This window comes from Ewingella allii, assembly GCF_044430645.1.
Taxonomy (GTDB): Bacteria; Pseudomonadota; Gammaproteobacteria; order Enterobacterales; family Enterobacteriaceae; genus Ewingella; species Ewingella allii.
Genome location: NZ_JAWUDN010000007.1, coordinates 171017 through 227146, shown reverse-complemented (window position 1 = coordinate 227146; position 56130 = coordinate 171017). Strand labels below are relative to the sequence as shown.

Below are 56130 nucleotides of genomic sequence, written 5' to 3'. Positions count from 1 at the left end.
CAAAACCCTCAAGACAGAGTCTGATATAGAGTCCCGTTTCGTTAACGGCTGCGTCCCCTTCTACCGGAACGGAAAGCATCTCAGTGCCACGCGTAAAACGCAGTTCATTGGTCCGTCTTCCCGAACCGGAAAAGTAATGGATTGCCCTATGCTGCGACAACGCTTCAGGCGTCTCAGGGATACCGTACTCCCTGAGATAGTCCGGCGAGGCACAGGTCACCCAGCGAAACCGGCCAAGGGGACGGGCAACCAGCGTGGAGTCGGTTAATTCCCCGGTTCTGATGACGCAATCCACACCTTCCTGAACAAGATCAACCTGCCGGTCGCTGACGCCAATCATCAGATAAATATCCGGATAGAGCCGGTAAAAATCTTTCAGATTCGGCATGACGATAAAATGGGCGATCCCACCGGGCATATCTATCCGCAGTCGCCCCTGGGGCCGTCTGACGGAATCGATCAGGCTGGATTCCGTGTGTTCAATCAGTGAAAGGATTTCCCGGCACTGCGCAAGATACTGCAGGCCTTCAGGAGTGAGTCTGACCCGCCTCGTCGTCCGGTTAAGCAGACGCACCTGCAGGTATTTCTCCAGATTTTTAATCGTGCTGGTGACGGTGGAAGCTGGCAGTGACAGTGTCTCTGCCGCACGCACAAAGCTTCCGGCTTCAGCAACCCTAATAAAAACCTGCATAGCCTGAATCCGATCCATCGTCCTGCTCCGGGGTAAAAGTGAGTCTGATTATTCGCGAATTATGAATTATGAAAACGCTTTAAGCATCTTTTTCTGGCTAATGACGTGGCGTATCGTTTCCCCATTAATCAGGAAAGAGGCAGGTTTAATGACCGACTACATCCGAAATATTGTTAACAATCAGAATGTCACTTCACAGGCTACGTTGATTCGTGGCGCGACGATACTGAGCATGGACGAGAGCGTCGGTAACATTGAGCGCGGTGATATTCTCATCAACGGCTCAACGATTACCGCCGTCGGCCAGAACCTTGATGTGCCGGGTGCGCATGTCATTGATGCCACCAACATGATCGCCATGCCGGGAATGGTCGATTCTCATCGTCACGCATGGGAAGGACAGCTGCGCCGAATTAACCCAAACGCCACCTGCCTGGACGACTACAGCAACGCCACGCACTTCTCCTTCGCTAAATATTACCGTCCTGCCGATATCTATGTCGGCAACCTGCTGACGGCGCTGGGCGCTATTGACGCGGGTATCACCATGATGATCGATAACTCGCACAACAGCCGAACCGCAGCGCATTCCGATGCCGCCGTGGAGGCCCTGCTTGATACCGGCATTCGTGCCATTCATGCTTCCGGCGCACCGGTAGCTGGCGAATGGGATAAAGCCCACTGGCCGGGAAACTGGCAGCGTCTGCAGGATAAGTATTTCACCGACAACCCTGAAAGCCTGGTCTCTCTCGCCGTCATGGCCCAGCTGGAGCCGGAGTTGTGGGCCGAGGCCCGCAGGCTGGGACTGTCGATTGTCACTGAGTTCTTTGGCGCTGAGATGGGGTCTGAACTTGAGTCGCTGCATCAGCAAGGGCTGCTGGGTCCGGACAATATTTTCAATCACTGCACGGCGCTGCCCGACCGGGGATGGAAAATTCTACGGGAGGCCGGTGTCCGGGTGAATGTCTGCCCGCGCTCAGATTCGCACTATGGCATCGAAAGCGGGATGTTCGCCATTGAGGCCGCGCAGCGTCATGGCATCAACCCTGGCCTGAGCGTAGACAATGAAACGTCGTACAGCACCGATATGTTTATGGAGATGCGCGTCGCCTTTTACCTGCAGCGCGTGATGGGCATGCATCAGCAGCAGTGCTGCGATTCTGAACATGCGCTGAAAACGCTTCCGGCGGCGCAACTCCTTAAAGCCGCGACTCTTGATGGCGCTGCCTGTGCAGGGCTGCAGGACAAAGTGGGCAGCCTGACGCCAGGCAAACAAGCCGACCTGGTGCTGATTAGCGTCAGTGATCTCAATCTTTACCCGTCCGGCAATGCCTTTGGCACGGTGGTTCATGCCGCCGAGCGCAGCAACATCGACACCGTCATGATCGGCGGACGCATCGTTAAACAGAACGGTAAGGTGCTGGGCGTAGACAGCGCGCGACTACGTGCGGCGATTGATGAGTCGCGTGAGCACCTTTTTGCAGCCTCTGGCTACCAGCCTGACATTTTTGCTGACACCTTCCTGCCGCTGGTGCAGGCCGACTGACCAGGGTGAAAAGCATGGGCATGATCTATTACGTAATCGCTTTTGCCGCAGGTCTGGGGATCACCCTGCAGACGACCCTGAACAGCCAGCTGGCAAAGGGACTGGGCGGCGACCCGGTCACTGCGGCGCTGTTTTCATTTACGGCGGGCGCGTTCAGTCTGGGGATTTACGCGCTGCTGCGGGGTGGGTTGATGACATCGCTAGCGGCGATCCCGTCGCAACCCCTCTGGAGTCTGGCGGGCGGAATGATAGGCGCATGTGCCCTGTTCAGCTATGTCGTGCTTGCGCCGAAAATCGGGTTTTCAGCTCTGCTCGGGCTGGCGATTGTCGGACAGTTACTTTCCTCGCAGATGATTGACCATTTTGGCTTGCTGGGCGCTGTGCGGCGTCCGGTTTCGTTACTCAGGCTGGGGGGAATGGTTGTCATGCTGATCGGACTTGCCGTCATGCTTTTCGGCGATCGGCTCTCTGCACGTTTTCTGCAGTAACTGCGTTATCCACTTTTGCCCTCGTGCAGTACGACCTTTTATATCCGGAGGATTATCATGTTTTCAATTGCAGCTGAGGTCAGGAATACGCTCGGAGAGTGCCCGCTGTGGTGTGAAAGAACCCGCAGGCTCTACTGGACTGACATTGAAGCCAGTGAACTGCTCGCCATAGAAGAAGGCAATGATGCTGTGATGCGCTGGTCGCTGCCTGAACGCCTCGGCTCCTTTGCACTGACTGAACAAAGTCACATTCTGCTGATGGGATTCGCGTCAAGGCTGGCTTTCTATGATCTCAACAGCGGGTTAATTACCCCAGTGGCCGCTTCACCGGGAGGCACCGGCACCCGCATAGGTGATGGACGATGTGACCGTGCCGGTAATTTTGTCTTCGGGACGATGGATGACGGTTATCCCGTTAAAGCCATCGGTAAGTTTCATCGACTCAACGCGGCAACGCTGACTGTTGAGATGCTTGCACTGCCCGATGTCGCTATACCGAACAGCATCTGTTTCAGCCCCGATGGCGGCACGCTCTATTACTGTGACTCGATGCAGGGTCGGATAATGTGCTGTGATTACCCCTCGCTGCAGAACCAGCGCGTGTTCGCCGAAAGCGAAGGCAGCGGCGCGCCTGACGGCTCCTGCGTGGATGAGATGGGCTATCTATGGAATGCTGAATGGGGGGGGAACCGTGTTGTCCGTTACCGCCCGGATGGGACCACAGACGTTATTCTGACGTCACCTGGAATCCAGAGCACCTGTCCGACACTCGCCGGTGAGGGTTTTACCCGTCTCTATTGCACCACGGCTACAGTGGGACTCACTGCGCTGTCTGAATATGACGGTGCATTGCTCAAAGCTAAATCTGATCTCAGTCCCGGATTACCTGAAAACCGCTTTGCGGCACACACAGTTTAATGGTTTTGATACTGATAGAAATTTGGCAGTTCTGGCTCAAAGAAAACGTCCGCTTCTGGCACAGGGCTGCTGTTGCAGCCCTGACAACCTTAGACTTCAATCGACTCAGAGATCTCTAACGTATCATCGACTTCAATGCCCAGATAACGCACTGTGCTTTCTAGTTTCTTATGACCCAACAGAAGTTGGATCACCCGGAGATTCTTGGTCTTCTTGTATATCAGGTAAGGTTTTGTTCTTCTCATGGAATGTGTGCTGTACAGCGAATCTTCGAGATCAAGCTTTTCTACCCATCCATGAAAAATACGGTTGTATTGCCGGGTTGAAATGTGTTGGCAGGAACCGACCCGAGATTGGAACAAGTAGTCTTTACTGTGCAGATTGCCCCGCTTTATTAGCGCTGCAACTGCTTCTCTTGTCCCTTTGGTTATCTCAAATTGGACGGGGCTACCGGTTTTCTGTTGTAACACCGTTGCTCTGCTCGCAACAGAACTGCCATATGCAACATCTGATACTTTGAGTTTTACCAAATCACAACCCCGAAGTTTACTGTCTAAAGCCATGTTGAACAGGGCTAGATCGCGTGTTTTTCCTTCCAGTTCAAGTCTGATTCGAATCCCCCAGATATGAGATATCTGAAGCGGTCTTTTTTGTCCGATGATACGATTTTTGTTCCACGGTGACGTGTTCATGCCCAAACCTCCTGCAATGTAGGAGATTTAAGTATGATTGTCCCTCATGAGCGAAAAGCAGGCGCTCCGAAAGCAGCAAGACATAACAGCAATCTTGCGCTCATCGTTATTACCGCATGCCTTAAAACGGCATGCGGGTGGTGGCGGATGTCACTTACCTCTCTGCAGCCACGCGATATTGCTAGCGCAAGCTATTCTTACTGAACTCACTACGTTCCTGATGGATTTGAAATCAGCAGCCGCCAACCTCCGTCAACGCTTCGCAACAACACCTGCGTTGCTGTACCGGACTCTTCGTGCAGTGTTCTATCCTTAGTGGTTATGGTCAAAGTCCAGTCAATAATAAGCAGAGCCATTTCACCGGCGGAGAGGATCGAGCGGATATGGTTTCTGATAACTGGCTGGGATGATGTCAGTGACAAAAAAGTGTCCCGAAGCTTTTCAGGATCGCTTTCGATGACCACACCATCAGTCATTTTCATAGTGGCACGGTTACTGAACAGAGCCAGCAGGTCATCAACCCTGCCTGCATTGAAAGCATCATCAAACGCGGCTATCGTTTCGACAGGCGAATGGTAGACTGCTGTCCCCCCTTCAATGGCGGCTGTAAATTTTAACAGGTGGCTGGCGACCTCTGTAGGGGCCTCCAGAGGCAAGAGATGTCCGACGTCTGGAATGATATACATTGATGCATGTGAAATAAGGGGCAGCAATTCTCTTTGCAGAGTAGCCGGAAGGTCTACACGATCCAACTCCCCTGAAATGACCGTCACAGGGACATTAATTGAGGCCACTTCCTGGGTAATGTCTTCGCCGATAGCCGTATTAGGCCAGCCTTCTTTGGCCTCGGATGAGGCCCTCAAACTGTCCTCGATTACCTGTTCACGCAGAGCAGAACTTAGTGCCCCCGCTGTCAGGACATTATCAATCACAAAGCCGACAGATTCGCGGCTGTTATATGCGCTGGATAACGTATCGCGCTGCTCAGGCGTGAGACGCATAGGTGAAGGTGGAGAGGGAGCGATAAGCATCAGGCCTTCAAGACCTGCAGGCCGACGCGACGCCATCAGTTGGGCAACTTTTCCCCCCATCGAATGGCCAACAAGAATGTAGCGTTTAAGCTCAAGCGCTGAAATAACCCCTTCGGCATCCCGAGCAAGGTCACCAATTCGGTATCCTGATTTAGGTGCGTCTGAGCCCCCCCAGCCCCGGTGGTCGATTGCAACTGTGCGGTAGTGGTCAGGTAACTGACTTATCACGCTCTCCCAGGTACGGGATGAACCGCCATAATAATGCAAAAATACCAGTGCAATTTCACCGCTGCCCTGTTGCTCAATGTGGATACCCGTTCCATTCACCTTAATTTTCATCGTCTCATGCCTCTTCATGTAATTAAGGTAATGGTAATTGCTGTCATGAGTGATGATAATCAGCGTAATTGTGTCGACAGCCGATACTCTGATTATCGAATGGTGGTAAGTAATGGACAGGTTCACCAGCATGCAGATTTTTATCGCGGCAGTGGATGAAGGCAGTTTCGCCGCCGCCGCGAGACGTTTTAAGCTTTCGGCTGCAATGGCAGGAAAGCATGTCAGCGCTATAGAATCTGATCTAAATGTACGACTTCTTCAGCGTTCAACACGCCGTCTTAGCCTGACGGATGCCGGTGAGCGGTATTATGAACGTTGCAAAGTTATTCTTGAGGTTCTTGAGGATGCGAACCGGGAAGCCAGTGATGTTCAGAAAACACCGAAGGGGTTGCTTCGCGTTGCAGCACCGGTCGCCTTCGGTGCAATGCATCTTGGTAGGATCGTATCACGCTATCTGGAGCAATTTCCGGAGGTCAGTCTGGACGTTGTACTGGAGGATAAATACGCCGATCTACTCGAAAATCGAATCGATGTTGCCATCCGAGTTGGGCGTCTTGAGGATCCGACACTGGTTACGCGGCGGCTGGCACCTTGCAGGATGGTTTTGTGCGCCTCACCGGAGTATTTGAAAAAACATGGCACACCAGAGACGCCGGATGATCTTTCCCGTGCGCCTCGACTGGCGTTCAGCCAGGCGGTTTCAGCGGGAGACTGGACGATTTATGATGCACAAGGCAGGCCGCACAGTATTGAAGGCCCATGCCGTATGACTGCCAATAACATTCAGTTGCTTCTTGAATCTGTACTGGCCGGAACAGGCATTGCTTACGGGCCCAACTTTGTTTTTGGCGAGCATATTAAGCAGGGCAAGCTGATAAAGCTGCTGCCAGCATACCGGACGACTGAACTTACTATTCAGGCTGTTTATCCCAGCGCGATCCGTATTCCTTTCAAGGTTCGCAGCTTTGTTGATTTTATTGCTAAAGCGTTAGGAGATACACCGCTGTGGGGAGAAGAAAATTGAAATATGCAAGAAGTAACGTCTGCTGTTGGCACGCAGCAGACAAACACCTGACGCTGAAGGTCTGCTGAGAGCGAAAAGTGGACATTGTATCCCATTAGCTTGAGTGAAGGGCATTCCACTCATCACGAGTAATCTCCCACAATTCTGAGTCCAGAAGCCCGCTGACAAACTGTTTCTTTTCCGTTTTGATTAGTCGCATACCGCTACTGGCTGAAATGTGCTGAGAACGTATATTTTCGGCCGCTTTTGGGGCTCGCAAAACAGGCTTGTTCAAAGTATTAAACCAGTAATTTGTAACCGCAATACTTGCTTCCCTCATTAATCCCTGCCCCTGATACTCAGGTACCAACCAGAAACCACGATTATTATCTTCCGCTTCGTCCAGGCAGATAACGCCTATCAAATTGTCAGGGTTATCCCGGTGCCGTATGGTCCAAACCCAGGCATGGCCTTTTGCCATAGCAGGCAGCGCGACATTATTCACGTAATGCGCTGCACCATTGTCAGGAAAGGGCCAGGGAACTGATGACACCATATAACGCACAATTTCCCAGCGCGGATAGAGCTTCTGAATCTGGAGTGCATCTTTGGAAACTAATGGCTTTAATAGCAAACGATCTGTTTTTAGCGTGGGTATCAGCATGCGCTATTTTCCTTACTGATTAAAAGGTCCATTACTATTTTCTGTTAGTCCAATACTTAATGTAATTCATTTTGACGTGCTCCCTAATTTTTAATGCAACGCGATGTTAGTAATGTCCGCTATTGGCACACAGCGGACTTTACTTACATAGATGATGTGTCAGGCTGCTAGTCACAGGGAGTTAACTATTACGCCATGACTGCAAATAAATACGGTTATTTCAGCTTTTTAGGTTTTATGAAGCGCTTGTATCCGGCAAACCTGTGACGCGCTGTAGCCCGTAGCATCAGCCGTTTCCTGGATACTCAGTTTCTTTACCTGTCTGTAGTACAAGACTTTCTGATGTCGCTCCTGATCGGCCTGTTTACCCCGGTATTTCCCCAGTGTATGTGCCCGTTCAATTCCCTGCTTTTGACGCAGGCGGCGGCTCAGCCAGTCCTTATGCGACATCGCGGCCATCAGGTCGATAAGCATGTTATTGATGGCTGTTATCACGGCGCGGGTGATTGGGTCAGCCTGCGAAGGGTCTTTATCCGACAAAGCCTGCCATGAGGTGGGCACATCCAGGCTGACAATACGCAGCTCGTGTTGTTCTATCTGCTTTTTCAGCGTCATCCAGTCGCTGTTGCTCAGACGGGTCAGGCGGTCTATCTGCTCGACCAGTAAAATATCATTGTGGTGACTGTCCATCAGTAAGCGACCCAGTTCCGGACGGTCAAGTTTTGTCCCGCTGATGTTCTCCCGGTAGTAACTGGCTATTTTATGCCCCCGTTCCTGGACGAACTGCTCCAGCATCTCTTTTGCCCGATCGGCAAACTGATCTTCCGTCGATGCCCTTAAATAAGCTCTGATGAACATTTTTTCACCGCATTATCGCATTTAGGTTATTGCATTTAATCTGTCGCATATAGGTTATGTCATTCATTGTATTACGTCACGTTTTGATTATGGCGTAAGGGTGTACCCTTATGCGATACCATTTTTGTTAAAAATTCCGCATCAAATAATTTATGAGGGAAACTATATGGCAAGGAGGCAGATTCTTTCTCTGTCGGAAAGAGAATCATTACTGGCATTACCGGACGATGAGTTAACGCTGACACGAATGGCGTATTTTAGTGAGCATGATCTGGCGCTTATCAGTGCTCACCGTAAACCCGCCAGTCGTTTTGGTTTTGCCGTCCTTCTTTGCTATCTGAAAAATGTCGGCTTTGCACCGGATAAAAAAATCCCACCCTCTGATGCGCTGCTGAAGCATATCGCCAGCAGGCTAAAACTTACCGGGGATCTCTGGCCTGCTTACCTTTCCGGCAGGGAAACCACGCGACGCGAACATTTAACCGAACTGTACCGCTATCTTGGCGTAAAAGCGTTTACCGGAAAAATACAGCAGGACTGTATTACACACCTGCTGCCGATGGCGACGCGCACCGATAAAGGTATTCTCCTGGCCGAAGAACTGCTGGTCTGGCTCCGGAAGAACAACGTGATAATTCCCGCGATTGATGTCGTGGAGCGTACCTGTGCGGAGGCCATGGCTGGCGGCGATAAAATCGTATTTCAGACCCTGAATGCCCCGTTAACTCCGGCTCACAGGGATGCCCTGGATCGTTTACTTGAGTCCTCAGATAATCAGCCTTCCAGGCTGACATGGCTTCTGCAACCGCCGGGTAAAATAAATGGTAAGAACGTGCTGCAACACCTTGATCGGCTCAGTAGCATTGAATCGCTGGCATTACCTGAAGGTATAGATCGTACCATTCACCAGAACCGGTTGCTGAAACTGGCGCGGGAAGGCCGAAAGATGAGTAGCCGGGATTTGACCCGATTTTCAGCAGCCCGCCGTCATGCGATCCTGGTGTGCGTGCTGGAAGAAGCCAGAGCCACACTGACAGATGAAGTGATTGAGCTGCATGAACGCATGCTGAACAGCCTGTTCAGCAAAGCCAAAAGAACACAGGCTGAGCGCCTTCAACAGACCGGAAAGCTAATCCAGTCAAAACTGAGGCAGTACATAGATGTCGGCCAGGCACTGTCTGAAGCTCGTGATTCCGGTGGCGATCCATGGCTCGCAATAGAAAACATACTCCCATGGCCTGAATTTGTCGCCAGTCTGGAGGAAACACGCCATCTTGCCAGAAAAAATAATTTTGACCCGTTACATATTATTACCGAGAAATACAGCACATTACGGAAATATGCCCCGCGCATGTTGTCCGCTTTACAGTTAATCGCAACCCCGGCAGCGCAACCTCTGGCTGATGCGCTGGTTGTGATCAAGGATATGTACCGGAAGCAGTCGCGTAAAGTTCCGGCGACAGCGCCGCTTGAGTTTGTCCCTGAAAGCTGGCGCAAAGTGGTGATTACACCTGCGGGTATTGACCGGCAGTACTATGAATTTTGTGCGCTCAGCGAGCTTAAGGGTGCATTGCGCTCCGGGGACATCTGGGTTAAAGGCTCACGCCGCTACAAAAACTTTGATGATTACCTCATTCCCGAAAAGGACTTTGACAAACTCACACCGGCGCTGCCCCTGCCCGTATCTGCTGATTATCATGAGTACATTACCAGCCGTATGACCCTGCTTCAGTCCAGACTTGAAGAGGTCAATGCCATGGCTGCCCTTGGTGAGCTGCCCGATGTCGAAATATCTGACAGGGGAGTAAAAGTCTCTCCGCTGGATAACTGCGTCCCGGTACAGGTTTCACCGCTGGCAGAGCTGGTTTACAGCATGCTACCGCGCCCTAAAATCACGGAAATTCTCGATGAGGTAAACAGCTGGACGACGTTTACCCGACATTTTTCGCATATAAAAAATGACATTACCCGTCCCGATGCCCGCCAGCTCCTCACCACCATCCTTGCGGATGGCATCAATCTTGGCCTGACCAAAATGGCGGAAGCCTGCCCCGGAAGCACCAAATCATCACTGGAAGATATCCAGGCATGGTACATCCGCGACGAAACCTATTCAGCCGCCCTCGCAGAGCTGGTAAACGCGCAGGGGAAAAGACCACTGGCGGCATTCTGGGGAGACGGGACAACGTCATCATCAGATGGACAGAATTTCAGAACAGGCAGCTCAGGCCGCTACGCAGGGCAGGTTAACCCGAAATATGGGCAAGAGCCTGGACGTCAGTTTTATACCCATATTTCGGATCAATACAGCCCGTTTTACACCTGCATAATCAGCCGGGTCAGGGATTCAACCCATGTGCTCGATGGCTTGCTGTACCACGAAAGCGACCTGGAAATCAGGGAGCATTACACCGATACCGCTGGTTTCACCGATCATGTCTTTGCCCTGATGCATCTGCTGGGATTTGCGTTCTGTCCGCGGATCAGGGATCTCCACGACAAAAAGCTGTTTATCAAAGGGAAAGCAGACCAATACCCGGCGCTTCAGTCACTGATATCAACGACCCGCCTGAATCTGAAAGAGATCGAAATTCACTGGCGTGAAGTACTTCGTCTGGCCACTTCAATAAAGCAGGGAACCGTGACGGCATCCCTGATGTTGAAAAAGCTTGCCAGCTACCCCAAACAAAACGGACTTGCCAAAGCACTGAGGGAAATTGGTCGTATTGAACGAACTCTGTTTATGCTCGACTGGTTCCGCGATCCGGCACTTCGTCGGCGGGTACAGGCGGGACTGAATAAAGGAGAAGCCCGTAACGCGCTGGCGCGTGCGGTATTCCTACACCGGCTGGGTGAAATCAGGGACAGAAAACCGGAAAATCAGAGCTATCGCGCCAGTGGACTGACGCTGCTGACGGCTGCCATATCCCTGTGGAATACCGTCTATATGGAAAGAGCGGTCGATGCCCTGAAGCGCAAAGGGGTGAAGATCAACGAGCAACTGCTGTCGCATTTGTCCCCGTTAGGCTGGGAACACATCAATCTGACAGGCGATTATATATGGAAAAGCAACCGGATACCGGCTTCCGGTAAGTTTCGTCGGCTGAGACCAGCTAAAGTCGAAAGGTCAAAAAATAGCCTTAACGTACAATAATTTTCGATATCCAAACTGACCCCATTAATAACCTACTGTAATGATATGGAATTGATGTGAAGTTATATCCTTCTTATAACGAAGCAGTTACCGACCTGAAAAACGGTAATCTGGACTTGGCATTCATCGAAGAACCAGTTTATGACAACTACCGTTTCCACCAGAAAATGCCTCTGGCTATCAGCTACTCGTTCAAAGGCGTCGACCATTTGGGCTTTGCATTCCAACAAGGCTCGCCAATTCGTGACGACTTCAACGCATACCTCAAGCAATTGGGTCCAAAGAAGCTGGCTGCCATCATGGATAAATGGTTGAAGTCATAATCCATGTTCGCTAAAGAAATTTTCGATATTACTGGTCTGTTATTGCACGGCGTGGTTTACACCTTCTATATCACACTCACCTGCTTTATAACGGCCTTTATTACGGGACTGGTAGTCGCCGCGCTGCGGCGACTCACTGGCCGTCGAGTGGGTTATATTCTTGATTGTCTTGTTTTCCTTATTCGCGCCGTGCCGGTGTTAGTCCTGTTATTCTTAATTTATTTCGGCTTGCCGAGCTTTGGATTAAGCAGTCCGCCGTTGGTGGCCATGAATCTTAGTTTAGGTATTATTGGCGGTGCTTATATCTCTGAGGTCTTTCGCGGCGCGCTGGAATCGGTCGAGGAAAATGAAATAACGGCAGCCAAGGCTATGGGCTTTAGCGATTTACAAATCACTCTGTATATCGAATTCCCCCAGATGCTGCGTTTTTCTATTCCCGGCGTGATGAATGAACTGACCTCTATCCTGAAAAATACCCCTTTCGCCTACACCGTAGGAATAACGGAAATTCTGGGGCAAGCCAAAGCATTGACCGCCTCCACCATGTTAGGAATGAATATTTACCTTATTTGTGGAGTTTTATATTTCATTATTTACTTATTCTTCGTTTTCATTATGAAAAAAACAAAAAATAAATACGCGGTTGAATAACAGCCGGGAGGAATACGTGTCGATTTTACAAGTGTCCGATTTGGTGAAGCAGTTTGACGGCAACCGGGTATTAGATGGCGTCAACCTGGCTATCGCCGCCGGTGCGACTCAGGTCATTATGGGGCCTTCCGGCTGTGGCAAAACCACGCTCATTCGCTGCCTTAATTTGCTGGAGCGACCAACCTCGGGGGAAATTAGCTTTCATGGTGAAGATTTGCTGGGTAAAGAGGTGGATGTGCGCCTGCTGCGCAGCAAGATAGGCTTTGTTTTTCAGAGCTTTGCGCTCTATCGCCATCTTAGCGTGTTAGACAACGTGACGCTGGCTTTGCGCAAAATTCAGGGGAAAAACAAAGAGCAGGCGCGTGCTCTGGCGCGGGAGGAGCTGGCCTATTTTGAGATGTCGGCACACGAGAAGAAGTTTCCGGCACAGCTGTCTGGCGGGCAAAAGCAGCGCGTGGCGCTGGCGCGAACGCTGGTGATGAAGCCTGAAATTGTGATTTTGGACGAACCTACTTCCGCCCTCGACCCTCTGATGAGCCAGGAAGTGGCGCTATTAATTAAGAAGCTCGAGAGCCGCAAAGTCACCACCGTTTGCGTAACCCATGACATCGCTTTTGCTAATGACATCAGTGATAACGTCGCTTTTATGTACGGCGGGAAAATTATGGCTCAAGGCTCGGTGAGCCAACTTGCCAATTCCTCCCCCCTTCTTGAAGTGCAGCGATTCTTTCGGAAAATGCGCTATGAGTGACAGCATGCTCAGTTTCTACCACGATTTTCTCGACCAGTGGCCACTGATCTATTTAGGCATTTTGGCGACGGTTAAGCTGACAGTGGTGATTTCCGTCACCGGTTTCCTGCTGGGCGTGGTGGTCTTCTATCTTAGCCTGAGCAAAAATAGCCGTCTCGCTCGCTGTGTTGAAGCCTATAAATCCTTTTTCATCGGCACGCCGCTGATCTGCATTATTTACATTCTCTATTACGGGCTGCCGACCCACGGATTCAGGCTGTCTCCCTTTGAAGTGACGGTGCTGGGCTTCACGCTAAACATTGCGGCCTACAACGCTGCATATATGTTGACGGCCCACAACGGGCTAGACAAAACCCAGCTGGAAGCCGCGTCGGCACAGGGTTTTAGCCGCTTGCAGATCTACAGCTATATCATTCTGCCACAGGTGTTGCGCACCTCCGTCCCGGCATTGACCAATCAGGTGATCCATAACCTCAAAGACAGTTCTTTGGCGTTTTTGGTGCAGTATCCCGAGCTGTTTGCGCGCATGCAGGAGTTGGCGGCAGGCAATTTCGAATTCTTCAAAACCTATTCGTTGACGGCCGTGTTCTACATCCTCATGGCGTCCGTTATCTACTTTTTCGCCAAAAATATTGAACGACGGGTGCAGCCGGTTTAGCGAGGTCGACATTGGTAAAAATGAAATTTGGACGCCGGAGTTTTTGGCGCTAAATCCCAATGGCAAAATCCCGTCAATCCTCGACGCGAACAGGCCGGACGGCAAACCTCTGGCGCTGTTCGAATCTGGTGCTATTTGTGTCGGATTAGCGGTCGGGTTAGCGGAGAAAATGTTTTACCAAATTTCGTCGCGCTTTCCAGCAAAAAGCCCATTTTTTAGCCGTAAAACATTCATGCCCGCTATGAATTTCTTGTTTTGAGATCTCATACCAACTTTCTATCACCTATTTTGTTTTACTACCCAGTATTAGGAAATGTTACGAAAATGATTTCGTGATGAAAATAAAATAGCTGATTGTAAGGATGCTAACATGAAAAGACTGACCATTTTTTGCCTCGCAGGACTTGTTTCATTTAATGCGTTTGCCTTGACTGGCAACGATGCCACCACCAAACCGGATCTCTACTATTTAAAGAATGATCAGGCCATCAATAGCCTGAACCTGCTGCCACCACCACCGGCAGTGGGCAGCATTGCATTCCTCAATGACCAGGCGATGTATGAGCAGGGCCGTCTGCTGCGTTCAACCGAGCGCGGCAAACAGGCCGCTGAAGATGCAAACCTGAGCGGAGGGGGCGTGGCGAATGCTTTCTCCAGTGCATTTGGCTCACCGATCACTGCTAAAGACACGCCGGAGCTGCATAAGCTGCTGACCAATATGATTGAAGATGCCGGAGACCTGGCCACGCGTGGCGCGAAAGAGAAGTACATGCGTATCCGCCCGTTTGCCTTCTATGGCGTCCCGACCTGTAATACCACCGAGCAGGATAAGCTTTCGAAAAACGGTTCTTATCCTTCCGGCCATACTTCTATTGGCTGGGCAACGGCGTTAGTGCTGACTGAAATCAACCCGCAACGTCAGGATCAAATCCTGCAGCGTGGTTATGATTTAGGCCAGAGCCGCGTGATTTGCGGATACCACTGGCAGAGTGATGTGGATGCGGCTCGAATCGTCGGTTCTGCAGTTGTGGCAACGCTGCACACTAACGACGCTTTCCAGCAGCAACTGAAGAAAGCCAAAGAAGAGTTCGCGAAACAGCATAAATAAGCGTCTTTTGCTTCTTGCAGGACAAAAAAACCGGCCTGATAAGCCGGTTTTTTTACAGGGGGCTGAAAGCGAATCAGGCGGCTTTAACCGCACCGGACTTTTTAGGAGCTGGCGCTGCTGCGGTTTCTTCAGTCGTTTCTTCCAATGATTCTTCAGTTTCAGTCACCGCCGGATCTTCCGCCTGCGCGACAGGAGCTTTCATGGCTTCTTCTTCCGGCAGCTTGCTGGTACGCAGGATGTACTGAACGGTATCTTTTTGCTCAGCCAGACGCAGGGCGATGTTTTCTGCCAGCGATTCATCAATTTCCAGTTCGCTCTGCAACAGCCAGTCAGTAAAAGCATCAGCCATATCGAGCATTTTGTCGTAAGCGTCCGCTTCCTTCTTATTGGCAAATGTCATTTTTTCTTCACCTTTTCTGACGACAACAAACTTTGTTTCAACAGCCATGATTTGCTCCTTATACTGTAATTATATACAGTATAGCAATAATCAATGCAGGATACATCATCCAGCCTGTTTTTTATAATACGGAACTGGCGGGAATTTCTTACAGATATTCTCTTCACCCACTCTCAGGGTGGCGGGTCAGGCTGGTATACGGCGCGGGAGTGGCGTGACGTGGTGAATAAGCATGGTGGGGATGTGACGGTGACGCCTCTGCCTGAAATAGGTATTCAAGGCAATACTCACTTCCCGTTCTCAGATCTGAATAATGTGTAGACCGCGCTGGACCCGCATATTCAATCCGGCGAGCTGCGAGAAGTATTAACCGATTATGCAACAGTCACTAAGCCAGTATCCATTTTGTTCCCCGATCGTTGCTACCTCTCCCCTAAGGTCAGGGTGTTTATAGACTGGTTCTCTAAGGTTTTTGCTACCAAGTTTCAATCTTAAGGGTGATGCCCTTCTTAGGAAAATAGGTGGTGTATCACATCCTATTTTAGTTACAACATACAATAAGCTCAATAAACTTCAACTGTGCATTCGGCATGTTCAATGAAAAACCATCACTGCTTATCAGGAATAAAAACATTTGAAAGCCTTACTAAAAAGCTTCATTACAGCCGAAACTGCTCAGCAATGACCTTCTCAAGTGCCGACACCGCTTGGGACGAGTCGGTGGAGGGAGAACGCAGTAAGTACACTTCGTAAGTCGGGACTTTGGGTAAGTTTTCTAGAATACGCATCGTCGGTTTTACCCGCGCGCGATCTATCAGGCTGATACCTAAGCCGGTTTCCACGCAGGCTTCAATTGCACTAGAAGAGGGACTGGTGAGGATCACACGCCAGTCCAACTTTGCGTCAGAAAGCGAGCTAGTCATGGCTTCACTATAGGGGCAATGGCTGGCGTGCAGTGCCAACGGCAGCGGGCTTTCCGGCATGAGCGCTATCCCCACTCCTCCCACCCACACCGGCGTAGTAGCCATCAGCAATAAACCCTCGGAACGCGACCCCGCGGCACAAACCGAAATGGCAATATCCAAACGCTCCTGCCCTATCAGGTTTCTCAGCGTAAAGCTTGGCGCAGTGGTGATTTCCAGCACGACATCGGGATAACTCATATTAAAAGTCGGCAAGATATCGCGGATCACATAGGCCGCATATTCATCAGGCACGCCGAGCTTGATGTGGCCTTTTAGTGGCGCGGTGCGAAGCTCATCGAGGATCTGGTCATGAGCCCGCAGCAGGCTGCCGGTGGTTGCCAGTAATCGTTCGCCCAACGGCGTGAGGATCACCGACTGGTTATCACGGTCAAACAGCCTGCCGCCCGCAATCGCCTCCAATCTTTGGATATGCACGCTCACCGCCGCCGGGCTTTTATTCACCTGCGCGGCCGCCGCGCGAAATTGGCCTAACTTCGCCACGGCGTGAAAGGTGCGCAGCAGTTCTATATCTAAGGTTGAAGACATCATTTTGTTTTTATAAACCACTAGGTTAATTTATTTCGTTTTATTGAAGTACATCGTTTCTCTAAGATCAAGCAAAAGAGAGGCGAAAAAATATGCTAAATCACCACACGACAAAGATTCTCCCGGCAAAAACTGACAAAAAGGCCCTCACCGGCACCCTCTCACTTTTGGCTTGCGAAGCACTGTTGGTGGTAGCCTGGAGTTCAGGGTTCGTCGGCGCAAGGTTCTCCATTGATTACACTTCGGCTTTTCTTGTGGTTTTCTGGCGCTGCGTGCTGGTCACGGTGATTTTGTTCCCCTTTGTTATTAGGCAGTTACGCCATACGTCGCTTGCCACGATAGCACTCAACGCGGGCATTGGCCTGCTGGCCATGGCGGGATATCTGGCGGGAGTAGTGAAAGGCATTGAGTTGGGCGTTTCCGCCGGGCTTGCGGCATTAATGGCCGATCTTTTGCCCATCGGCACCGCCCTGCTGGCACTGATCTTTATGCGGCAAAAACCAGCTAACGTGGTCTGGCTCGGCTTGTTATTGGGCGTCGGGGGGGTACTAATGGTCAGCTGGAGTAGCCTGTCGTGGAAGGCGGTTCCCCTGTGGGCCTATGCTCTGCCGCTGCTTGGTATGCTGTCACTGGCCGGAGCGACTTTGCTACAAAAGCAATTTCAACCCTCGGCGCCTCTGAATCTCACCACCACGTTGTGGCTACAGAGCGCCGCGTCGTCGCTGGCTTTTGCCATATTAGTGGGGGTGCATGAGCCTTTGCTACCGGAGATTTCGCGCGGATTTACCCTCAGCGTGTTATGGACTGGGCTGTTTTCAACTTTCGGTGGCTACGGGCTGTACTGGTTCTGCCTGCAACGCACCTCGGCGGTGCGCGTCACCAGCGTCCTGTTCCTCAGCCCGCCGGTCACCCTGCTCTGGGCATGGGCGATGTTTGATGAACCGCTTTCATGGAGCATGCTGGCCGGAATGGCAGTTTCCCTGCTCGGAATTGGGATGGTTATCAAGGGAGATTCAGGTAAACCTTCAAAAATCTTCTGCTTTATGCGACGTTATAGGCCGTTTTAGTCCCTGCCAGCCAAGGAATGCGACGACAGGATTTGAAGGAAAGAGACGCATAATGAAGAAAAGCATCACCATAAAAGATATTGCTGAGATGGCCGGGGTGTCGATCACCACGGTTTCCCGCGTACTCAATAACAACCAGTGGGTGGCGGATAAAACCAAAGCCAAGGTTGATAAGGTGATCAAGGAGCATAATTTCAGCCCGAACTTAGTGGCGCGCGGCATGATTTCGAAGAAGACCCACATGCTGGCGGTGGTGGTTTCTGATATCACTAACCCCTACTTCGTGATGCTGGTCGAACAGATTGAAAAGGTCTGTTTGCAAGCTGGCTATAAAGTCATGCTGTTCGACACTCAGTCCGCCAATAAAGGCCCAGCCGGCTCTGCGCAGCATATCGACGAGAACATTTTTACCTCGGTGATCAGCAGCCAGCTCGACGGCGTGATTATTCTCGGTGGCGAAATTGACTACCTTGTGGTGCCGAAGAGCTATCTTGAGGCACTGAAAAAACTCACCGAAACCATCCCTACCGTGGTAGTGGGTCGTCACATTCCGCAGCTTGATTACCCCTGTATAGTCCGCGACCAGACCCACAGCGTTGAGTTGGTCACTCAACATTTGATTGATAAGGGCTATCAGAAAATCGCCTTTATCGGCGGTTCGGAGAAGGTCTACATCACTAAACAGCGGATAAAAGCCTTCAAAGATCAGCTGGCGAAAGCCGGATTAACGGCCGATGACAGCCTGATCGTTGAAACCAACTTTTACCTGCAACACGGCTATCAGGCCGCAGAACGCCTGATACAGCAGCGTCATAAAAGCGGGCTTCCTGAAGCCATTTTGGCGATTAACGATCAGGTGGCCATCGGGGCTATCCGCGCGTTAAAAGATAACAACATCAGCGTGCCGCAAGATATTGCGGTCGCCAGCTGCGAGTACTTCCCTGGCAGCGAATACTACGTTCCACGCATTACCACGGTTGACCATCAAAATGCACAGATCGGTCAGGCGGTTACCACCACTATTCTGGAAATCATCGAGCCGCGTGAGCAGGCGAGTGAGCATCCGGAAATTGTCTCTGTGCTGATTGAAGGCGAGTCTTGCTAAGCTTGTCCCGGCTTGAGTGTTTGCTCAAGCCATCCGTCACTCCCCGTTAAATCCAAAAGCGCACTCCCCCTTGGCAAAAGGCGTTTTAACCCAGCCTTTTGCCACTTCGCTCACAGTTTCAATCTTGTCGTATTGATCTTCCTATTGCCGACTCCTATTTTACTGAAAACGTTTTCAGGTTTTTCATTTAAAAACCTAAAAGACATCGTTAATAATGGAGAAGACCGTGAAGCCGACCATGATGACCTATATTCATCAGCAGCATGAAGTATTGTTAAATATCCTTAATGGATATCCTAAGACCATCCCTGTTATTCAAGATAAGAAAGAGTGGTTAATACTCGCCACCGGCTCCAGTATTAATGCGGCAAAAAGCGCCAAGTATTATATTGAGAAACTAACCCGCGCCAGAATTACTATCGAAGAACCTTTCAATTATCAGCTCTTTGAAAAGCCAAACCCAGCGATTGATTTAGTCATGGGCGTTTCCCAAAGTGGCGAAAGCACCTCCACGCTGAACGCCATGCGCCACATTAAGCAGTACAGCAAAGCGCAAACCTACGGCGTCACCAGCAAGATGGACAGCGAACTGGCGAAGAGCGTTGATATCGCTATTGATATTCAAAACGGTGAAGAACGTGTAGGCTACGTCACCAAAGGTTATACCGCGACGATCCTTACCCTGATGTTACTAGGTTTACGCAGTGCCAGAGCCGAAGGCGCCATTAGTGAACAGCAAGAACACGCCGAACTGGCGATGTTTAAAGCCGCCATCGACGCCATTCCAACCATCATTGATGACACCGAAACCTTCTACCAAACCTGGAAGGAAGAGCTGGTCGACTCGCCGCGTTTCACCAGTATCGGCTATGGCCCGGCGGTGGGCGTTTGTCAGGAGATGGCGACCAAATTTGCCGAAACGGTGCGCGTTCCCTCTCAAGGTATTGAGATGGAAACCTTCATGCACGGTCCCTATTTCGAGGTGAATCCGCAACATCGCCTCTTCTTTATCGAAGTGGAAAGCGTCGCCAAAGAGCGTTTGTTGCTGCTAAGAGAATATGAGAAGAAATGCACACCCTTTATTTACAGCCTGAAGATTGGCACAAGCGATGAGCCGCGAACTTTAGCGATTGATGCCAACGTCAGCGAATATATTGCGCCACTGATTGCTGTGATCCCCTTCCAAATATTGGCTCATCATATTGCTGAAGATAAAGGCAATAACCTCGGCCAGCGTATTTTTACCGATTTTGGCGTCTCGGTGAAAAGTAAAACCAAACCCGGTGATTATAACTAAGGTTTAATGAAGGAAATAACATGGCTATTGGTTATAAGATGATGGCAAGTCAGATTATTTCTGATATTGGTGGTGATAACAATATTGAATATCTCACGCATTGCGCCACGCGGTTACGTTTTAATCTAAAAGATCTCACCAAGGTTAATGAGCCTGCTCTCAACGACATGCCGGATATCATTAAAGTTATCAATAACAATAGCCAGTTCCAGATCGTCATCGGCCCGCAAGTCGAGCATGTTTATAGGGCGATTGAGCAGGCTCGGGTCGTCGAACCTGAAAGCCAGACGGTTGCCGAACCCGTGGAAAAAACCTCGCTGTTTAACCGTCTTCTTTCCAATATCTCGGCCATTTTCACCCCTTACATCGGCGTGTTGGCGGGCGTCGGCATGCTCAAGGGTATCGTGGTTTTACTGCAAACCATGAATCTGGTCCATACCGATGCCTATGTCTTTACCGTGTTTAACGCACTGGCCAGCGGCGTGTTTACCTTCCTACCGCTTTTTATTGCTGTGACTGCCGCAGAGAAGTTTAAAACCAATAAATACATTGCGTTAGCCTTGACGGCGGCCATGGTGTACCCACTGACCACCACGGACATTCCCGCCGCGATCAGCGTCTTTGGCCTGTCGTTAAGCATGAAAATCTACGGCGGCGCGGTGATCCCGGCGATTTTCGCGGTACTTTTCCTCAGCTATGTCGAACGCTATCTGAAGAAAGTCATCCCGGAAGTCGCCGCGCTGGTGTTTGTCCCCTGCCTATCGCTGATTATCACCGGTTTCGTGGTATTCACCTTTATCGGCCCGATTGCTGACTACGTGGGCATCGGCATCGCCAAAGGCTACTTCTGGCTTTACCAGCTCAGCCCGGTGATTTCCGGCGCGCTGCTGGCAGGCATTGGTCAGTTGTTCGTGGTATTCGGGGTGCATTGGGGCATTATCCCGATTGCGCTGATTAATATTCAGGTGTCGGGCTTCGACACCATTATGCCGATGTTTATGTCGGCGGTGATGGGGCAATTCGGCGCGGCCTTTGGCGCAATCTTCATCGCCCGCAATGTGAAAGATAAGCAGATTGCCATTTCAGCCTCTATTTCCGCCTTCTTTGGCATCACCGAACCGGCGTTGTATGGGGTGAACCTGAAGTACCGCATGCTGTTTGTGTTTGGCTGCATCGGCGCGGCGCTGGGTGGCGGAATAACCGGCCTGCTAGGGGTGAAAACCTACAGTTTCTTGCCGGTGCTGAACGTGTTTGAGCTCGGCCTGTTCAGTGGCCCTGACTCGAAGATGATTTACGAAGTCGCCGCTATCGCCGTCGCCTTTAGCGTCCCAGCCATCCTAACCATTATTTATGGCAAAACTAGACTAGCGAAACTGCCCATTCCGGAGACCGAAAAGCCGTGAGATATGGATGTAGATAAGAAAAAGCGCAGCCCTAAATCACTCCGGGCTGCGCTTTTTTATTGCAAAGTTACTTCTTACGCCAAACCGTTAACTGGGCCACGGTGTGCTGATATTTACGCGCCGTCTCGCGGATCACAAAAGGCACATCCATTGGCGGCTGCGCTTCTTCAAAGTCACTCGACAGCAGGCGCTGCAAGGCTTGGTGAGTGGTCAGGGCCTCGCCATTCTCACGCACGCCCCCCAGCCAATTCTCCTTCGGCGTAAACTCTTCCAGCCAGGTGTATGGCGAAGAGAGCATCAGAATGCCGCCGGGACGGATCATAGTGACAACGTCACGCAAGAAACGCTTCGGCTCGCGCAGGCGGTCAATCAAATTGGACGCCAGCACCAGATCATAAGGCTCTTTCTGCGGCTTGAGGTTACAGGCATCGCCCTGCGAGAAATGCACTTTCGCCGCCAGTTCGGCACTCAGTCCGACATCCGACAAGCGAGCGTGGCAGTACTCCATCAGCTCGCCCTCCTCCTGAATCAGATAGCGTAACTCTTCTCCGGCGGCCAGTGACAGCGCTACATCAATGAAGCGCGCCGAGTAGTCCAGACCGGTGACCTGCTCAAATGAGCGGGCCAACTCAAAGCTGGCGCGGCCGGTGGCGCAGCCGATATCCAAAGCGCGCTGGCGTTTATCACAGAGTTTTTCAGCGATGGCGACCAAAGCACAGGCGTAGTTATCCACGCCGAAGTAGGACTTACCGTATTGAAAATCAAGGTATTGCGACACCAAGGTGTCAGTTTCGTACGGATTCACAATCTGTTTTTCCTGATGAGTAGACACCACGTAGCGAAAGCCCGCGTGTTGGAAGAAGTGCCGACGGAAGGCATAGCGCGAGGAGCGTAACGCTTCGTTGCCGGTAGAAATCCAGCTGCCGCCCTTGATGATGGAGTGCTTGCCATCAAAGGTTGGCGTGGAAAAATCGTCATACAGCGGGTGGACGCGGAAACCCGAAAAACCGCCAATTGGCGTGGTCGTCCACTGCCAGACATTGCCGACCACGTCGTAAAAATCCCCTTGCGGGAACTGGTCTACCGGGCAGGAAGAGGCCCACCACGCCAGATTAATATTGCCCGGCGCCTGTTGCCAGTCTGGCTGGTCGCCCTCAACATGGTCGCGTAAAACGTACCATTCGGCCTCGGTCGGCAACTGGATAGACTTACCGGTTTCATCCGCCTTCCAGCGGCAGAACGCGGCGGCTTCCAGCTGATTTACCTCGGCAGGCCAGTCCCACGGCATGGGGATCTCTTCCGTCATCAGGCGCAGCTTCAAAGATTCAGGCGAGGCGAGATCGCCCACCCAAAATGTCGGGCAGACTGCCTGCGCAAAGTCTCGCCAGCCTTGCCCTTCTTCATCCCACCAGTCGTTATTTTGATAACCACCGGCCTGAATAAACTCAAAAAACTCAGCATTGCTGACCAGCATTTTGCTGGCTTTAAAAGGTTTTACCTCGGTCTTGAACGAACCATATTCGTTATCCCAGCCATAAGTATCATCCGTTTTGCCCAAAGTGATCTCGCCACCTTTTTGCGAAACCAATGAGTTCGCCGGAACTTCGCCGCGTTCGGTTCTCGATTGAGGACAGACAGGCCAGTGCTCCTGCGGCTTCACCCACTCGATCGGCAACTGGCGGATCAACACACTGGAGGTTTCGAGGTGAATGCGTTCATGCTCGATACCCATCAAAATCACCCACGCCGGGCTTTCCCAATCCAAAGGCAATTCAAGGGGCATCTCTTTGATAAACTGAGTAATTAACGAGCGAACCTTGCCACGATAATCTCGCAACTGCGCCACGCTCGGCCAGCTGTAGTGACTGTTATCAAGATCGTCCCAGCTCATTTCATCCACGCCGATAGCCAGCATGGCTTCAATTTCATCATCAATGCGATGCTTAATCAGCCCCGCGGCCATTAGCTTGTTGATGTAAAAAGTCGCGGTATGGCCGAAGTAGAAAATCAGCGGGTGACGCAGGGAAATGGCCTTATTGAAGTAAGCGCGCTCGTCGTCCAGACAGTCGAAAAGACGCTCATACAGTGCCCAAGTCTGCTGAAAATAGTTGAGGATCTCCTGTCGTTTTTCCTCTGAACTGCGGCCACTTAAATACAGAGTCTGTGTCGGCGCAGGCAAACCGGTGGTCGTCGTTTTTGTTAAATTCATTATTATTCTCTCCGTTCTCTGACCATGCAAAGTACAGAGCAAAGTCTAGCATTAATTCATTTCATACCGGTTTCATGAGAAATTCTGTCACACTTTAAATTCAGCCGACAAAAATTAACCCACCATAAAAAGCAGCGATCGTTCGCTAATTTGTAGCGATTCGCCTTGATAACGGTGGTGGAGGCTTTGGTAGGAGTCGCTGGAAATTATCCGCTCGATGTCTGCGGACAGGGCTTCTAGCGCCTGTTTCATCTGCGGTAAATAGTCGTGGGTGTCGTAGACGCGGTCGATGCCTTCCAGCGAGTGGTTCATGATTTTACGTGCCACGTCGTTGGCGATATTCAATGATGCGAGTTTGGATCGCGCGGTTCGGCGCAAATCTCGGGTGGTGAAAGCCTCGATGCCCAGCCCTCTTTCTGCGCGGACCATTCTGCGCAAAACCTGGGTGATCGCCCCGCGCGATAAAGGTTTTTGCGGGTCCGAAGGCGAAGGCACCAGCCACGGGCTTTCGGCCGGACTGGCTGCGAAAAGTGCATCAACGCAGCGGGTCATCATCGCGGTGAGCGGCAAACTGTGGTCACGGCGGGACTTATTTCTCTGCCCCTGACGCCACAAACCAATGGTTAAATGAAACTCGTCTTTGCGCGCCCGAACCACTTCATCCGGGCGTCTCGCAGTGAGCAAACAGAGGCGTAAAGCCCAGCGGCATTGCTCTGAAATATCCCATAAATCAAGGCCATGCCAGAAAATCCAGATTTCTGCGTCGGTCAGAGATCGCTCTCTTGGCGGCGTATTTCGCCCGCCGACGTCTCGCCGTTTCATCGAACCAATCGGTGAGTGTTCGATATAACCTTGGGTTTCCGCCCAGCTCATAAACTGTTTGCACAGAGCAAAAACGCGCTTGGCTTCGGCAATTTTTCCATCGGCCAGCAGCACGTTAAATAGCCGGTTGAGTCGCAGTCGCGTCACTTTATTCAGCGGCAGCGAACCAATCATCGGCAGCACGTGTTTGAGCAGAGAAGAAATCGCAATTTCCGGGCGACGCCGCGTGATCATCAACGACAGTCTGATCCACACCTTCATCACCTGCTCGACGGTTGCGTTGCCCTCTTCTTCCATATTATCCAGCTCGGTCAGTGGCGCATTCTTGATCTGGTTAAGAAAAAGGATCACATGGCGGCCTACCTGATCGGCGGCGATGTCGGGTTCTGTCACGGCTTGGTTCATTCAGGTAATTTCTACAGGCAAAAGTCCGGTGCGCAGTTATAACAACTTCAGTAAACCGAGGCAAAACCTTTGTGACTCCAGACCTATTAAGTCTGGAGTCACTGAGAATGCGAATCGCCAATATTAGGCAGCTCAGCTGCATCAATTTACCCAAGGCTTTTGGCGATCATAGCCCCAAAAATGCCAATTTATTTTGATTTCACTTCATATTGATATGTTATAACATAACAATATTATCTTTTGACGAACCTATTGCCATGTCCACTCCCAACGTTCTTAGCATTGAAGGCCTAAGTATCTGCACGCAGCGCAATAACCTGTTAATTAGCGAAGTAAATTTCCAGCTCGAAGCAGAGGAATGTTTAGCGGTGATCGGGCCGAATGGCAGTGGTAAATCGACTTTACTTCGCGCCCTGACCAGCGAACTCGTGCCAAGCGAAGGAAGCATTTTGCTCAACGGTCAGCCGTTGGCCAGCTTCTCGCGGCAAGAGCGCGCCAAGCATATTGCGATTGTGGCGCAGAACGATCCGCCCGATCCGCGACTGCTGGTTGAAGACTATGTCGCCCTCGGCCGCATTCCCCATCACCACTGCTGCACGCCCCTTCATCATCGGCGTTGTATTGAGCGCGCACTGGTGGATACCAAACTGGAACATTTGCGACATCGACTGATCGGGTCACTCTCCGGCGGAGAAAAACAGCGCGCCGCCTTGGCTCGCGCTTTTGCCCAAACTCCGCAATTGTTGCTGCTCGATGAACCGACCAATCATCTCGACCCTTTAAGTCGCGCGACGCTTTTGTCGCTGGTGCGCAGCAAGGGAATTTCGACCATCGCCGTGCTGCATGATTTGCCTCTTATCGAACCTTTCGCCGATCGCGTCGTAGTGATGCAAAAAGGCAGGCTGGTGATCTGGGGTTATCCCGAAATCGCGCTGTCTGCTCAAATAATAAACCGCGTGTTCGGTATGGAAAGTTACACCGTCACCCACCCTATTACTGGCAATCCTTTACGCATTTTTGAAGCGCCTTTGTGCGCTTAATGTTTTACCTTTCTCTAGGACAACCTCATGAAAAAACTCGCCTTTCTGTTGCCCGGTTTACTGTTCTCCAGTTTGACCTTTGCCAGCGGCTTCCCGGTTACGGTGGACAACTGCGGCCAGCCGCTGACTTTTACTCAGGCCCCGCAGCGCGCCGTGATCAACGATTTAAATATGTCGGAAATGGCTTTTGCTTTGGGTTTGCAAAGCCATATTGTTGGCGTGACCGGGATTAGCGGCTGGTACAAAGTGACGCCAGAATTCAAGATTCAGCAGGGAAATATCCCCGAACTGGCTGCCAAATACCCCTCTTTAGAAACTCTGGTTACCGTCGCCCCTGACCTGTTTTTTGCCGGTTGGAACTATGGCATGAAATTGGGCGGCGACGTCACGCCACAGTCGCTCGCCCACTACGGGGTGAAAACGCTGGTGCTGACCGAAAGCTGTATTTTTGTCGACAAGCATCGCCCGCGCGCCAGCATGGATTTGCTGTATGGCGACGAGTTGAAGCTGGGCGAAATTTTCGGCAAACGCGAAGAGGCGCAAAAATTGGTCGATGGCTGGAAAGCTCGCGTCGCAGCCATGCAACAGAAGATAGGTAAACAGAAAGCGCTAAAAGTTTTTGTGTATGATTCCGGCGAGGACAAGCCCTTCACCAGCGGGAAATACGCCATGCCGACGGCAATTATTGAAGCCGCCGGGGGTAAAAACATTATGGACAATCTGGACGCCAGTTGGACCACCACCTCATGGGAGAACGTGGCGACCCAAGAGCCGGATGTGATTGTGTTGCTGGATTACCAAACCGGCGGCGGCGCGGCGGCCTTACAGCATTTCCTCGAATCTCACCCATTAATGAAGGAGACGCCCGCGGTTAAAAATCATCGCTACGTGAAGTTACAGTACAGCGAGTTGACGCCGGGTCCGGCGAATATTGACGCAGTGGAAAAACTCGCCAAGGTGCTTTACCCGGACGCAACGCGTTGAAAATGGGTCGTTTTCGCTATTTTTTGATTATTGCGCTGAGCCTTTTCACGCTGATATTACTGATGCTGCTGGGCGTCGCGGCGGGGAGCGTTTCCCTGCCGATTGCGCAGGTTTTATCCTCGCTGGGGCTTTATCAGGCCCCGGTTCCTGACATGATCCATCGCATCGTGTTCGAGTTACGCCTGCCGCGAAGTTTGTTGGCGGCGCTGACCGGAGCGGGTCTGGCGATGGTGGGCGCCCTACTGCAAACCACTACCCGCAATGAACTGGCCGACCCCTTTTTGTTCGGGCTCTCTTCCGGGGCCTCCGCCGGAGCCGTGGCGGTGATCACCCGCTATGGCGATCGGCTCGGCGCGTGGGGTTTGCCGATTTCGGCCTTCGCGGGCGGCATTCTTTCTGCGGTTTCGGTGATGCTGCTGTTTATGCTGCAACGCGCCAAAGGGGCAGAAAAGCTGGTGATTAGCGGGCTGGCGATCTCTTTCCTGTTTGGCGCACTCACCAACTATCTGGTGTTCTCGGGCGATCAGCGCGCGGCAGGTTCGGTGCTATTTTGGTCGCTGGGCGGATTAGGGCTGGCGCGATGGGACAACATTGGCTTTGCTGTGGCGGCCGTTGCGCTACTGTTTGCCTTGGTCGCGTTGCGCTGGCGCTGGCTGGATGCCCTGCTGGCAGGAGAACAAACCGCTATTTCTCTGGGAATAAACCTCACCCGCCTGCGGATTGAAATCTTCCTCGGCTGCGCGCTGGCGACCTCTTTGTTGGTCTCTTTGACGGGGGTGATTGGCTTTGTTGGCTTGATGGTGCCCCACCTGGCGCGGCCGCTGTGCGGGGTTCGCCATCGTTTATTGCTGCCGGTAGTGGGACTGTTTGGTGCCATTTTAATGTCGGGCGGCGACCTGCTGAGCAGGTTACTGATTGCACCACAGGAGCTGCCGATTGGCATTATCACTGCCGGACTAGGAGGGATTTTTGTCTTGGGATTGCTGTTAAAACGCCAATAAAAAACCGGCGCTATTGACCCACAGCGCCGGTTTCAATCTGTCCAGAACTTAAAGAGACTTTAAGGTCGCCGCAATAACATCTTGATAAGGCGTCGTTTTATGCCCAATCAGTTTGCTCAGGGTTTTGCTGTCGTCAAACAGGCCACCCTTCGCCGCACCGGCGTCTGAATCAGCCAGCATATTGGCGAAACCTTCCGGCAGGCCTGCGCCAAGCAATGCTTTGGCGAACTCATCTTGCGACAGATTAACGTAGTCGACTTTTTTGCCCGACTGGCGCGCAATCTCGGCGGAGAACTCGGCCAATGTGTAGCTTTCATCGCCAGCCAGCTCGTAGATTTTCCCGCCCTGATTTTCCAACTGCAATACCGCCGCCGCGGCTTCGGCATAGTCTTCACGAGCTGCTGAAGAGATGCGGCCTTCGCCAACTGCGCCGATAAACGCATTGTGAGCCAGAGCCGGAGCAATACTCGCGGCGTAGTTTTCGGTATACCAGCCGTTGCGCAAAATCACCGCAGGCACGCCAGAGGCTTTGAGTGCCGCCTCGGTCGCGCGGTGCTCGGTGCCCAATCCCAGTTTGGTCGTGTCGGCGTGCAGCAAGCTGGTATAGGCAATCAATTTCACCCCGGCGCGTTTGGCCGCGTCAATCACCGCCTGATGCTGGGCCTCGCGCTGGCCCACTTCGTTAGAAGAAATTAGCAGCACTTTTTCCACACCTTTGAAGGCACTTTCCAGCGTTTCGGGCTGGGTGTAATCCGCCTGACGCACATCGACGCCGAGGTCAGACAGGTCTTTGGCTTTTGCAGGGCTGCGCACTGCCGCGACGATCTGGTTCGCGGGCACTTTCTTCAACAATGCTGCGATAACAAGGCGGCCGAGTTGGCCGGTAGCACCGGTAATAGCGATCATGATGTTTCTCCGAAAGTGAATTAAGTTCGATTGGACGGTCGTCTTATGACGAAACAGTCTGAATATCGCGTCCGTGAAATACATCCTATGCGATATACTAACTTTTCGTAAGTACGTACAAAAAGGTTAGTATGAAATTAACATCATTGCCGATCGAAACGGGCGAAGAGCAGGTCATGGAGAACATCCTCGGAGAGCGTCTTCGCCGGGGCGAAGTGATGAGCGCCGACTGCCCGTCCCGCGAAATTCTCAGTCACGTCACCAGTCGCTGGGGTGTTTTAGTGCTGATTGCTCTGAGCGATGGCACCCAGCGATTTAGCGAATTACGCCGTAAAATTAACGGAGTTAGCGAGAAGATGCTGGCCCAAACCTTACAAACGCTGGAAACCGACGGCTTTGTGGATCGCATCTCCTACCCCGTGGTGCCGCCCCACGTGGAATACAGCCTGACCCCGTTAGGCGTTGAGGTACAAACACAGCTCACTGGGCTAACGGACTGGGTGGAAACTAACCTGCATCGCATTATGAAGCAGCGCAATCTGCGCCTGGTGGACAAACAATAAAGGCCCGAAATGCGGACCTTTCGCTGTTTAAATGATAGTCCGGCTTATCCCTTTGCGGCGGCGGTTTCGTGTAAATGTCGCCAGATCACTTTGCCATCCGCATCGGCTGAAAACACCACGGTCGAGTAGCGCAGCGTGGCGTTCTGGCCGGGAAGCTGCTGACGCTCCTGATAGCTAACCACTCCGCCGTCGGCGCTTTCTGCCACCAACTTCATCTGTTCGATTTCAATTTGAAGGCCGATTTTTGCGCCATGCTGCGATTGGAAAAATCCGCATAACTTCTCAAAATCCAATACATGGCCACTCAATGTCACCATCGAATATTGCGGGCTGAAGCGGCCCAGCAGCTGGTCACAGGTGGTTTGCGGGGAGTTAGCATTACCCAGCCAGCTGGCGATTAAATCATGTGCATCAAGCACTTCCTGAAAATAACGGTTCACGTTGACTCCTGATTTAAGGTGTTAACAAGGCTGCGATTGGCGATTCGACAACACAGCGCAATGGGAATAAAGACGCTGAGGGCGGCCAGCAAAAAGCAGAATTGGTAGGCGCGTTCAGCACTCAGGCCCGAGTAGCTGAGCAAAAGGTTGAGTAACAGGCTAAGCAGGGTTACGCCGAGGCAAAAACTCAGCTGGCGGTTGATGTTCCACAGCGCGCTGGCGTCGGCCAACTGGCGGTCTTCAATCTGGATAAACGCCGTGCTTTGCGCCGTGCTGCTGCACAAACTGCTGCCAAAGCCCATCAGCGCGAAGGCGGTAAGTTGCAGGCCGATATCCGTCGCGCCGCTGATCTGCGTCAGCGTCGCAATGCCCATCCCCTGTACCAGACAGCCAGCAATAAACAGCGGGCGCGGTCCAAGCTTGTTGAACGTTTTCCCCGTCAGGCTAATGGCAATAAAAGAGGCCAGCGACCACGGCAGCATCAAAATCCCCACCTGCGCCGCGTGCATCTTGAGCTGGTCTTGCAGATAGAGCATGGCGACCAGACTGACGCCGGTAAACAGCCCGGGAATGAACTGATAGATAATCATCGAAATGCGCAGCAGCGGATCCTGCACCAGTCGCAAATTGAGCAGCGGCTGAGGTAAACGCAGCGAGTAAAGCACATAAGCCGCCATTAGCAAGGCTCCCGCTAGCAGCAACCCGCCGCCGAACAGCATCTGCTGGCCGTCCCCCAGATAAGTCAGGCCGAGCAAAATCAGGGTTAAAGCGCCGCACAGCATCAGCAAACCTCGCCCGTCGAAATGCCCGGCGGCGACTTTTTCGATTTCAGGTTTTAACCAGCAGGCTGCCAGAATTAGCGCCACAACCGCCAGTGGCAGTGAGGCAAAAAACACCCAGCGCCAGCTCAGGCTGTCGACAATCATCCCCCCAACTGCCGGGGATAATGCCGGAGCCATCAACCCCACCAGCATGATCACGGACGAAAGCTTGGCTCGCTGGTGACTCGGGTAAAGGGCATAAGTCAGCGTCTGGCCGAGGGGGATCAGCAGGCCCCCACCAAGACCTTGCACCACACGCCAGCCAATCAGCTGCGCCATGGAATTTGACAATCCCGCGCCGCAGGAGCCAAGAATAAATATCAATAATGAGATGATAAACAGTCGCTTAGCGCCGATGCACTGAGCCAGCCAGCGGCTGAGAGGAATAATCAACGTCAGGCCAAGAATATAGCCATTGCTGACCCAAGCCAGCAGGCTGACGGGGGCGTCGAAGTGGCGGCCAATATCCGGATAGGCCACGTTAGCGATAAACATATTGATCAGATCGACAAAAAAGCCCAGCAGGTAGACGCTGGCGACGCGCATCCGGTAAGTCATGAAGTTCTCAGAATATAAAGCAGGAAAGCGTGCAGTCTAGAGCTTTAACTGGCCGAGATAAATTGGCTTACCGGCGTTACACTGTCAAAATAATTTTGACAATAATGCCGGTAAAGTGAGAAATCATGCTGAATTTACAGCGCCTTGAAATGTACGTTGCCGTCGTGGCGGCGGGCAGTTTTACCGCCGCGGCTAATACCCTCGGCCTGACTAAAGCCGTGGTTAGTTTCAACATTAAGCAGCTGGAAAACGAACTGGGTGTCGCCCTGCTAACCCGCAGCACCCGGCGCATTGCCATGACCGACGCCGGAGAGCGATTTTACCTGCGCTGCCTGCAACTGCTACAAGACGCCGAAAGCGTGCTCGACGACGTACGCCGCGATCACTCTGGCCTGCAAGGTTTGCTGCGCATCACCACCACGCCGGAATATGGCGCGCGCGTGGTGGTTCCGGCTCTGGCGGCTTTCTCCCTGCTTCACCCGCAACTGCGCATTCAGCACGTCTCTTCGTCGAATCACGACGACCTGATTTCTGGCCGTTTTGACGTGGCAATTCGCCTCGGGCAGTTGGCGGACTCCAGCCACCACGCAGCGCTGATCGACCGTTTTGATATTCTGCCCGTCGCTTCTCCGGACTATTTACAGCAATGGGGCGGCAACATCGCGGATTTAACCCAGCTGGAGCAGGCACGATGGATTGCCCATAGTCGCCTGAACACCCCGCTAACCTGGCAAGTGCTGACCCCAACGGGTGAAAGCGTGCTGTTCAACGCCGGACAAAGCCCGATGCTAATGGCCGACAGCGCCTCCTCTTTATTAGCCTTCGCCCTCAACGGCGCGGGTATCGCGCTGCTGCCCGTATGGCTGGTTGAAAGTGACATTTTCACTAAAAAGCTGACTCATCTGTTACCCGATCACCGTTTTCCGGCTCAGGGAATTTATGCCCTCTACCCCAACACCCGCCACGTACCGGAAAAAGTGCGGGCTTTTATCGACTTTTTACAACACCGGGTGGCAGGTTGATTAAGTCTGACTAAGCTAAGTGTTGGAATTTTACGGGGTATGATTGAATGATTATCGAAACCGAACGCTTATATCTCCGGCCTATCGCCCAGACAGATTTGGAATCTGTTTGGGCAATTTATGGCGATCCGCAGACTCACCTTTTCAATCCGGCTGGCCCTTATCCTGATATCGCCTATGCCCAAGCAAAACTAACCAGCTGGCTAGCCGAATGGTCTCGCAACGGCTTTGGTAACTGGGCAATTTCTCTGCGCAGTGCGCCCGCTGAGGTAATTGGCTGTGGCGGCCTCAGTCGCAGAAAGGTCGATGAAACGCGCAATATCAATCTTGGCTATCGATTTTCCACGGAAGTTTGGGGGCAGGGGCTGGCGACCGAGCTGGCTTTCGCTGCCCTCGATTATGGCTTTGAGCAGCTCAAGTTGGCGGAAATCTCCGCGACCGTAAGGGAGAACCATCTCGCCTCACGCCGGGTGCTGGAAAAAGTCGGCATGCTTCAGGTGGGATCCCTTGCCGAAGAGGGGCACAAAATCGGCAGCGCGGTATATACCATTGTCGCCGAAAGGCATCGTACTATGCGCTGAGTTAAAAACTTGGGACAAAAACTTGGGGGAAATGCGCGGCTTTCGGAGGATAATGGCGGCATTCTGAGGATCCAGAGACAAAGGAAAGTATGATGTCCAACCAGCCAGCAGCAGAAGATTACTACGCCGAAAAATATGGCCTGACCCGCACGCACTCCGAAGTTATTTTTGCCGCCCAGCAGGTTCCGCCGGGCAAGGTGTTAGATTTAGGCTGCGGCAGTGGTCGCAACTCGCTGTATCTCAATCTTAAAGGCTCAAGCGTCACCGCGTGGGACTTTAACTCGCTGAGCATTGCCAAACTCAATGAGATCATTGAGGCAGAATCTCTACAAGGGATTGAGACGGCGGAAATTAATCTCAATGCCCATCGTTTTAGCGGCGAGTATGATTTTATCCTCTCCACCGTAGTGATGATGTTCTTAGAGCGCAGCAGCATTCCGAATATCATTGCCGATATGCACGCCAGCACCCAACCGGGGGGCTACAACCTGATTGTGGCCGCCATGGATAGCCAGGACTATCCTTGCCCGCTGCCTTTCCCCTTCAGCTTCCAGCCCAACGAGCTGCGTGATTACTATCAAGGTTGGAACATTGTGAAGTACAACGAAGACGTCGGCGAACTGCACAAACGCGACGCCAACGGCAATCGCTACAAAATGCGTTTCGCCACTCTGCTGGCTCAAAAACCGGCCTGACCGTCATGACTCAATCGGTGAGTAAGCCTGAGCAAGTGCGTTACTACCGCCCGGAGGATATTCCGGGCATGGTGCTGGGTGAGGCGCACTTCACCGATTTCAGCTTTGAGCCGCACTTCCATCTGGATTACCACATTGGCTTGATCAGCGAAGGCGCGCAGCGGCAAAAGTTCTCAGGGCAAAGCGGGCTGCTGGGCGCCGGGCGTATCTCGATTATGCCGCCCGGCGAGATCCACACCGGCACGCCGGAAAACAATAATGCCTACACCCTACGCACCTTCCGCGTGGCGCCTGTCTTGCTCAATAATCTGGCAGATGAGTTTTCTGGTCGCCACCGGCCATTGGCGATCGGCGCAGGTATTATTGAAGCGCCGGATCTCAGTAAGCACCTGTCCGTGTTACATCAGCTGATGGCGCAAAAAAGCGATACTGCTGGGCATTCGTTTGACGAGCAATATTTAGCCGCGCTTGAACCGCTGTTTATTCAGCTGAAAGTCAGCAAGCCGGTGGAGACGCAGCAGGGTCTGTCAAAACGCCAATGGGGAGAGATTGAAGCATACTGCCACGCGCATCTGGCGGAGAAAATCTCACTGAGCGAGCTGGCGGCGTTGTGCGGATTGAATCGATTTCAGTTTCTGCGCTGTTTCAGCAAACACACCGGCATGACGCCTTATGCCTGGCTGAAACGCCTTCGGCTGGAAGTGGCCTGTAGCCTGTTGGGGCAATCAGGAAGAAGCATTGCGGACATCGCGTCCGCAGTGGGTTTTTATGATCAAAGCCATTTCAACCGCGCGTTCCGCTGGGCTTTCGGCGTCGCGCCTTCTCACTACTAGTTATATATAGTCAGATAAATCAGTAAGCATCATGGAATCCTGAAATCTCAGGATTCCACAATCATCACCAACCTTTTACTGCATCACCGTGATAAATCTTGTCGGCGGCGGCGGCAACTTCATCAGTTTGATAAGCCTTAACCAAATCCTCCACCTTCTGGCTGTCTTTATTGTCCTCACGCGCCACAATAATATTCACGTAAGGTGAGTTTTTATCTTCAACAAACAGGCCATTCTTAGCTGGCGTCAGGCCGACTTGGCTTGAGTAGTTGGTGTTGATGATGGCCAGGTCGATTTTGTCGTCGTCGATGGCGCGGGTCAGCTGCGGCGCTTCAATTTCAACAATTTTCAGGTGTTTTGGGTTCTCGACGATATCCAGAGAAGTCGGCAGTAAGCCCACGTTATCCTTCAGCTTAATCAAACCCTGTTTTTGCAGCAGCAATAGAGAGCGGCCCAGATTGGTGGGGTCATTTGGCACGGCAACCTGCGCGCCGTCTTTCAGCTCGGAGACGGATTTGATTTTGCGCGAATAGCCTGCGATTGGGTAAACGAAGGTGTTGCCTACAGCCGCCAGTTTATAGCCACGCTCTTTAATCTGTTTTTCCAGATAAGGGCCGTGCTGGAAGGAGTTGGCGTCGATATCGCCGCTGCTCAATGCTGAGTTTGGCAGCACATAATCGGTGAAAGTGACGACTTCCACGTCGAGATTGTATTTCTCTTTGGCAACTTTTTTGACCGTGTCCCACAGCGGCTGGTCAATACCGGCGCTGATGCCGACTTTGATGTGGTTGTCATCTTTCTTCGGGCCACAGCCGCTAAGGATCAGCGCGCTTGCCAAAGAAACTGTTAATAAAGAGGCTTTTACCGCGTGTTTGAGAGAGGTGCGCATAGACAATGTCTTTCCTTAAACTATAAAAAACAACCAAAATGAAGGTGCCCGTCGGGCTAGTTTTGTGGCGTGAGTTTTTCAAACCCCGCCCTCGCTGGCAAATAAGAAAAAGACATAACCTATGCATTAAAAATGCGAGACTTTTTTCAGACTTTCAGCCTGTAAATTCAAGGGCATAAATTAAATACTTCGGCGGTGAGAATCAGCCGGGAGCCAGCCGCCGACAAACGTTGAGCACCAGTTGCCGCAGCCAGCGATGGGCGGGATCCACTTCAGATCTCGGGTGCCACATCTGCGAGATAGTGATTTCTCGCGTTTGCACCGGCAGTGGGAAAGAGCAGAGTTTGGCGAGCTGGCCGTCAGTTTGATTAACCGACTGATTAATCAGGAATGATGCCGGGACGTGAGCCACCAGGTCTGAGGCCTGAGCAATCGCCAGCGCGGCGGAAAAGCCCGGCACCACGGCGGCAATTTTGCGGGTAAAGCCTAGTTCGGATAAGGCCTGATCCACCGGCCCGGTGATGCCTTCGCGGCGCGACACCAAAACATGACCGAAAGAGGCATAGCGCGCCACGCTCATCTTCTCCTCTTGGGCCAGCGGGTGGCCTTTGCGCACCACGCCGACAAACTTATCGCGAAATAGCGTCTGCAAACGGATCTCCGGCCCCATTTCGCCCAGCACGCCAATTTCTAAATCTACCCGCCCTTCCCGCAGCGGTTTGGCGCTTTTCTCCGGCTTAGGCAGAAAGCGCAGACAGACACCCGGCGCTTCTGCGGCGGCAGCGGCAATCAGCGCCGCGCCGAACGCGGTAATAAAACCGTCATTGGAGCGTAGAGTAAAGGTACGCTTTAGCGTGGCAACATTGAGCGCGGTGGCCGCAGGGCGCAGCACGGCGCGGGCTTCCAACGCGGCGTTTTGCGCGCGTTCGCGGATCTCTTCGGCGTAGGGCGTGAGCACCATCTGCCGTCCGGCCCTTACTAGCAGCGGGTTGCCGGTGACGGCACGCAGGCGGCTGAGGGTGCGGCTCATCGCCGAGGCGCTGAGACTCAGGCGGCGAGCGGCGGCGGCGACGCTGACTTCATTAAGCAGCACGTCGAGGGCGATAAGTAAATTGAGATCGGGTTCAGTCATGACGCGCGTTTTACTCCAGAGTCAGTCAAAGTGAGAAGGCGTCTGGTGCAGGTTATAAGTGCAAATGCTGCGCCTTCCGCCTTATCTCAGCGACGAGTATATTTGCTTCATCGACAACTTAATACGAGTGGTAAAGGCTATTTATGGAATTATTCTCCAACCGACCCTGTGACGACGGCTTGCCCGGCCGCGACCGTTTCTTCGCCATGCTGACCGTGATGACCATGGCGGCGATGGTGGTGTTCGACGGCTCGATGGTCAATATCGCCCTGCCGCAAATCGCGCGCTCGCTCGAGGTTTCCGCCGCCGCCGCCGTTTGGGTATCGAATGGCTACCTGCTGTCTGCGGCGATGTCGCTGGCTATCTTCGCCGCCCTCGGCAGCCATATTGGCTTTCGCGCCCTGTTCAGCGGCGGCCTGATCCTGTTCACGCTGGCGTCGGTGGGCTGCGTGTTCTCTTCCTCGCTGGACATGCTGATCGCTATGCGGCTGCTACAGGGGATTGGCGGCGCCGCAACCTTGAGTATCGGCCCGGCCATTTTGCGCACCGTGTTCCCTAATCGCCTGTTGGGAAGAGTGCTGGGCGCGAATGCCCTGCTGATCGCCGCCAGTACGGCCGTTGCACCTATGCTCGGCGGCACCATTCTCGCCGCGCTAAGCTGGCAATGGCTGTTTGCGATTAATATCCCACTGGGCGTCGTGGCGCTGCTTCTGGCTTTGCGCGTGGTGCCGGGCAAAACCAGCACGGTTCGCCAACCCTTTGATGTCGCCGGAGGGGCGCTGTCTGCCATCACGCTCGGCGCGCTGATCATGGCCGCGAATAGCTTTTCCCATGCGGAAAACGGCCATTTTTCAACTCAGAGCCTGCTGGACGCGGTGGCCTACGCCGTGACCGCCATTGTGGCCGGGATAGCCTTTGTCTGGCGTCAGCGCCGCGCGCCCAAGCCGCTGCTGCCTCTTGGCATGTTCGCCTCATCGCGCTTTTCTCTGGCGTCACTTACCTCGTTGGCGTCCTTTGTCAGTCAGGGCATCACCTTCGTCGCCCTGCCGTTTCTGTTCCAAAACGTTTATGGCTATAGCGCCTTTACCTCGGCCCTGCTTTTCACCCCGTGGCCGATTGGCATTATCCTCGCCGCGCCGCACGCCGGGAGGCTGGCCGACCGCCATTCGCCAGCGGTAATTTCAACCATTGGGCTGGGGATATTTGCGCTGGGACTGATTCTGCTCTCTTTGCTGCCAGAACAGGCGGCGATGTGGGATATCTGTTTGCGCAGTCTGATATGCGGCATCGGGTTTGGCTGCTTCCAAAGCCCCAATAACCGCGAAATGCTGGCCAACGCCTCGCGCGAAAACAGTGGCTACGCCTCTGGCGTGTTGGCGATTATGCGCACCTTCGGGCAGTGTCTGGGAACGGCACTGGTAGGCGTGATTTTGTCGATTTCACTGAGTGACGCGGCGCACGAAGCTCAGGCGATTCATTTCAGTTTGTGGGTGGCGGTGATAGCCACGGGTCTGGCGATTATTGTTAGCCTGAGCCGCATTAGAAACACTCACCACCAGCCACTAAAAGACGCCTAAAAACCAAGCCGCACGGGTGTTCAGGCAAATTCGTAACTGATTTTAATCCGCTCTTTAGCTTTGATTTTTCGCAGTTCCAACCCCCTTAATGCCTGGGTGGTGGCGGCATGTGTGCCACCACAGGCTACCGGCACATAGTCGCCCAGGCGCACAATGCGCATCTCTTCGTTTTGCGGAATAGACCCCGCCAGCTCTGGCCGCAGGCGGGCGATGTCATCAAAAGACATACTTTCAATGGTAACAGGCAAATCCTGCTCAATTGCCTCCGCCACCTTGCTGCGCACCTGCTCCAGCAGCTGATCGGCGGCTAAGGCACTGTTTCCAGTGAATTCCACATAGGCACCCGGCAAAAAGTGGTGGCCCTTAGCTGGCACCAAAGAGGGCATCAGAGTTTCCACCACGTGGGCAATTAAATGCCCTGCCGTATGGGCCAGCGACGCCCTGCGGCGGAACTCAGCGTCAATAGTTAAGGTCGCGAGCTGACCGATGTCGAGACTGACTTGGGGATCTACCAAGTAATGGTGCACTTCCCCGCCATGATTCAGCGCCTGGCGCACCAAATGGCTTTGGCCATGCTGGGTCACACTGCCGTGATCCGACATCTGCCCGCCGCCCTGAGGATAAAAAACCGTCTGCTCGACCACAAAATAGCGCCCTTTTTCATCTTCGCCGGTGCGCAAGATTGGGCTTTCACTGGTGATAAGTTCAGGTTGAGTCCGGCTTAAAATGCGCGTCATGCGATGTTCCTCTGGTTTTTATTCATGATTTTTAGCTGCAAACCTGAGTATGGCGCGGGTAAAAGGAGCTGGATTGTAAAAAATTGCACGGTAAAAGATTTTCAAATTCGCCGAGTGCGATTTGCAATAGCCTTTAGGTGAGACAATCCCAAACGATATTGACGACTCCCTTACTATATGGTTGTATAATACAACCATATTTCAGAGATCGATTTCCATGAGTTCAGCCCTCCAAATAGTTGAAGAAATCCGCGTCGCTTCCCGCAAAATGGTGCGAGAGTTGGGTTTTATGCATAACAGGCTGGCCGCCACCCAATACTCTCCATCGGTGGTCCATACCCTGCTCGAAGTGGAAAACCATGGCTCGATGACGGCGGCGCAACTGGTGCAGATTTTAGGGCTTGAGAAGTCGAGCGTCAGCCGCATGCTGACTAAGCTGGTGAGCACCGGTGAGCTGGAAGAAACGCCATCTACCGACGACGCGAGGATCAAGCAGCTTGCCCTGACGGCGCAGGGCAGGAAAACCGTCGAAAAAATCAATAGTTACGGAAGCCAACAGGTGATCGCCGCCCTGCAAAAGATGAATCCCCACCAGCAGCAGACCGTCTCACAAGGGTTGAGATTTTATGCCGAGGCGCTAAAAGCCTGTCGCCAAGAGAGCGAGCGGGAAAGCAAAGATCAGGTAAAAGTCATTTGTGGCTACCAGCCCGGAATGATTGGCCGCATCACTGAAATGCACGGCAGTTATTACGCCAGAGAACATAATTTCGGCAGCTTTTTTGAAGCCAAAGTGGCGGCGGGTCTGGCGGATTTTGCCGGACGTCTGGATAAGCCGGGCAATCAGATTTGGCTGGCGATGCAAAATGGACGCATTGTCGGCTCGGTGGCGATTGATGGTGAAGATCTGGCGAATGGCGATGCCCACCTGCGCTGGTTCATCCTTGATGACGGCTGTCGCGGCAGCGGCGCGGGTAGAAAGTTGATTGCCGCCGCGATGCAATTCTGCGATGAACAAGGTTTCTCGGCGGTACAGCTCTGGACATTCAACAAACTCACCGCCGCTAGGCGTTTATATGAGTCCTTTGGCTTTGAACTGGCGAAAGAGTGGCAAGGCGATCAGTGGGGAAGCACTATCACTGAGCAGCAGTTTACTCGGGCCAAACGCGCATAGCATTGTCGTCCAGCGCCATCATGGCCTCTTTCGACGCGCCCTCTTTGGCTTTGATCGACATGCCATTCAGCAGGGTGCTGAAGAAGCTGGCTAAGGCGGCGGGATCGGCAGTTTTCGGCACATCGCCGTCGACCATTCCCAGCTCTATGCGGCCTCTGAGAGCGCATTCGGTTTCAAAGCGCGCGGCCTTAACAGCCCTTTGTACTGGCGAGGTGGACGGGCAGGAATTCACCGTCGAGACCACCAGCATGCAGCCCGGCGACAGTCCCCACCGCCACGCCCGCCGAAATCAGTGAAGTGGCTCTTGCTCCCTGTTCTTCCGGCACTAGGCGGCGGCCCGCAGGAATGGCAAAGGACCAAAATCCCCCGACGGCCATACCCAAAATGATACGACCGATCAGCAAAACTCCAAAAGAGGGTGCGAGCATCGCCGCCGCGTTAGAGAAAATCACCATCGCAGACAAGAACAGCAGCAGAGTGCGGCGATTCAGCTGGCGGGAAAACAGTATCAACAGGAGCGCCGATGCTGCGGCTGCCAGCCCCGGCAGCATCACCGCCAGCCCTGCTCTACCTTCGCTAACATTCAGCGAATGCGCAATGGGGGGTCAGTAAGCCTATCGGCAAGAATTCGGTGTTAATCAAAACAAAGGTGCCGAAGGCGAGCGAGATAACACTTAACCATCGTTTAAATGCAGAAGCGTTAGGTTGGACGTCCAGGGAAGTGCACTCAGTCATAAAAGATCCCGAAGATTTTAAGTAGAGAGAAGCTGGATATCGCGGCTATGAAACGGCATTAAGGGTCAAGCGTCAATAAATTACGTAATGATCATTACGTAATTATTTAGCTGATTATTCGCTAAGACACTGCCCACGCCTTGCCACCACATCCGCCCTGCTAAAGCTTGCTCCAGAGGGGCTCTGGCGCTATTTCAGCCGCTAAACTTACAGGTTGCACTTACAGGAAATCCTTCCACGTATGAGTATGTTGTAACTAATGTTGGTGCCAATGGAGTGTAGTTAAAAGCCAGAGTTTTGAAGCCAAGGGCATCTTAGATCTGCTTAATAGCCCTCCTTATCTAAGAGAGAACTTTTTATTTGAGTTCTTGGGAACCCTTCTGGCATCTTTAGCGTTGAATCTGACCCTATTTTATCTTTTTAAAGTGCTAAAGGACCCAGAATGAACCAATCAATCGCCATCGTGGGCGCAGGTCTGGGAGGCTTAATGCTGGCCCGGGTTCTTCATCTGCACGGCATTAACGCCACCGTTTTTGAAGCCGAAGCCTCTGCCGATGCGCGTTCACAGGGCGGTTTGCTGGATATCCACGACTATAATGGCCAGCTTGCGCTTCAGGCTGCGGGGCTTTTCGAGCAGTTTCAGGCAATTATCCAGCGCGGCGCTCAGGCATCGCGGGTGCTGAATAAACACGGCAAGGTGCTGCTTGATGAGCCGGACGATGGCGATGGTGGCAGGCCAGAAGTGCATCGCGGCGATTTGCGTAAGTTACTGCTGGATTCACTGCCTGAGGGCATGATCCGCTGGGGGCATAAAGTCACGTCAGTAACGCCGCTAGGCTCTGGGCAGCATCAGCTGACCTTCGCCAATGGCTCGACGTTGGTGACGGATATTCTGGTGGGTGCTGACGGCGCATGGTCGAAGGTCCGCCCTCTTCTCTCCCCCGCCAAGCCAAGCTATGCCGGAGTGACCTTCATTGAAACCTACCTGCACAATGCCAATATAGATCACCCGGCCAGCGCGGCAGCCGTGGGCGGCGGAACTCTGTTTGCTCTCGAACCAAACCGGGGCATTCTGGCGCACTGTGAAGGTAATGGCACGCTGCATGCCTACGCGGCCCTGAGACAGCCTGAGGCTTGGCTAGCAACTGTTGATTTTTCCGTTCCGCTGAGCGCTAAGGCGCAGGTGGCCGCCGAGTTCGCCGACTGGGCACCGGAGCTTACTGCACTTATCACCGACAGCGAAAAAGACGCCGTGGTACGTGCCATTTCCGTGCTGCCTGTGGATCATCAGTGGCAACGGGTACCAGGCGTGACGCTGCTCGGCGACGCGGCGCACCTGATGTCGCCCTTCGCCGGTGAAGGCGCCAATCTGGCCATGTTCGACGGTGCTGAACTGGCAAAAGCCATCGTCGCGCACCTCGGCGATATAGAAGTGGCGCTGGCCGCCTATGAAAAGGAACTCTTCCCGCGCAGCGCGGCAGCGGCAGAAGAAGCCGCGCGAAATCTAGAATTGTGCTTTGGGGAGGACGCGCCGCACAGCCTGCTGGCACTCTTCACCCAGCATCATGATGCTAAATAAGCTCTGTTTAATGATAAAGTTGGCGAAATAGAATGATTAAATCGGGGCGTTGTTGATGAAAAAGAAGGAATTTATTGCTCAGGACTTGCTGAGTAAAATTTACCAACGCAGCGCCCTGCCGGAAGATCAACGCCCGACCAAGCTTCCCCCCGAACGCCAGCTGGCGGAGGAGTACGGCGCTTCTCGCTTCACCATTCGCAAGGCGCTGGAGAAGCTGGTGGATATCGGCGCGGTGCGGGTGGTTCAGGGTTCTGGGATTTTTATTAATCCCGGCATCAGTAGTAATCCGTTGGTTTACAACTCCATCACCGAGAAGAAATTCGCTGAAATTAGCTTTCGCATGCTTAATCTGCACAAACGCCGCCCGGACAAGGAAGAGCAGCAGATTTTTGGCCTGACGGTGGATGACTTTATTTGGGCTTTTACCCGGCTGCGCGCGGTGAATCAGCACAACGTGCAGATTGAACAGGCCAGAATGCCCTTCAGCCTGTTTACCGATTTAAACCAGAGGGTGATTGAGAGTTCTATTCAACAATATGTGCTGGGCAAGGGCTATCAGATTTCCCACTCCCTCACCCATTACGACGCCGTGATAGTTAATAAAGTGCAGGCCGAGCTGCTCGGCTGTAAGAAAGGCGCACCGGCGATGCATATCCTTAATCGTGGAATTCTGCGCGACGGCCAGGTGTATGCGTTCAGCGATATTGTCGATATCGATTATTCCTGCACCTATGTCATCCCCTTCAATCAGGATAATTTGGCCTTTAGGCAGACCTAATATAGCCCTGCTTTTGCATTTTTTCTAAGGTCTCCCTTTTGGCGCAGACCATGCCGGTCGACAGTAATTCAAAGTCGAGACTCTGGTAAAAACCTATTTTATCCGGCGCGGCATAGATGAAGATCTTGCCGAAGGGCAGCAACTCTTCTCGCACCGCCTCCATGAGCTGCCGACCATAACCTTTGCCTTGCTGATGCGGTACCACCGCTACGTCGGAAAGATAGCTGCACCAGGTCATATCACTGATCGCTCTCGCCACTGCAATAAGCTTGCCCTGTTCATAGCCGAACCAGCAGAAAGCGCTGTGGCGAAAGGCATTTTCTAAATCGCCCGACTCACGTAGACCTAGACCAGCGGTATCAATCAGCTCGACCAACGCCTGCCAATCTACCTCATTGATACTTTCTTTCCGCTTTATCATTATCATCGCACAGGGTTCCTAAGACATGATTGAAGGTGTTTGGTAGGAATTTAATGATCATAAGGCTGTTTTGTAAAACAGAAATTTATATATTATTGTTTGGCAGGAAGCTTGATGAATTCATGAAAATCATATTTCCTAATAGGGTTTATTACAAAAATCTCAAATAAAATAAAATAAAAAAAAGCAACACAACATATTGAAAAGTGATGTTTATAATAGACCGACTAATTTAATTAACTAAAAGTTCAATAAAAAATTAAACGATAGGTTTAATAATGAGATCTAGATCACGATAAGAAATATATTATTATTTAAATATTCAACTTCCATAAACAAGGAGCCGTTTATGAAAGTTATTGACAATTCATTAGTGGAATACATATCTGGTGGCCCCGGCGGTAATACCGGTGATTATCGCTCAGATCGAAATAAAAATAGTCGCGGAGCACCTGACACCTGCGCCAATCAAGCAGGCGTAAATGGTATTCTTGGAGCAATGGCAGGTATACCAGGAGGCCCTCCTGGAATGGCGGCAGCCGCTGCATTAGCTAGTTTATCGACTGCCGTCTCTTGCTCTAGAAATGGCTCAAGTGGGGGCCGCAATCAAGGTGCATTTGGCGGCAATAATAATAGCAATAGTGTGAATGGGCAATGCCGTCGATAGCCATATTATTCACTCCAGCCTGAACAATCGCGTCTAAGGGCGCGGTTTTCGTTAACACTTAGAATGGAATCTAATGATGACCTGCAGTAAGTGGATACACGCCGCAGCGAATATCTTCGCCTTAACACTGAGTATTATTTTAGCCTACGCATCAAACTTAAATATTGTGTCCAATGGAAATAGCATTGCAGATGCGTTTTTAAGCGCATCCTCCTTTATAGGAATAAGGTGGATAGTATTCAAAACATTAACCTATTTCTTTGTAAAACCAGAATAGACCACTAAATGAAGCTCTCTTTTCGAAAGGAATCGATAGAACACCAGCAGACTAAGTGGGTAGGTAAAGCATTATTAACCCCCTCTGCCCCAGCTTGGCTAGTTTTAGGATTGTCACTTCTCTTTTTAACGATCTTCATTGCAGCGTTAACCCTCTGCAACTACACCCGCCGTATAAACGTCTTTGGTGTGATAACCAGTGAACCTCGCTCAGTGAACATTTTCGCGACTCAGCAAGGGTTTATTTCAGACCGTTTTGTAAAGGTCGGTGATGTGGTTAAAAAGGGAGATCGTCTCTATCAGATCGATTTTAGCAAAGTTACCCACGGTGGCAATTTCAGCATTAAGACCCGGGAAGCAATAGAGTCGCAGCTGGTTCAATTGCGGAAAATATCGCCGGATTTACGTCGTCAGCTGATAAACAGTGGATTGAAGAGTGCGCGGAACATCACCCGAATCATTATTGCCCATCGCCCCTCAACCATAGCTTCAGCAGGGAGAGTCATTAGACTTGAACCTCCAGCCTTTTAACCCTCACTTTCGCCTTTAACCGCCCTGCTTTACGGCGTATGAATTGCGCCATTCGGCAAACGGCTTTGGGTCCATTCATGTGGGCGATAGACCACCGGGAATTCCTCTGCGGCTTTAGCATCGAAGCCGACGCCAATCCCCGCCTTTTCAATCGGATAGAAGTAGCCACCTTCGGGTTTCACTGCGTCCGGGAACACGCGCTGGGTGTTAGCGGGATAGGCCACGAACTCCTGAATCGCCGCGTTGTGCAGATGAATGTTCAGATGGGTATTTACCGCCGCGCCGATCGGCGTCATGTCCGGCGGGCAATGCCAGGCAAGGCGCACGCCAAAGCTCTGGCAGAAGCTCCCCAGTTTTAGTGCTGGCGTGATACCGCCAATTTGTGAAACGTGGCAGCGGATAAAATCAATACGGCGGTTGATCACCAAATCTTTCCACTCGGCCGGGTTGTTGAACAACTCACCGGTCGCCAGCGGCACGGCCGTTTGATTGCGGATCTGCTCCAGCCATTCGTTTTGGTGCGGCGGTAGGATATCTTCGATGAAGTACGGGCGGAAGGCTTCCACCTGTTTGGCGAACTGCAAAGCCTGCTGCGGGAATAAGCGCTCGTGGACGTCGTGCAAGATATGGAAGCGATTGCCGTATTTCTCGCGCAGCGCTTTGAACATGGCGAGGGTGTTATCCATGTACTGATCTTGATCGTAGTACGCGCCCTCGGTCGGATTTTTGGTACCGTGGAAGTCCTGCGCGTTGCCGCCGTAAAACCCCAGCTGGCAGCGAATATGGCGATAGCCTTCCGCCAGCAGGCGATCTACTTCAGCATACAATCCTTCCAGCGTGTCACTGGCCGCGTGGCTGTAGGCGGTGATCGCGTCTTTAGATTTCCCGCCAAACAGTTGGTAGAGCGGCATATCCGCCAGTTGGCCTTTAATGTCCCACAGCGCCATATCAATTCCGGCCACGGCGTTGTTCATCACCGGGCCATTGCGCCAGTAAGCGTTGACCATCATCATCTGCCACAGGTCTTCGATGTGGTTGGCATCGCGGCCAATCAGCAGCGGCTTAAGATACTCATCCACCATCAGTTTTACCGCCAGCGGGCGCTGCTGGAAGGTCGCGCAACCCAGTCCGCGAATGCCTTTATCTGTCTCAATCGTCACCACCACCAGATTATGGCGATCGGGACGAGTTATCTGGCATTCAATATTAGTAATAAGGGTGGGCTGCATAATTTATTCCTCGGTGGCTCACATAAAACTGCTCTTAAAAAGCTATTTATCGAGTAACCATGATGGATGGAAATAATCTGATTTCATCAATTTCACCCTATTTTAAACCCTGTTGTAAACCTTAAATTTAATTCATTTTAAATGGTTTGGCATTCAGCATCGAAGACCAGTAAAAACCATACCAATTATCTATAACCCCCACAAAGCCACGCCTTGCAGGTTGGTTTTGTGAGTTGCATCATGTTTTATTGGTTTGTTTTTGTTGACGTGGAACATTAGTATTCCATGCTATTCACGTCATTATTTTCGACTTCATAATAATAACTGTTCGCAGTGGGGTTTTTATGGCAAAAACAGAAGCAATGCAGAAAATTATCCAGCTTGTGGGTGGGCCAGAAAATATTAATAAAGTCTGGCACTGCATGACTCGCCTGCGTTTCGATCTTATTGACGAAAATAAAGTGGCGTGGCAGGAAATTAAAGCCCTGCCCGGCGTATTAGGCGCGCAAAGCCAAAGTGAACAGGTGCAAATTATCATCGGCCCGAAAGTGAATGAGTGGTATGAGGAAATTGTTAGCCACCTCAAGCCGGTGACGCTGGAAAAGACGGACAAACCGAAGGCGCGAAAAGGGTTGGTGTCGCTGTTTATGGATACCGTCTCGGGCGTTTTTGGCCCCATCGTTCCGGCCATCGCGGGCGCGGGGATGATCAAAGGCCTGCTTGCCGGGCTTATCGCGCTGAAAGTGATTTCCGCCAAGAGCGACACCGTGATGGTGATCGACCTGATCGCCAGCGGCGTGTTTTACTTCCTGCCCTTCTTCCTCGCGGTCTCTGCCGCAAAAATCTTTAAAACCAATGAATATTTAGCGGCGGCGGTAGCCGCCTGCTTGATGTATCCGACGCTTATCGACGCCGCCAAGGCGCTGGCCAGCCACACGCCCGGCGCGGCCAGCGCGATTTACTTTATGGATGTCATTCCGGTCTCGGTGTTTAACTACTCGGCCAGCGTGATCCCGGTGATTTTCTCGGTTCTGGCGCTCAGCTATATTCACCGCTGGGTAGACAGGTTTATGCCGGACGTGCTGAAAACCGTGTTCACCCCAACGCTGACGCTGTTTATCGCCGCGCTGGTGTCGCTGTCCGTGATTGGCCCGGCGGGTATTTACCTCGGCAAGCTGCTGGCATTCTTCATTCAGGGGCTGTTTGACGTCTCGTCGGTGTTCGCGGGCTTTATTGTGGGTGCCATCCGACCAGTGGCAATTTTGACCGGCATGCACCATGCCATGACGCCGATTGCCTTGCAGAACTTCACCGATCAGGGCTGGGATATGTTGATGCCAATGATGTTCATGGCCAACATGGCGATTGCCGGTTCGACCTTCGCCATCTACTTCCACGTGAAAACTCGCGAGGAGAAAACGCTGGTGGTTTCGGCCGCCGTCTCTGGCTTACTGGGAATTACCGAGCCGGCGCTGTTTGGCGTGCTGACCCGCTATAAGAAAGCCTTTATCGCCACCACCATCAGCAGTTCGATTGCCTCGGCCTTCATCGCTTTCTTCGGCGTGCGGCTGTATGGCTATATTTTGTCGAGCATTTTCAGCCTGCCGGCCTACATCGGCCCTTACTTTATCTACATCCTGATGGGGGTGACCATCGCGCTGGTGCTGTCATTTACCCTGACCTATATGCTGGTGGTGAGAGGCGATAAAATCTCAGAATCACAAAATCCTGAGATTATCGCATCCCAAGATTCACACTAAGTGGCAGGCCACTCGATGCCCCGCTTCGCCAATAGCGCGCAGTTGGGGCACTTCTTTGCGGCAACGCTCGGTGGCTAACGGGCAGCGCGTGTTGAAGCGACATCCTGACGGCGGCTGCGACGGGTCGGGGATCTCACCTTTGGCCATCGCCACCGGCACGCTGCCGGGCTCTAAACTCGGCACCGCAGCCAGCAGAGCCTGAGTGTAAGGATGCAGCGGCTGGCGGAACAGGGTGTCGCGATCGGCCGTTTCGACAATCTGCCCGAGATACATCACCGCCACGTCATCACACAGGTGCTCCACCACCCCAAGGTCGTGGGAGATAAACAGGAAAGTGACGCCGTGGTCATCGCGCAAATCCGAAAAAAGATTGATGATTTGCGCCTGAATCGACACGTCCAGCGCCGAGATAGGTTCATCGGCAATGATAAAGTCTGGTTGCAGGATAAGCGCCCGGGCGATACCAATGCGCTGACGCTGCCCGCCGGAAAACTCGTGTGGGAAACGGTTGTAGTGCAGCTCGGATAAGCCGCAAATCTTCATCACCTCCAGCACTTTGCTGCGCAGCTCGCCCGGCGCGCACAGCTTGTGCTCCAGCATCGCTTCGCCGATGGCATCACCCACGCGAATTCGCGGGTTCAGCGAGCTATAGGGATCCTGAAATACCAGCTGGATTTTTGGCCGCAGGGCTTTCAGCTGTTTGGGCTTCAGTGCCGAGAGGTCTTCGCCGCGAAACTTCACGCTGCCCGCCGTCTTCTCATATAAGCCGAGCAGGGTTCTGCCGACGGTGGTTTTGCCACTCCCCGACTCCCCCACCAACCCAAAGATAGAGCCTTTGCGGATGTTGAAACTCACACCATCCACCGCGCGAAGCTGGCCGGTCACCTGCCCGAACACGCCATTTTGCATTGGAAAATGCTTTTTCAGGTCTTTCACTTCGACCAAATATTCTGTCTTCACGGCTGTACCTCTAATGGCGACGCGGTGGCAAGCCCGCTGGCGGGCAAACCACTGTAGAAACAGGCGGCCTGACGGGTCTCCCCCACCAAAGCCGGAATGCCCTGACGGCAACGCTCGGTGGCTTTGGCACAGCGCTCGGTAAATGCGCAATATGGCGGCAGCGCGGTAAGGCTCGGCACCTGACCGGGGATGGAATATAAGCGGCGGCGGCGTTCGCCGGGCACTGGCCTTGAGGCAATCAGCCCCTGCGTATAAGGGTGCAGCGGGTTGCGCAGCACGTCGGCGGTCGGCCCCTGCTCGACGATTTTCCCGGCGTACATCACCACCACGTGGTCAGCCATTTGGGCGATAACGCCGAGGTCGTGGGTAATGAGCATCAGCGCCATGTGCTGGCGCTGGGCCTGTTCGCGTAGCAAGGTGAGGATCTGCGCCTGCACGGTGACATCCAGCGCGGTGGTCGGCTCGTCGGCAATCAGCAACTTAGGCTTGCAGCTCAGCGCCATGGCAATCATCACGCGTTGCAGCATGCCGCCAGAGAGTTGGTGCGGGTAGCTTTCCATCAGGCTTGCGGCGCGGGCTAAGCCGACTTCCGTCAGCAAAGCCGTAGCCTTAGCCCATGCGGCTTTTGGTTTATCCCCGAGATGGCGAATCAAGGGTTCGACCAGCTGCTCGCCGATGGTCAGCACCGGGTTCAGAGCGCTCATTGGCTCCTGGAAAATCATCGCCAGCTCGTTACCGCGCAGATCCGCCATGCGGGAAGGCCGCAGGGTCAGCAGATTGGTGCCCTCGAACCAGATCTCGCCGGAGTCGATGCGCGCCGACTGCGGCGGCAGTAAGCCCATCAAGGACATGGCGGTGACGCTTTTACCGCAGCCGGACTCACCGACCACGCCGACCGTCTGGCCGGGCATCACGTCGAAACTCACGCCTTGTACCGCGCGCACTCTCCCCTGCTCGCTGGAAAATGACAGCGAGAGGTTGTTAAAACTGACTAAAGGTTGCGTCATGGCGTTAACCCCGCTTCATTTTTGGGTCTAAGGCGTCACGCAGCCCGTCGCCCAGCACGTTAATCGCAATCACGGTGAGGAAGATGGCAATGCCCGGCGGCATCCACAGCCACGGACGGCGCTGGAAGTCGATCAGGCTGTTGGCAGCATCCATCATGTTGCCCCAGGAGGCCATCGGCGGCACCACGCCTAAGCCGAGGTAGCTCAGCGCGGACTCCATCAAAATGGCGTTGGCAACGGCCATGGTGGCCATTACTACAAGAATCGGTACCGTGTTCGGGAGTAAGTGACGGAACACGCGACGGCGGGAAGAGAGCCCCAGCACCTGCGTCGCCAGCATAAACTCGCGCTCGCGCAATGAGAGGATCTGCCCGCGCACCAGACGCGCCAGCTTCGGGCATTCGATCAGGCTCAGCATCACGATAACCATATAGATGCGCGAGTCCGGCGAGAAATCCAGCTCGGACAGCATCGCGCCCATTACCAACAGCAAAGGCAAAGTGGGAATGGTCATCATTAGGTCGGCAAGGCGCATGACGATTTTATCGGTCAACCCGCCGACATAGCCGGAAAGCGCCCCGAGCAGATAGCCCAGCGTCACCGAGAGCAGCATGGTCAGCAGGCCGATAACCAGCGAAATGCGCCCGGCCAGTAGCAGGCGGGTATAAATATCGCGGCCCAAAAAGTCGGTCCCCAGCCAGTGCTGGGCATTAGGGGCTTTGTTGATCATCAGGGCGTCAGTGGCTTCATCGCGCCACGGGGAAAACATCGGGCCAAACACGCACCACAGCGCCATAACCGTCAGCAGAATGAGGCTAAACATTGCCAGCGGATTGCTGCGTAATGCCTTCCACGCCTGATGCAGTGGTGAAGGCGTGGCCTGCGCCAGAGCGGGGATTTGCGCCTTACGCAGCCGACGCTGGCTGGAGAACAGAGAAATTAACATTATGACTTCACCCGAATACGTGGATCAGCCCAGGCATAAAGCACGTCAGCGATCAGGTTGCCAAGGATGGTGAGCACCGCCAAAAACAGCGTGAATCCCATTAATACCGGGTAATCGCGGGCGGCCAGTGAGTCGATATTGATATGCCCGGCTCCCGGCCAGTTAAAAACCTTCTCGGTGATGATCGCGCCAGAAAAGAGCCCCGGCAGCTCAAAGCCCATCAAGGTAATGAGCGGCAACAGCGCGTTGCGTAGGGCATGCTTGAAGATAACCGTTCTTTCTCGCAGCCCTTTAGCGCGGGCGGTACGGATGAAGTCCATCCGAATGACATCCAGCATGCTGGCGCGGAAATAGCGTGTCAGGCTTCCTGCTTGCAGCATGACCAACGCGAGCACCGGCAGGATCAGGTGCGCCGCAACCTGCATCACCCAGGGCCACCCTGTCGCATCGCTGCCGGTATTGGTCATGCCGCCAACCGGCAACCAATGTAGGTCCACGGCAAACCATTTGATGAGCAGCAAACAGAGGAAGAAGGTGGGGAAAGACATGGCGGCGAAGATCACCACGCTGACCACGTGATCAAACAGCGAATAAGGTTTCAACGCCGAAACGATGCCCACTGCCAGCGCGATGCCCCAATAGAGCACCATGGAGATCCCGGCCAACAGGAAGGAGTTCCAGATATATTGATTGAGCAGCTGGCTGACGGGAATTTGGTATTGCAGCGAAAAGCCGAGGTTGCCCTGTAGCAGCTGGCCCAGCCAGCGGAAATAGCGGGTAAACACCGGCTGATCGAGGCCGTAAAGCGCTTTGAGTTCGGCGGCACGTTGCGCGGTCAGCGTCACGTTGCCATCAATGAAATCGCCGGGAGTTAACGCAAACAGCATGAAGATCAACAGCGAGGCGAGGAACAGCATCGGGATGGTTTGCAGCAATCGCCGCAGAATGAAATTTCTCATGACGTTCTCATTGCCACTGCCGATCAAAGACCGGCAGTGGCGTTATTTCTGATTATTTAACCACTTTCACATCTGGCAGGCTTCCCGTCAGACCGTTATAGATATCCGGTTTGAAGCCTGTGACCCGTGCGCTACTGGCCGAGAGAATTTTACGGTTTGCCAACAGAATGACTGGCGGATCGTTGGCCAGCACCTGATACAACTTATGGTAAATCGGCTTACGTTTTTCAATGTCCAGTTCAGCATTGGCCTGATGAATCAGTTCATCCACCTGCGGGTTGTTGTACCCACCCTGAGTGGCGGCTTCTTTGCTGTAGAAATCCCACACGCCGTCGTGCGGATCGTTCAACGTACTGGTGCTAAAGGAGGCCAGATCGTAGTTGCCCGCCTTGCGTTGGGACATCAGCGCGTTAAAGTCCAATACCTGTGGTTTGAGCAGCACGCCAATCTGGCGGTAGTTCTCTTTGGCAATCGGGATCAGCGCGTCGTTCAGCACTTTCTTGCTGACCAGCAGCGTCAGTTCAAGGCGCTTGCCATCTTTCTCACGGATGCCGTCAGAGCCAACTTTCCAACCTGCTTCGTCCAGCAGTTTCTTAGCCTGGGCCGCGTCGTATTTGTATTGATTCACGCCCTCGGCGTTGTAAGCCCAAGAGATTGGCGAGATCGGCTCATTGGCTACGGTACCGTAGCCCTGATAGACCACGTCGACCAATTTTTGGCGATCAAGACCGTAGATCAGCGCCTGACGGACTTTGACATCTTGCAGGGCCGGGCGGCGGAAGTTGAACTCAATCTTGCTGTAATCGCTGGAACCATAAAGGTTGATGTTGGCGAAGCCCAGTAGCTTGAGCTGCTCGATATCGTCTGGCCGCGAAGTAAAGGCGTCGTAGTCAGTGTCACCGGTCTGGAACAGCTGGAAGTTAGTCGACGGGTTGGTCACGCGATAAATAAAGCGCGGCGTTGGCGGCACGCCTTTATAGTAATGGGTGTTGGCGTGGAAACGGATCTCCTGCCCCGGAATGTATTTTTCGTAAACATACGGGCCATTGCCTAGCGGCTTGCCGTGCAAGGTTCTCAATTCATCGAGATTGCCGCGGGAATAGCCTTTGCCGTAATAGGCTTTTGACAGAACCGGGCCGCCGATTTTTTGCAGCGTCGTGGCGCCCGCCTCTGTGGTGGTCACTTGCAGGGTCTGCGGGTCGATCACCTTCAGGCCAGATACGCTATCTGCTTTACCGGCTTTGTAGTCATCACCGCCGACGATATGGGCTAATGAAATGTCGGTGTCGCCATCATATTTCGGGTCATAAAGTACGGTCAGCGTGAACGCCACGTCTTCAGCGGTTAACGGCGATCCGTCGCTGAAAGTCAGGTTAGGATGAAGCTTGATGGTGTAGGTTTTGCCATCGGGGGATACGGTCCAGCTTTCAGCTAAACCTGGGACAGATTCGCCGTGGCTGTTTAAATCGATCAGTCGGGCAAAAATCACGTTAGTGACGTTTTCGTCCCAACCGTTGACGAAGAAGTAAGGGTTAAAAATACCCTGAGGTTCAGAGATACCCGCAATCACGGTATCTTTGCGTAACTTAGCCGCAGCGGGGATCTGGCTGGCATCGGTGGCAGGCGTAATGCCTTCTTTTAGCTGCTCGTCAGCAACAGACAGAGAGGAGAATAAAAGAGAGCCACAGAGCACTGCCAGCTTCAGTGGCGTAAAGCGCGGCAGGCCGCGGGTTTTAGAATCGTGCAGAGACTTTGCCAAAAGACGTTCCTCATCAAGGTATTTGCATTAAATTTTACAAAACGTGACAAAGAGTAAGGTCGGGTTTTCGCCTTGTCTAACAACGAAAAAGTATGGCTTATAGCAATTTTGTACTGGCACTCTGCTAGTAAGGGTGAACCAGACAGCAGCTTATACTTACGCCTAAAACGACTATTAATGAAGAATGTAACGGAGGAGTGTCCCGATGATGATTTACAACGTGTTCGGCCGCCTGCTGGGCGTCAAGAAAATCGACGGTCGCTGGCAGGTTTTCAACGTGACGCTGCCAGAGAGGAAGTACTCACTTAATCATCAGGTCGCTATTCCTGACTTTATAGAAGAGCATGAGATAGCCACTTACCTCGGCGACATCTTCCACGAGGCGGCCACAGAAAAGCACCCGGATGTACTAAAGGTGGAATGATTTCCTGCTCTCACCCAGTAAGCGCTTACTAACTTACAAGGCCATATTAAAAGCGCCCTTCCCTGAGGGAGAGCGCCAAAATAAGGTGTTATTCAGAAGTTAATTACGCGTAATTACATTGATATTAGAAGACGTTATGTGTTTCCTGCGATATCACTTAGCGGCGGCTTTTTTACTGCGGGAACCCACTTCGGCCATCACTTCTTTCTGTTTGTTTTTATCGCCAATGATCTTGTACCAGCCAGCCAGCTTGCGAAGATCCGGCACTGCTGATTTCTCGTCAGCATCATAAGCGGCTAATTTAATTCGATAATCTTCGAAAATAGCGATGCAGCGACGCGCCCACTCCCCCTCTAACTGCGAACCTGCCACGGCGCGAGGACGGCGCGGTAAGCGTGGTCGCATAGGTTTGGTGGCCTCTGGCGTAGACTCGTCCATGTAGGCAAATTTGATTGAAACCACGGTTCTGCCGCTTTTTACCGGCTCCCATACCACTGAGATGTCGGTATTGGCATTGATCCGGTTGATGGTCGGCTCCAGCAGCTTTTGGCGAAAATCGCGGTAATCCTCGTATTTACCGGCCAGCCCGGCTTTCTCACGCATCCAGTTAAGATCCAGCGTCACCTCAATGGCTTTACCGGGACGGCGGCCATAAAGGTTTTTAGCTTTGATCAACCAGCCATACAGCCGCACCGAGAATGGTGTATCTAGCTTGGCGATGTTGGCGAAATTAAGTTTGGTAAAAGACTCTTTTAATTCATAGAGATAGGGTGCAACGTCTTGGCCGAAACGCAGCACGACGGCGCTATGATCGTCGCTGCTAACATACTCGAGTCGTGAGAACCAAGAGAGCTGAACCGTGCGGATCTTGCCGGTTTTAGCATCAGGTTTGTAGATAGTGACCGGCTTTTTCATCAGGCTTTCAGCGGCTTCGCGCAGCTGCCTGTGGCTGCTGGTGGGGTTCACGCCATAGATCCGCTGATAATCCTGAGGGAAAAGTCGGTAAAGAGTGTCTGGCTGTGGTTTCCTGCTATCGATTTGGGCTAAAGCCAAATTGAGTAACCGCATCTCATCAAGGGTTACGCTATACGCCCCCTCGAGAAGATCATTTCCCTGAACAACGGTTAGTTTATTGAGTTCCATGTCGCAGGATCCATAGGTGGAATGTAGACAAATTATTCCACATATAAATTGCTGCCGTAAAGCAAAAATACTAACTAATTAATTCTTTTATATCATTGTGTTATGTGGCTTCCAAAAAAGTGCGATCAGGAAATTTCTCCACATAAAATTTTTCGAGACGCCTCGCAAGTTTAGATCATTGGCTAATTGTGACACTGACCGAACAGGAAATTTCTCCACATTAAGCGATAAGGATCGCAGTTCGCCGTGTAACTCATCGCGAGAATTTTCTCGGTTCAGATCAGGAAATCTCTCCACATATAAGATCTGACAGGCGTTATGAGGTTGTGTGATCTAGCTCTCATCCCCGAATTTGCCGGTTTTGAGCTTTCAGATACCCATTACAGGAAATCTTTCCACATTAGCCTTCACAATCCAGCAGGAAAAGTTCCCACATATAGCTCCGAGGCTAGTAACAGGAAATTTCTCCACATATCGCCCTCCCCTTGTTAGAGAAACGGCTACCAATAACGGATCCAGACAATCGATCAGGAAATCTTTCCACGTATGCAGAGATGTTAAATGATCAGATAATCTTTCCACATATAACAATGTGACACTGTCACAAAGGACATAAGTGGATGATTTAGTGAAAAGTATAAGGCAGACGTTTTAAGAAAATTTCAGAGCTGGAACAGGAAAAGTCTCCACATCAAGTTACGACAACGCGTACAGGAAATCTTTCCACATTTAGTCGTTCAAGTAAGGGATTCATGTGTGACGCGGTAACAGGAAAAATCTCCACATATGAGGCGTCAACACGAGCAGGAAATTCCTCCACCTTTGATGTTCTGCCCTGCTAACGCAGTAGTTAAACCCTTTACACATAACGCTTAGTCCCGGTGATCCTGCTAAAATACTAAAAGTCTCAAA

54 protein-coding genes and 4 pseudogenes (1 of these 58 running past the window's edge) are annotated in these 56130 nt (G+C 52.4%); 33 read left to right on the top strand and 25 right to left on the bottom strand.

Going from position 1 to position 56130, the window contains the following annotated elements:
* Nucleotides 1–709, bottom strand: partial view of a LysR family transcriptional regulator gene (locus SBO83_RS16300; protein ID WP_396132258.1) — the 5' portion only. Its footprint begins 209 nt before the window's first position; only the first 709 of its 918 coding nucleotides appear in the window; the start codon lies at nucleotides 707–709; the stop codon falls past the left edge of the window.
* Nucleotides 710–839: 130 nt separating this feature from the next.
* On the opposite strand from SBO83_RS16300, the gene SBO83_RS16295 reads away from it, so the two are divergent.
* The 3 genes from SBO83_RS16295 to SBO83_RS16285 are packed head-to-tail and all read left to right on the top strand — an operon-like array spanning nucleotide 840 to nucleotide 3643.
* Nucleotides 840–2237, top strand: coding sequence for an amidohydrolase family protein (locus SBO83_RS16295; RefSeq protein ID WP_396132257.1), 1398 nt, complete (start codon nucleotides 840–842; stop codon nucleotides 2235–2237).
* Nucleotides 2238–2251: 14 nt separating this feature from the next.
* Entirely contained in the window at nucleotides 2252–2725 is a 474-nt protein-coding gene (locus tag SBO83_RS16290) for a DMT family transporter (protein ID WP_004958554.1), read from the top strand.
* Between the two features lie 57 nt (nucleotides 2726–2782).
* Nucleotides 2783–3643 carry an SMP-30/gluconolactonase/LRE family protein gene (locus SBO83_RS16285; RefSeq protein ID WP_216377396.1) on the top strand — a complete coding sequence of 287 codons (861 nt, stop codon included), beginning with the start codon at nucleotides 2783–2785 and terminating at the stop codon, nucleotides 3641–3643.
* Nucleotides 3644–3732: 89 nt separating this feature from the next.
* Here SBO83_RS16285 and SBO83_RS16280 read toward each other — a convergent pair whose 3' ends face one another.
* Nucleotides 3733–4335 carry a site-specific integrase gene (locus tag SBO83_RS16280; RefSeq protein WP_217147027.1) on the bottom strand — a complete coding sequence of 201 codons (603 nt, stop codon included), beginning with the start codon at nucleotides 4333–4335 and terminating at the stop codon, nucleotides 3733–3735.
* A gap of 209 nt (nucleotides 4336–4544) precedes the next feature.
* Nucleotides 4545–5837, bottom strand: a complete 1293-nt coding sequence (locus SBO83_RS16275; RefSeq protein WP_112152620.1) for an alpha/beta fold hydrolase — start codon at nucleotides 5835–5837, stop codon at nucleotides 4545–4547.
* On the opposite strand from SBO83_RS16275, the gene SBO83_RS16270 reads away from it, so the two are divergent.
* Nucleotides 5836–6729 carry a LysR family transcriptional regulator gene (locus SBO83_RS16270; protein WP_112152621.1) on the top strand — a complete coding sequence of 298 codons (894 nt, stop codon included), beginning with the start codon at nucleotides 5836–5838 and terminating at the stop codon, nucleotides 6727–6729. The genes SBO83_RS16275 and SBO83_RS16270 overlap by 2 nt on opposite strands.
* 94 nt (nucleotides 6730–6823) lie before the next feature.
* Here the strand turns inward: SBO83_RS16270 and SBO83_RS16265 are convergent, their stop codons facing one another.
* Nucleotides 6824–7372 carry a GNAT family N-acetyltransferase gene (locus SBO83_RS16265; protein ID WP_112151352.1) on the bottom strand — a complete coding sequence of 183 codons (549 nt, stop codon included), beginning with the start codon at nucleotides 7370–7372 and terminating at the stop codon, nucleotides 6824–6826.
* 228 nt (nucleotides 7373–7600) lie between these two features.
* Complete coding sequence (locus SBO83_RS16260) at nucleotides 7601–8230, bottom strand: recombinase family protein (RefSeq protein ID WP_100936155.1); 630 nt, start codon at nucleotides 8228–8230, stop codon at nucleotides 7601–7603.
* A gap of 166 nt (nucleotides 8231–8396) precedes the next feature.
* Here SBO83_RS16260 and SBO83_RS16255 point away from each other — a divergent pair, with 166 nt between their 5' ends.
* The 7 genes and pseudogenes from SBO83_RS16255 to phoC all read left to right on the top strand — a co-directional run bounded on the left by SBO83_RS16255 (nucleotide 8397) and on the right by phoC (nucleotide 14875).
* On the top strand, nucleotides 8397–11384 hold the full coding sequence (locus SBO83_RS16255) for a Tn3 family transposase (protein ID WP_043495668.1): 2988 nt from the start codon (nucleotides 8397–8399) through the stop codon (nucleotides 11382–11384).
* Nucleotides 11385–11440: 56 nt separating this feature from the next.
* Nucleotides 11441–11707, top strand: a pseudogene (locus SBO83_RS16250) (transporter substrate-binding domain-containing protein); the annotation flags it as partial.
* Between the two features lie 3 nt (nucleotides 11708–11710).
* Nucleotides 11711–12358, top strand: coding sequence for an ABC transporter permease subunit (locus SBO83_RS16245; protein WP_396132256.1), 648 nt, complete (start codon nucleotides 11711–11713; stop codon nucleotides 12356–12358).
* Between the two features lie 16 nt (nucleotides 12359–12374).
* On the top strand, nucleotides 12375–13109 hold the full coding sequence (locus SBO83_RS16240) for an ATP-binding cassette domain-containing protein (protein WP_396132255.1): 735 nt from the start codon (nucleotides 12375–12377) through the stop codon (nucleotides 13107–13109).
* Nucleotides 13102–13767 (top strand): ABC transporter permease subunit, encoded by a 666-nt coding sequence (locus SBO83_RS16235; protein ID WP_396132254.1) that lies wholly within the window; start codon nucleotides 13102–13104, stop codon nucleotides 13765–13767. The genes SBO83_RS16240 and SBO83_RS16235 overlap by 8 nt, the downstream gene beginning before the upstream one ends.
* Nucleotides 13768–13771: 4 nt before the next feature.
* Nucleotides 13772–13918 (top strand): annotated as a pseudogene (locus SBO83_RS16230) (glutathione S-transferase); the annotation flags it as partial.
* 219 nt (nucleotides 13919–14137) lie between these two features.
* Entirely contained in the window at nucleotides 14138–14875 is a 738-nt protein-coding gene (gene phoC / locus SBO83_RS16225; RefSeq protein ID WP_396132253.1) for an acid phosphatase PhoC, read from the top strand.
* Between the two features lie 73 nt (nucleotides 14876–14948).
* Here phoC and SBO83_RS16220 read toward each other — a convergent pair whose 3' ends face one another.
* Complete coding sequence (locus SBO83_RS16220; protein ID WP_396132252.1) at nucleotides 14949–15323, bottom strand: YebG family protein; 375 nt, start codon at nucleotides 15321–15323, stop codon at nucleotides 14949–14951.
* Between the two features lie 131 nt (nucleotides 15324–15454).
* Here SBO83_RS16220 and SBO83_RS16215 point away from each other — a divergent pair.
* Together SBO83_RS16215 and SBO83_RS16210 are read left to right on the top strand one after the other, a co-directional pair.
* Nucleotides 15455–15596 (top strand): annotated as a pseudogene (locus SBO83_RS16215) (alpha/beta hydrolase); the annotation flags it as partial.
* Between the two features lie 3 nt (nucleotides 15597–15599).
* A pseudogene (locus tag SBO83_RS16210) lies at nucleotides 15600–15770 on the top strand (LysR family transcriptional regulator); the annotation flags it as partial.
* 164 nt (nucleotides 15771–15934) lie between these two features.
* Here the strand turns inward: SBO83_RS16210 and SBO83_RS16205 are convergent.
* Entirely contained in the window at nucleotides 15935–16789 is an 855-nt protein-coding gene (locus SBO83_RS16205; RefSeq protein WP_396132251.1) for a LysR substrate-binding domain-containing protein, read from the bottom strand.
* 89 nt (nucleotides 16790–16878) lie between these two features.
* On the opposite strand from SBO83_RS16205, the gene SBO83_RS16200 reads away from it, so the two are divergent.
* The 4 genes from SBO83_RS16200 (at nucleotide 16879) to SBO83_RS16185 (ending at nucleotide 21658) form a co-directional block, all read left to right on the top strand.
* A complete protein-coding gene (locus SBO83_RS16200) occupies nucleotides 16879–17853 on the top strand; it encodes an EamA family transporter (RefSeq protein ID WP_396132250.1) in 975 nt (324 codons plus the stop codon).
* A gap of 52 nt (nucleotides 17854–17905) precedes the next feature.
* Complete coding sequence (locus SBO83_RS16195; RefSeq protein WP_396132249.1) at nucleotides 17906–18958, top strand: substrate-binding domain-containing protein; 1053 nt, start codon at nucleotides 17906–17908, stop codon at nucleotides 18956–18958.
* Between the two features lie 226 nt (nucleotides 18959–19184).
* Nucleotides 19185–20255 (top strand): SIS domain-containing protein, encoded by a 1071-nt coding sequence (locus SBO83_RS16190; RefSeq protein ID WP_396132248.1) that lies wholly within the window; start codon nucleotides 19185–19187, stop codon nucleotides 20253–20255.
* 20 nt (nucleotides 20256–20275) lie between these two features.
* Nucleotides 20276–21658, top strand: coding sequence for a PTS transporter subunit EIIC (locus tag SBO83_RS16185; protein WP_396132247.1), 1383 nt, complete (start codon nucleotides 20276–20278; stop codon nucleotides 21656–21658).
* 67 nt (nucleotides 21659–21725) lie between these two features.
* Here SBO83_RS16185 and ovoA read toward each other — a convergent pair whose 3' ends face one another.
* Together ovoA and SBO83_RS16175 are read right to left on the bottom strand one after the other, a co-directional pair.
* Nucleotides 21726–23867, bottom strand: a complete 2142-nt coding sequence (gene ovoA / locus SBO83_RS16180; RefSeq protein WP_396132246.1) for a 5-histidylcysteine sulfoxide synthase — start codon at nucleotides 23865–23867, stop codon at nucleotides 21726–21728.
* A gap of 114 nt (nucleotides 23868–23981) precedes the next feature.
* Complete coding sequence (locus tag SBO83_RS16175; protein WP_396132244.1) at nucleotides 23982–25094, bottom strand: tyrosine-type recombinase/integrase; 1113 nt, start codon at nucleotides 25092–25094, stop codon at nucleotides 23982–23984.
* Nucleotides 25095–25351: 257 nt separating this feature from the next.
* On the opposite strand from SBO83_RS16175, the gene SBO83_RS16170 reads away from it, so the two are divergent.
* The 3 genes from SBO83_RS16170 to SBO83_RS16160 are packed head-to-tail and all read left to right on the top strand — an operon-like array spanning nucleotide 25352 to nucleotide 28119.
* Nucleotides 25352–26134, top strand: a complete 783-nt coding sequence (locus SBO83_RS16170) for an ATP-binding cassette domain-containing protein (protein WP_396132243.1) — start codon at nucleotides 25352–25354, stop codon at nucleotides 26132–26134.
* Between the two features lie 27 nt (nucleotides 26135–26161).
* A complete protein-coding gene (locus tag SBO83_RS16165) occupies nucleotides 26162–27118 on the top strand; it encodes an ABC transporter substrate-binding protein (protein ID WP_396132242.1) in 957 nt (318 codons plus the stop codon).
* A 2-nt stretch (nucleotides 27119–27120) separates the two neighbouring features.
* Complete coding sequence (locus SBO83_RS16160) at nucleotides 27121–28119, top strand: iron chelate uptake ABC transporter family permease subunit (RefSeq protein WP_396132241.1); 999 nt, start codon at nucleotides 27121–27123, stop codon at nucleotides 28117–28119.
* Between the two features lie 48 nt (nucleotides 28120–28167).
* Here the strand turns inward: SBO83_RS16160 and SBO83_RS16155 are convergent, their stop codons facing one another.
* Nucleotides 28168–29025 carry an NmrA family NAD(P)-binding protein gene (locus tag SBO83_RS16155; RefSeq protein WP_396132240.1) on the bottom strand — a complete coding sequence of 286 codons (858 nt, stop codon included), beginning with the start codon at nucleotides 29023–29025 and terminating at the stop codon, nucleotides 28168–28170.
* Nucleotides 29026–29201: 176 nt separating this feature from the next.
* Here SBO83_RS16155 and SBO83_RS16150 point away from each other — a divergent pair, with 176 nt between their 5' ends.
* Nucleotides 29202–29588, top strand: coding sequence for a winged helix-turn-helix transcriptional regulator (locus SBO83_RS16150; RefSeq protein ID WP_396132269.1), 387 nt, complete (start codon nucleotides 29202–29204; stop codon nucleotides 29586–29588).
* A 44-nt stretch (nucleotides 29589–29632) separates the two neighbouring features.
* On the opposite strand, the gene SBO83_RS16145 is transcribed toward SBO83_RS16150, so the two are convergent.
* Together SBO83_RS16145 and SBO83_RS16140 are read right to left on the bottom strand one after the other, a co-directional pair.
* On the bottom strand, nucleotides 29633–30028 hold the full coding sequence (locus tag SBO83_RS16145) for a DUF4440 domain-containing protein (protein WP_396132239.1): 396 nt from the start codon (nucleotides 30026–30028) through the stop codon (nucleotides 29633–29635).
* Nucleotides 30025–31407, bottom strand: a complete 1383-nt coding sequence (locus tag SBO83_RS16140) for an MFS transporter (protein WP_396132238.1) — start codon at nucleotides 31405–31407, stop codon at nucleotides 30025–30027. Before SBO83_RS16140 ends, SBO83_RS16145 begins: the two co-directional genes overlap by 4 nt.
* 125 nt (nucleotides 31408–31532) lie before the next feature.
* On the opposite strand from SBO83_RS16140, the gene SBO83_RS16135 reads away from it, so the two are divergent.
* The 4 genes from SBO83_RS16135 (at nucleotide 31533) to SBO83_RS16120 (ending at nucleotide 34538) form a co-directional block, all read left to right on the top strand.
* Complete coding sequence (locus SBO83_RS16135) at nucleotides 31533–32429, top strand: LysR substrate-binding domain-containing protein (RefSeq protein ID WP_396132237.1); 897 nt, start codon at nucleotides 31533–31535, stop codon at nucleotides 32427–32429.
* Nucleotides 32430–32476: 47 nt separating this feature from the next.
* On the top strand, nucleotides 32477–33010 hold the full coding sequence (locus SBO83_RS16130) for a GNAT family N-acetyltransferase (RefSeq protein WP_396132236.1): 534 nt from the start codon (nucleotides 32477–32479) through the stop codon (nucleotides 33008–33010).
* A gap of 92 nt (nucleotides 33011–33102) precedes the next feature.
* The gene (tehB, locus tag SBO83_RS16125) at nucleotides 33103–33705 is read left to right on the top strand and encodes a tellurite resistance methyltransferase TehB (protein WP_396132268.1); all 603 of its coding nucleotides are present in this window, start codon (nucleotides 33103–33105) and stop codon (nucleotides 33703–33705) included.
* A 5-nt stretch (nucleotides 33706–33710) separates the two neighbouring features.
* A complete protein-coding gene (locus SBO83_RS16120; protein WP_396132235.1) occupies nucleotides 33711–34538 on the top strand; it encodes an AraC family transcriptional regulator in 828 nt (275 codons plus the stop codon).
* Between the two features lie 64 nt (nucleotides 34539–34602).
* On the opposite strand, the gene metQ is transcribed toward SBO83_RS16120, so the two are convergent.
* Both metQ and SBO83_RS16110 read right to left on the bottom strand, forming a co-directional pair.
* Nucleotides 34603–35427: a methionine ABC transporter substrate-binding lipoprotein MetQ gene (gene metQ, locus SBO83_RS16115; RefSeq protein ID WP_396132234.1), complete on the bottom strand. Its 825-nt coding sequence runs from the start codon at nucleotides 35425–35427 to the stop codon at nucleotides 34603–34605.
* A 202-nt stretch (nucleotides 35428–35629) separates the two neighbouring features.
* Nucleotides 35630–36559: a LysR substrate-binding domain-containing protein gene (locus SBO83_RS16110; RefSeq protein ID WP_396132233.1), complete on the bottom strand. Its 930-nt coding sequence runs from the start codon at nucleotides 36557–36559 to the stop codon at nucleotides 35630–35632.
* Nucleotides 36560–36702: 143 nt separating this feature from the next.
* On the opposite strand from SBO83_RS16110, the gene SBO83_RS16105 reads away from it, so the two are divergent.
* Nucleotides 36703–38136, top strand: a complete 1434-nt coding sequence (locus SBO83_RS16105; RefSeq protein WP_396132232.1) for an MFS transporter — start codon at nucleotides 36703–36705, stop codon at nucleotides 38134–38136.
* A gap of 20 nt (nucleotides 38137–38156) precedes the next feature.
* Here the strand turns inward: SBO83_RS16105 and SBO83_RS16100 are convergent, their stop codons facing one another.
* A complete protein-coding gene (locus tag SBO83_RS16100; protein ID WP_396132231.1) occupies nucleotides 38157–38873 on the bottom strand; it encodes an alanine--tRNA ligase-related protein in 717 nt (238 codons plus the stop codon).
* A 217-nt stretch (nucleotides 38874–39090) separates the two neighbouring features.
* Between SBO83_RS16100 and SBO83_RS16095 the strand changes: the two genes are divergently transcribed.
* Nucleotides 39091–40044 (top strand): bifunctional helix-turn-helix transcriptional regulator/GNAT family N-acetyltransferase, encoded by a 954-nt coding sequence (locus SBO83_RS16095; protein WP_396132230.1) that lies wholly within the window; start codon nucleotides 39091–39093, stop codon nucleotides 40042–40044.
* On the opposite strand, the gene SBO83_RS16090 is transcribed toward SBO83_RS16095, so the two are convergent.
* Together SBO83_RS16090 and SBO83_RS16085 are read right to left on the bottom strand one after the other, a co-directional pair.
* On the bottom strand, nucleotides 40022–40180 hold the full coding sequence (locus tag SBO83_RS16090) for a hypothetical protein (RefSeq protein ID WP_396132229.1): 159 nt from the start codon (nucleotides 40178–40180) through the stop codon (nucleotides 40022–40024). The genes SBO83_RS16095 and SBO83_RS16090 overlap by 23 nt on opposite strands.
* Before the next feature lie 52 nt (nucleotides 40181–40232).
* A complete protein-coding gene (locus SBO83_RS16085; protein ID WP_396132228.1) occupies nucleotides 40233–40595 on the bottom strand; it encodes an MFS transporter in 363 nt (120 codons plus the stop codon).
* A gap of 626 nt (nucleotides 40596–41221) precedes the next feature.
* Between SBO83_RS16085 and SBO83_RS16080 the strand changes: the two genes are divergently transcribed.
* Entirely contained in the window at nucleotides 41222–42358 is a 1137-nt protein-coding gene (locus SBO83_RS16080) for an FAD-dependent monooxygenase (RefSeq protein ID WP_396132227.1), read from the top strand.
* 55 nt (nucleotides 42359–42413) lie between these two features.
* On the top strand, nucleotides 42414–43136 hold the full coding sequence (locus SBO83_RS16075; RefSeq protein WP_396132226.1) for a UTRA domain-containing protein: 723 nt from the start codon (nucleotides 42414–42416) through the stop codon (nucleotides 43134–43136).
* Here the strand turns inward: SBO83_RS16075 and SBO83_RS16070 are convergent.
* Nucleotides 43123–43563, bottom strand: coding sequence for a GNAT family N-acetyltransferase (locus SBO83_RS16070; protein ID WP_396132225.1), 441 nt, complete (start codon nucleotides 43561–43563; stop codon nucleotides 43123–43125). The two genes, SBO83_RS16075 and SBO83_RS16070, sit on opposite strands and share 14 nt — an antisense overlap.
* A gap of 343 nt (nucleotides 43564–43906) precedes the next feature.
* Between SBO83_RS16070 and SBO83_RS16065 the strand changes: the two genes are divergently transcribed.
* A complete protein-coding gene (locus SBO83_RS16065) occupies nucleotides 43907–44224 on the top strand; it encodes a hypothetical protein (RefSeq protein ID WP_396132224.1) in 318 nt (105 codons plus the stop codon).
* A gap of 285 nt (nucleotides 44225–44509) precedes the next feature.
* On the top strand, nucleotides 44510–45031 hold the full coding sequence (locus SBO83_RS16060) for a P-loop NTPase family protein (protein WP_396132223.1): 522 nt from the start codon (nucleotides 44510–44512) through the stop codon (nucleotides 45029–45031).
* A gap of 29 nt (nucleotides 45032–45060) precedes the next feature.
* Here the strand turns inward: SBO83_RS16060 and SBO83_RS16055 are convergent, their stop codons facing one another.
* A complete protein-coding gene (locus SBO83_RS16055; RefSeq protein ID WP_396132222.1) occupies nucleotides 45061–46260 on the bottom strand; it encodes an enolase C-terminal domain-like protein in 1200 nt (399 codons plus the stop codon).
* Between the two features lie 344 nt (nucleotides 46261–46604).
* Between SBO83_RS16055 and SBO83_RS16050 the strand changes: the two genes are divergently transcribed.
* Nucleotides 46605–48020: a PTS transporter subunit EIIC gene (locus SBO83_RS16050; RefSeq protein WP_278883240.1), complete on the top strand. Its 1416-nt coding sequence runs from the start codon at nucleotides 46605–46607 to the stop codon at nucleotides 48018–48020.
* Here the strand turns inward: SBO83_RS16050 and SBO83_RS16045 are convergent.
* Genes SBO83_RS16045 through SBO83_RS16025 form a run of 5 tightly spaced genes read right to left on the bottom strand, consistent with a single transcriptional unit; the run spans nucleotide 48012 to nucleotide 53597 of the window.
* Nucleotides 48012–48929 carry an oligopeptide/dipeptide ABC transporter ATP-binding protein gene (locus tag SBO83_RS16045; RefSeq protein WP_396132267.1) on the bottom strand — a complete coding sequence of 306 codons (918 nt, stop codon included), beginning with the start codon at nucleotides 48927–48929 and terminating at the stop codon, nucleotides 48012–48014. The two genes, SBO83_RS16050 and SBO83_RS16045, sit on opposite strands and share 9 nt — an antisense overlap.
* Before the next feature lie 47 nt (nucleotides 48930–48976).
* Nucleotides 48977–49987, bottom strand: coding sequence for an ABC transporter ATP-binding protein (locus tag SBO83_RS16040; protein WP_353504239.1), 1011 nt, complete (start codon nucleotides 49985–49987; stop codon nucleotides 48977–48979).
* A gap of 4 nt (nucleotides 49988–49991) precedes the next feature.
* Nucleotides 49992–50933, bottom strand: coding sequence for an ABC transporter permease (locus SBO83_RS16035; protein WP_353504240.1), 942 nt, complete (start codon nucleotides 50931–50933; stop codon nucleotides 49992–49994).
* Nucleotides 50933–51892, bottom strand: a complete 960-nt coding sequence (locus SBO83_RS16030; RefSeq protein ID WP_353504241.1) for an ABC transporter permease — start codon at nucleotides 51890–51892, stop codon at nucleotides 50933–50935. Before SBO83_RS16030 ends, SBO83_RS16035 begins: the two co-directional genes overlap by 1 nt.
* A gap of 52 nt (nucleotides 51893–51944) precedes the next feature.
* The gene (locus SBO83_RS16025) at nucleotides 51945–53597 is read right to left on the bottom strand and encodes an ABC transporter substrate-binding protein (RefSeq protein WP_396132266.1); all 1653 of its coding nucleotides are present in this window, start codon (nucleotides 53595–53597) and stop codon (nucleotides 51945–51947) included.
* Nucleotides 53598–53856: 259 nt separating this feature from the next.
* Here SBO83_RS16025 and SBO83_RS16020 point away from each other — a divergent pair, with 259 nt between their 5' ends.
* Nucleotides 53857–54075: a DUF7661 family protein gene (locus tag SBO83_RS16020; RefSeq protein ID WP_353504243.1), complete on the top strand. Its 219-nt coding sequence runs from the start codon at nucleotides 53857–53859 to the stop codon at nucleotides 54073–54075.
* Between the two features lie 153 nt (nucleotides 54076–54228).
* On the opposite strand, the gene SBO83_RS16015 is transcribed toward SBO83_RS16020, so the two are convergent.
* Nucleotides 54229–55218, bottom strand: a complete 990-nt coding sequence (locus SBO83_RS16015; RefSeq protein WP_353504244.1) for a replication initiation protein — start codon at nucleotides 55216–55218, stop codon at nucleotides 54229–54231.
* Between the last annotated feature and the right edge of the window lie 912 nt (nucleotides 55219–56130).

Excerpts from the sequence above, each read along its gene's own strand:
- SBO83_RS16295 (WP_396132257.1), top strand. The coding sequence starts at position 840 with ATGACCGACTACATCCGAAATATTGTTAACAATCAGAATGTCACTTCA.
- SBO83_RS16290 (WP_004958554.1), top strand. The coding sequence starts at position 2,252 with ATGGGCATGATCTATTACGTAATCGCTTTTGCCGCAGGTCTGGGGATC.
- SBO83_RS16285 (WP_216377396.1), top strand. The coding sequence starts at position 2,783 with ATGTTTTCAATTGCAGCTGAGGTCAGGAATACGCTCGGAGAGTGCCCG.
- SBO83_RS16280 (WP_217147027.1), bottom strand. The coding sequence starts at position 4,335 with ATGAACACGTCACCGTGGAACAAAAATCGTATCATCGGACAAAAAAGA.
- SBO83_RS16270 (WP_112152621.1), top strand. The coding sequence starts at position 5,836 with ATGCAGATTTTTATCGCGGCAGTGGATGAAGGCAGTTTCGCCGCCGCC.
- SBO83_RS16275 (WP_112152620.1), bottom strand. The coding sequence starts at position 5,837 with ATGCTGGTGAACCTGTCCATTACTTACCACCATTCGATAATCAGAGTA.
- SBO83_RS16265 (WP_112151352.1), bottom strand. The coding sequence starts at position 7,372 with ATGCTGATACCCACGCTAAAAACAGATCGTTTGCTATTAAAGCCATTA.
- SBO83_RS16260 (WP_100936155.1), bottom strand. The coding sequence starts at position 8,230 with ATGTTCATCAGAGCTTATTTAAGGGCATCGACGGAAGATCAGTTTGCC.
- SBO83_RS16255 (WP_043495668.1), top strand. The coding sequence starts at position 8,397 with ATGGCAAGGAGGCAGATTCTTTCTCTGTCGGAAAGAGAATCATTACTG.
- SBO83_RS16245 (WP_396132256.1), top strand. The coding sequence starts at position 11,711 with ATGTTCGCTAAAGAAATTTTCGATATTACTGGTCTGTTATTGCACGGC.
- SBO83_RS16235 (WP_396132254.1), top strand. The coding sequence starts at position 13,102 with ATGAGTGACAGCATGCTCAGTTTCTACCACGATTTTCTCGACCAGTGG.
- phoC (WP_396132253.1), top strand. The coding sequence starts at position 14,138 with ATGAAAAGACTGACCATTTTTTGCCTCGCAGGACTTGTTTCATTTAAT.
- SBO83_RS16220 (WP_396132252.1), bottom strand. The coding sequence starts at position 15,323 with ATGGCTGTTGAAACAAAGTTTGTTGTCGTCAGAAAAGGTGAAGAAAAA.
- SBO83_RS16205 (WP_396132251.1), bottom strand. The coding sequence starts at position 16,789 with ATGATGTCTTCAACCTTAGATATAGAACTGCTGCGCACCTTTCACGCC.
- SBO83_RS16200 (WP_396132250.1), top strand. The coding sequence starts at position 16,879 with ATGCTAAATCACCACACGACAAAGATTCTCCCGGCAAAAACTGACAAA.
- SBO83_RS16195 (WP_396132249.1), top strand. The coding sequence starts at position 17,906 with ATGAAGAAAAGCATCACCATAAAAGATATTGCTGAGATGGCCGGGGTG.
- SBO83_RS16185 (WP_396132247.1), top strand. The coding sequence starts at position 20,276 with ATGGCTATTGGTTATAAGATGATGGCAAGTCAGATTATTTCTGATATT.
- ovoA (WP_396132246.1), bottom strand. The coding sequence starts at position 23,867 with ATGAATTTAACAAAAACGACGACCACCGGTTTGCCTGCGCCGACACAG.
- SBO83_RS16175 (WP_396132244.1), bottom strand. The coding sequence starts at position 25,094 with ATGAACCAAGCCGTGACAGAACCCGACATCGCCGCCGATCAGGTAGGC.
- SBO83_RS16170 (WP_396132243.1), top strand. The coding sequence starts at position 25,352 with ATGTCCACTCCCAACGTTCTTAGCATTGAAGGCCTAAGTATCTGCACG.
- SBO83_RS16165 (WP_396132242.1), top strand. The coding sequence starts at position 26,162 with ATGAAAAAACTCGCCTTTCTGTTGCCCGGTTTACTGTTCTCCAGTTTG.
- SBO83_RS16160 (WP_396132241.1), top strand. The coding sequence starts at position 27,121 with ATGGGTCGTTTTCGCTATTTTTTGATTATTGCGCTGAGCCTTTTCACG.
- SBO83_RS16155 (WP_396132240.1), bottom strand. The coding sequence starts at position 29,025 with ATGATCGCTATTACCGGTGCTACCGGCCAACTCGGCCGCCTTGTTATC.
- SBO83_RS16150 (WP_396132269.1), top strand. The coding sequence starts at position 29,202 with ATGGAGAACATCCTCGGAGAGCGTCTTCGCCGGGGCGAAGTGATGAGC.
- SBO83_RS16140 (WP_396132238.1), bottom strand. The coding sequence starts at position 31,407 with ATGACTTACCGGATGCGCGTCGCCAGCGTCTACCTGCTGGGCTTTTTT.
- SBO83_RS16135 (WP_396132237.1), top strand. The coding sequence starts at position 31,533 with ATGCTGAATTTACAGCGCCTTGAAATGTACGTTGCCGTCGTGGCGGCG.
- SBO83_RS16130 (WP_396132236.1), top strand. The coding sequence starts at position 32,477 with ATGATTATCGAAACCGAACGCTTATATCTCCGGCCTATCGCCCAGACA.
- tehB (WP_396132268.1), top strand. The coding sequence starts at position 33,103 with ATGTCCAACCAGCCAGCAGCAGAAGATTACTACGCCGAAAAATATGGC.
- SBO83_RS16120 (WP_396132235.1), top strand. The coding sequence starts at position 33,711 with ATGACTCAATCGGTGAGTAAGCCTGAGCAAGTGCGTTACTACCGCCCG.
- metQ (WP_396132234.1), bottom strand. The coding sequence starts at position 35,427 with ATGCGCACCTCTCTCAAACACGCGGTAAAAGCCTCTTTATTAACAGTT.
- SBO83_RS16110 (WP_396132233.1), bottom strand. The coding sequence starts at position 36,559 with ATGACTGAACCCGATCTCAATTTACTTATCGCCCTCGACGTGCTGCTT.
- SBO83_RS16105 (WP_396132232.1), top strand. The coding sequence starts at position 36,703 with ATGGAATTATTCTCCAACCGACCCTGTGACGACGGCTTGCCCGGCCGC.
- SBO83_RS16100 (WP_396132231.1), bottom strand. The coding sequence starts at position 38,873 with ATGACGCGCATTTTAAGCCGGACTCAACCTGAACTTATCACCAGTGAA.
- SBO83_RS16095 (WP_396132230.1), top strand. The coding sequence starts at position 39,091 with ATGAGTTCAGCCCTCCAAATAGTTGAAGAAATCCGCGTCGCTTCCCGC.
- SBO83_RS16090 (WP_396132229.1), bottom strand. The coding sequence starts at position 40,180 with ATGGTCGACGGCGATGTGCCGAAAACTGCCGATCCCGCCGCCTTAGCC.
- SBO83_RS16085 (WP_396132228.1), bottom strand. The coding sequence starts at position 40,595 with ATGCTGCCGGGGCTGGCAGCCGCAGCATCGGCGCTCCTGTTGATACTG.
- SBO83_RS16080 (WP_396132227.1), top strand. The coding sequence starts at position 41,222 with ATGAACCAATCAATCGCCATCGTGGGCGCAGGTCTGGGAGGCTTAATG.
- SBO83_RS16075 (WP_396132226.1), top strand. The coding sequence starts at position 42,414 with ATGAAAAAGAAGGAATTTATTGCTCAGGACTTGCTGAGTAAAATTTAC.
- SBO83_RS16070 (WP_396132225.1), bottom strand. The coding sequence starts at position 43,563 with ATGATAATGATAAAGCGGAAAGAAAGTATCAATGAGGTAGATTGGCAG.
- SBO83_RS16065 (WP_396132224.1), top strand. The coding sequence starts at position 43,907 with ATGAAAGTTATTGACAATTCATTAGTGGAATACATATCTGGTGGCCCC.
- SBO83_RS16060 (WP_396132223.1), top strand. The coding sequence starts at position 44,510 with ATGAAGCTCTCTTTTCGAAAGGAATCGATAGAACACCAGCAGACTAAG.
- SBO83_RS16055 (WP_396132222.1), bottom strand. The coding sequence starts at position 46,260 with ATGCAGCCCACCCTTATTACTAATATTGAATGCCAGATAACTCGTCCC.
- SBO83_RS16050 (WP_278883240.1), top strand. The coding sequence starts at position 46,605 with ATGGCAAAAACAGAAGCAATGCAGAAAATTATCCAGCTTGTGGGTGGG.
- SBO83_RS16045 (WP_396132267.1), bottom strand. The coding sequence starts at position 48,929 with ATGCAAAATGGCGTGTTCGGGCAGGTGACCGGCCAGCTTCGCGCGGTG.
- SBO83_RS16040 (WP_353504239.1), bottom strand. The coding sequence starts at position 49,987 with ATGACGCAACCTTTAGTCAGTTTTAACAACCTCTCGCTGTCATTTTCC.
- SBO83_RS16035 (WP_353504240.1), bottom strand. The coding sequence starts at position 50,933 with ATGTTAATTTCTCTGTTCTCCAGCCAGCGTCGGCTGCGTAAGGCGCAA.
- SBO83_RS16030 (WP_353504241.1), bottom strand. The coding sequence starts at position 51,892 with ATGAGAAATTTCATTCTGCGGCGATTGCTGCAAACCATCCCGATGCTG.
- SBO83_RS16020 (WP_353504243.1), top strand. The coding sequence starts at position 53,857 with ATGATGATTTACAACGTGTTCGGCCGCCTGCTGGGCGTCAAGAAAATC.
- SBO83_RS16015 (WP_353504244.1), bottom strand. The coding sequence starts at position 55,218 with ATGGAACTCAATAAACTAACCGTTGTTCAGGGAAATGATCTTCTCGAG.